Source organism: Paenibacillus xanthanilyticus (assembly GCF_042682185.1).
Taxonomy (GTDB): Bacteria; Bacillota; Bacilli; order Paenibacillales; family Paenibacillaceae; genus Paenibacillus_Z; species Paenibacillus_Z xanthanilyticus.
This window is the reverse complement of sequence record NZ_JBHUHA010000002.1, coordinates 1,660,430-1,718,100: the sequence shown is the minus strand read 5'-3', so window position 1 is coordinate 1,718,100 and position 57,671 is coordinate 1,660,430. Positions and strand designations below refer to the sequence as shown.

Genomic DNA, 57,671 nt, shown 5'->3' with positions numbered 1-57,671 from the left:
GAACCGGACTTGGGCTCGCCATGTGTCTTGGCATCGCGGAGCGGCACGGGGGCACGATCCGGGTCGAATCCGAGTATGGCGCCGGCGCGACATTCACGGTGCGCTTCGATCGCAATGCGGGCGGATAGTTACCCTTTGCGGCGCACATAATAGCTGTTGGAAGGGGGTGCCAACCAACATGGCAAACAACGACAAGTCCCGCGCGTCCCAAAGCAGCGGCTCGGCCAGCGCACCAGCGCAGCGCGGTCAGCAGAAACAGCCGGAGCAGGAAGGGTACGACAAGAAGCTGGACGGACCGAACCAGCCGGCTGAATAAGGCGGAGAAGCGCATGAGGGAAGAGACGAAACGGGATATGGCCGCAGGAGCGGCATCCGAGACCGACGAGACGCTGCTTGCGGGCGGCGACGATCCGGCGCTCGATCCGTTCGAAATCAATTTCCTGCCCGAATTCCGAGAAGGGCGTGGACCGCGCACGCCGTTCACGAATTCGCACGGCGTCGTGATCGGCGATCACGATTACGAGTCGGCGAGCTCGCCGCTTGCGAATTGGACGGTGGACACCGATCCGGCCATCATGGCCGGCGACGAGTGGGTGCATCCGTTCAAGGACATCGGGTTTCAAACGGACGAGAACCGGAATTATTTCGAGCGGGGTCTCGCGCCGGCGGCCGGCATATTCATGCACCCGGACAAAAATACGAGCTACGCCGCCGCGGAGGCGGACGAGCCGAACGAAGCGGAATAACCGCCTCGCCGCGGCGTCACCATCAAGCAATCGGAGCGATGCGCGCCGGTTGCTTTTTCTTTGCTTTCATTTTAGACGGGCGGTATAATGGGTAATAAATGATTGTGATGAGGAGTGGTATTCTATGTCAATGTCGTTCGAAAGATATATGCTGGATATGGTACAACCGATGAGAGACGATCTGACGCGTCTTGGTATCGAGGAGCTGCGCACGCCGGAGGATGTCGAGGCGAAGCTGCCGACGGCCAAGGGAACCGCTCTTGTCGTGGTCAACTCCGTATGCGGCTGCGCGGCCGGCCAATGCCGTCCGGGCGTGGCGCAAGCGCTCGAACACGATATTACGCCTGATCACCTGTACACCGTATTCGCCGGTCAAGATAAGGAAGCAACGGCCAAGGCGCGCGAGTATTTCGCTCCGTACCCGCCTTCGTCCCCTTCGATCGCGCTTCTGAAAGACGGCGAGCTCGTTCACTTTATCGAGCGCCATCAAATCGAGAACCGTTCGGCCGCCGACATCGCTGCAGATTTGACGTCTGCGTTCGACCGTTTCTGCCGTTAAGAGGTGACTTTGGATGAGCATGCAGCAGGAGATCATTGAACGTCTCGGCGTGAAGCCCGAGATCGATCCGGACCAGGAGATTCGCAAGCGCGTCGACTTCTTGAAGGACTACGTCCGCAAATCGGGCACGACCGGCCTCTTGATCGCGATCAGCGGCGGGATCGACAGCGCGGTGGCGACCGGTCTTTGCAAGCAGGCGACCGACGAGCTCTCCGAAGAGACGGGCAAGGAATACATCACGCTCGGCGTGTTCCAGCCATACGGCGAGCAGGTCGATATCGCCGACAGCTATGCGGTGGCCGAAGCGTTCAAGCTGACGCACAAGGTCGAGACCAATATCCAGGAGGCGGTCGACGAGATCGCGCTGGAAGTGGAGCATAGCCTGAAGTCGATCGGCATCTCCCGCCACATCAGCCGCGGCGGCAAGGGCAATGTGAAGGCCCGCACGCGGATGGTGACGCAGTATGCGCTGGCGTTCGAGCTCAACCTGCTCGTCGTCGGCACCGACCACGCTTCGGAAGCCATCACCGGCTTCTATACGAAGTGGGGCGACGGCGCTGTCGACATTACGCCGCTTAGCACGCTGAACAAGCGCCAAGTGCGCCTGCTGGCCGCCCGTCTGGGCGTGCCGCAGAGCGTCCTCGACAAAGCGCCGACCGCCGGTCTTTGGGAAGGACAGACGGACGAAGCGGAGCTTGGCATTACGTACGACGACAACAGTGCGTACCTCGAAGGCAAACAAGTGGGCGATGCCGCTCGCGAGAAGCTGGAGAAGCAGTACGTGAAGACCGCGCATAAGCGCGAACCGATTCCGGGTATTTAACCGCGGATGCGGCAAGAGGGAAGACGACCGGCCGAATGGCACGGGCTTCCCTCTTTTTGCGTAGAGACGGGTGAAGGAGGCGGACGAGCATGATCATCGGCATCGGACACGATATGGCTTCGCTGACGCGGGTCGCGTCCATCCTGGACGGGGAGATCGGCGAGAAGTTTCTGCGGCGGATCTTAACGCCGGGCGAGCGGGAGACCATCGCGGGGCTCGGCGGCTTGCGCCGAACCGAATACGCGGCGGGGCGGTTCGCGGCGAAGGAGGCGCTCTCGAAGGCGCTGGGCTGCGGCATTGGCGGCGAGCTGTCGTTCCAGGACATGGAGATCGGCCGGGATGCTTCGGGGAAGCCGGGCGCGGCGTTAAGCGCGGCGGCGTGGGATCGCCTGGGCAGAGATGCCGCGCGGACGCGCATTCACGTGACGATCACGCACGAGCAGCCTTTCGCCTCGGCCTTCGTCGTTGTCGAAGAGGTTTAAGAGTCGGTAAATTAGGCGTTTGCCCACCATTTTCTGAAAATACAAGCATATATAAGTGTTACGTGTATTTATGATCTTGTATTTCTCCCTCGCTGAATGCTGCATTCCCAATCCTCGGATTGTGAACGCAAACCAATCAGCTTCTCCGGAATGAAACTTACTTCGCCGTTAAAAGACGGCGTATCCGTTTCACCTTGTTTGATTGTGTCACCAAACGCACATAATGTGAATACACCATTATGTATGCAATCAGGGAGAGGAGATGGAACAAGTGCCTAATGTTTTAACGATTCAAGAGTCCCGGGCGAAGTGGACGTTCATCAGCGGTCAGGAGGTGGCTTACGACGGCATGTACACGAATGTATGGGGGAGCAAGCTGCCGCTCATGCAGGGAGACCGTTTCCCGATGCATCCGCAAATGGGAGCCTGTCGCTGGACGTATTCCGGACCGCTGACCTCGGGACTGCCGAAGGACGGGCGCAGCGCGAAGCGTCGTGATGATTATCGATAATCCGGATTGGAAACCAAAAGAGGATCTGCCCCGCGCAGCTTGCCGTCGTTCGTACGGTAAGGCGGGTGGCGGATCCTCTTTTGTTACGATTGCTCGGCCAGCCATGAAGCCAGCGCCTTGATTTCCTCTTCGCTCAGCCGCTCGGCGAACGCGGGCATCGCGCCGGAACCGGACTTGATCTGCGCCTCGATCTCGGCTTCGGTCATGCGGCCGCCGACCTCGGCCAGATTCGTGACGGCTCCCATCCGGCCTTGAAGCTCGGCGCCGTGGCAATTGACGCAGTTGTTCCGGTAGAGGGTCAGCGTCTCGGCGGGGCCGGTCAGTTCGGCGGAGTTGGTGCCTCCTTGGCTCCCCGAACCACCTCCGCATCCGGATGCGATCAGGAGAGCCACGGCGGCGGTTGTGGCAAGGGAAAGGCGGGTCATCGCGCGCATGTGCGGGCGAATGTGGAATGAATGCTTACGTTCGTTCATGGTGGTTCTCCTCTCAAAGCGGACAATAGACACAGTGCCAATTAGTAACATGTCCTTTTTATCCGATACGCCTTATAATAGTAAGTGGTATATAGATTTCGAGATAGTGGGAGTTTACATGAATTCTACCTATAAGACCATATTACAAAATAATTTTCATCGCTTTCAAGCTGATGTGTCTATGGCTACTATTTCGCAGATGCATACCGGATTCCACCGCGACGATACGCCGGATTACTATCGGCTCTGGTATGTGCGAAGCGGGATGGGATGGCTAATTCTGGACGGCGTATCGTATACGCTCGAGCCTGGATATATGTACATGCTTCCGGCCGGTCTGTCGCAGCAGTTCGGCAATGACGGCGCGGAGCCATGCGAGGTGTATTGGTGCCACTTCCGCCCGTCAGCGGGCACGCTGCCGCTGGACGAGTTCCCCGTCGCGGTTGCGCCGTTCGTGCAGGGGGAGGCGGAGCAGGACTTCGCCCGGCTTGTGCAGGCGTTCGGATCGGAGCTGTTCACCCGGGAGCTGCGCGTGCGCGCGGCGTTCCTCGATTTGGTGGCGGCCTATCTGGAGGTATGCGACTTCTGCCAGACGACGCCGCTGCATGACCATGAGCTAATGGGGAAGCTGGAGCCGGTGCTCGCGTACATCGATAGTCATTTGGCATCGAACATCGGCGTGTATGATTTGGCCAAATTGGCGTTTTTGCATCCGAATTATTTCATTGGGTATTTCAAGTCCGTCACGGGCTGTTCGCCGATTCAATACGTGAACAACCGCAGGCTGGAGGAAGCGCGCCGGCTGCTGCAGGATACGGACGTGCGCGTGGCGGAGGTGGCGCGGTCGGTCGGGATGCAGAATCATTACCTGTCCCGCCTGTTCCGCCAGCACTATGGTCTGACGCCGAGCCGCTACCGGCAAATCGCTCAGCAGCAGAGAAGCAAGATTAGCGAGGATGAGAAGAGCGAGGTGCAAGGATGACGGAGCGGACGAATGCGGCAGACGAGGTGTCGGGGCGCAGCGAGAATGCGACGCGGGCGAGCGTAAGCGAGCTGGCTGGCGCGGGCACGGAGGCCAAGGCGTATTTCAGCCGCGAGCTGCTGGATTGGTACCGCGCGAACAAACGCGTGCTGCCATGGCGGATGAACCGGGACCCTTACCGGATCTGGGTATCCGAGGTCATGCTGCAGCAGACGCGGGTCGATACGGTCATTCCGTATTATGAGCGGTTCCTGGCGAAATTCCCCACGATCACCGCGCTGGCCGAAGCGCCGGAGGAGGAGGTGCTCAAGCTGTGGGAAGGCTTGGGCTATTACTCCCGGGCGCGGAATCTGCAGGCCGGCGCGCGCGAGGTCGCGGAGCGTCACGGCGGCATCGTGCCGGATAACAAGGATATGGTGGCGGCGCTGCGCGGCGTCGGCCCGTATACGACGGGCGCGATCATGAGCATCGCGTTCAACCGGCCGGAGCCGGCCGTCGACGGCAACGTCATGCGGGTGCTGTCGCGCTACTTCTGCCTCGAGGACGACATTGCCAAGCCGTCTACGCGCATCGGCATCGAGAAGCTGGCCGCCTCGCTCATTCCCGAAGGCGCGGCCGGCGATTTCAATCAAGCGCTGATGGAATTGGGCGCGCTCGTCTGCACGCCGAAGTCGCCGGGCTGCCTGACCTGTCCGGTCATGGCGCACTGCGAAGGCCGGGCGGAAGGCAAGGAGCATGTCCTGCCGATCAAGACGAAGGCGAAGCCGCCGCGTCCGGAGACGCGGCTCGCCGCGCTCATCGTCGGCACGGGCGAACACGCCGGCCAGCTGCTCGTCCGTCAGCGCCCGGAGAGCGGGCTGCTCGCCCGCATGTGGGAGCTGCCGCACGTGCTGGCCGAGGGCCTGGCGCCGAAGAAGAAGCCGGCGCGCGGCGCGAAGGCGAAGGCGGACAAGCTTGCGGCGGAGATGCTGGCGATCGACGGGAGCGCGATGGCGGATAGCCCGATAGTCGGGAAGGAAGCGCAGATGGACGCGCTGTGCCGCCAGCTCGCGGCGGAGGATCGCGTGCTGATCCGTCCGGTCGGCTGGTGGAGCGAAGCCGAGCATGTGTTCAGCCATATCGTGTGGGATGTGCAGGTGTTCAAGGCGGAGTTCGGCTTCGTGCTGGAGGAAGCTGAGGCGGCATCGGCTGCGTCGGATGCCTCGGATCGATACAAGGTCGCGGAAGGCGGCGAAGCCTACGCGAGCGCGGCCCGAGAGACAGCTGCGGGTGGCGAAGCGATGGCGGAAGGCGCGGGGATGCCCGCGAATTACCGCTGGATCAGCGAAGCCGATATGGCGGAGCTGGCATTCCCAAACGTATTCCTGCGGATTTTGCGGGAGTACTGGGAGATCGCCGCGGCGCGTTAAGGGAATCGTAGATGCGTTCACAAATAGTAGACTGGACCTGATCGCTGCAGTCAGCCGAGATCCACACCACGAGGAATATGTGCGAGAGCAGGGTGCAAGAGAAGGAGAGCTGAATGCGATGAGCGACATGTTAGAGAGACTTACGCGGGAGCGGATCGTGGCGATCTTCCGCGGCGTCGAGGACCGCTATGCGGACGATGCCGCGCGCGCGCTGATCGATGGCGGGATCGGCATGATGGAGATTACGATGAATACGGCAGGCGCGACCGGCTTGATCAGCCGCTGGCGGGAGAAGTTCGGCGGCGAAGCGGCGATCGGCGCGGGGACGGTGCTTGATCTCGACATGGCGAAGGAAGCGGTCGCGGCTGGCGCGCAATATCTGATCTCGCCGAACCTCGACGAAGCGGTCGTCGTCTACGGCAACGAGCAGGGCGTGCCGGTCTGGCCGGGCTGCATGACGCCGACCGAGATCGTCCGCGCGTGGAAGGCCGGCGCCGAAGCGGTGAAGATCTTCCCGATGGCGTCGCTCGGCGTGAAATATCTGGCCGAGATTCGCGCGCCGCTCGACCGGATTCCGATGATCGCGACCGGAGGCGTCGACCTGGACAACATCGCCGACTATTTCAAGGCCGGCGCCTGCGCGGTCGGCATGGGCAGCAAGCTCGTCAACCTGACGTGGGCCCGCGAGGGCAAGTTCGACCTGCTGACGGCCCGGGCGAAGCAGTTCGCGGAGGCGGCTCGGGGGTTGTAAGGTTGGCGCGGACACGTTCCGATGCGAGTGGGAATGTTACACTTCAAGTTTTGTAAGAAAACGCGGCGAGAGCCGCGTTTTTTTATTTCTACTTCAAAATCTTACATAAAAAAAGAGGCCTGCGGCAAAAATCCGCAGGCTACAAGAGAGAATATATAATAAAGGGGGGTCATGAGTACATTATAGCGGCTTTAGATGAAAGAAACATGAAGGTACTATTACAGTTTTATTACAATGTGGTAAGCGGTTACAAGGGTTGGGCCTCTTGGTGAGCGAAAATAAAGATGTTTAACTCGAAATAAAGTTCTTTAACGGAAAATAAAGTTGTTTAGTATATATTCGGAAATGATACCTGAAGAAAAAATATAGTTGTTTAATTGCTGTAGTGGTGCGGGTTTATAAGCGTTTTTTTATCGATAAACCGTGGTGCTCGGGTCTGTAAAGCTTTTTGTGTAAACCCTCTTGAAGCAAAATACTAACGTAGATATTGACCGATCCGGTCGGGGAAGAACGGATAGCTGGAGAAGCATTTGACCCCAGTTACTGCACACGCCCAGTCCATTTGCTGCCCCATGTGTCTTCAGTACGGTCCAGCTCTAAGAAGGCTGCTTCTCCGGTTACGGCCTTGTAGATTGGCTTTAGATTAGCCGTAACTTTCTTCAAGTCCTTGTACAAAACATAATTCGTGGAATTACGGATCTGGTGGATAATGCACTTCTGGATTTCTGTATGTGGATAGCAGGCGGAAATAGCCTGAGAGAAGCCCGTCAGGTTATCCACGCAGGTGAGCAGACCTCCCGGAAGATGTTCGCAGGAATTCCAATAACCACTTTCATTACCGGCTAGGAAGGGCTATCGTTGGATACCAGAGCCTAAAAATCAAGCGTGGCGAAACTTTACGTGGTGTTCTTCTTCAGCAAACGCAATAGCCGCTCTTCAGTGCCTGATCCGGGTACCGGGACGTAGAAACACCAGTGCAGGCTAGGGTCGTTATCGATTACAGAAGCGGAATGGATCACGAACTCCAACTCCTGTGCGTCCGGGAGGCGAAATAATGCGGTTCCTGCGGTTCGTTTTTGTTTGATTTCATAGAGCTCCCAGAAGTATGCAAACTCCTCGCTTTCCCGTATCAAACGTTCAAACCGTTGCATAAACAACGGGTTATCCTTATAACGGTCTAAGCTTGCCCGCAGCATCCCCGCGGAATATCGGGCATATCCCTCCCAATTCACTAGTCTTTGGCGGTAATCCGAGTTGCAGAACATAATGTTCATCATATATCGCTCGCTTTTCGGCAGACTGCCGAAATCGGCGATGATCAGTTCAGCAGCCCGATTCCAGGCGATTACGTCCGTACCTTCGTTAGTTACGAGAGAGGGATAATGTAATTGGTCCACGATCGATTGCAAAAAACCAGTATCCGATCCTCCGTTATTTAGCACTACACCTACGCTTCCCGGGTCTACATTTGCCAGATCAAACAGATGCTTCTGTTCGTCTTCGTCCAACCTTAACGCGGTGCTGATATTGAGCAGCACTTCCGGTGAAGGATTGACCTCTCTGCCTTGCTCCAGCCAAGTATAGTAAGTCACGCTTATATTCGCGAGACAGGCGACTTCTTCTCTTCGAAGCCCTTGGGTGCGTCTTCGTCCGGGAAGCGGCTTGATACCCGCTGTTGAAGGCTGCAACCTTTCTCGTCGTGATTTCATGAATTCACCCAATGCGGATGAGGATCGAGTTGTTCTCACATACGCCACCTCCACGATCATTATAATCCCAATCAGGAGTCTGTTACCACAAGGGCGGGGAGGAAGGCTGGCTGTTAGTCGCGTTACCAGTAAAAGCATGATGTGGTTAATCTCCTCCTATCTGCGGTACGATGAAGCTAATTCTCGAAAGAGCCATATGAACGATAGGAGGAATGAATTTTGAATGCTTATGCGTATCAAAACAAGTTGGCGATCGTCACCGGTGCTTCGTCCGGAATCGGAAAAGCGTATGCCATAGAGCTAGCGGCACGAGGCTGCCATGTTGTACTGGCGGCGCGTTCCATAGATAAACTGGAAACGTTGGCTTTGGAAATCAAATGCCAGTACGGCGTACGGACTTATGTAGCAGCTTGCGATTTGTCCAAAGCTAACGCCTCGCGTCTGCTGGCCGAGCATGTTTCCGAACTTGGCTTAACGGTCGATATACTTATCAACAATGCAGGTTTCGGCACATACGGCCATTTCGAGGAGATCGACCCGGAACGCGAGCAGGATGAGATTGCGCTGAACACGGGCTCTCTAGTAGACCTTACGCATCGTTTTTTACCCGACATGCTGGTGCATGGGGACGGTATCATCGTGAACGTGGCTTCGATGGCCGCATTTGCGCCTTGCGCTTATTCGGCTGTGTATGGGGCAACCAAAGCATTCGTACTATCTTTCTCTGAAGCGCTGTGGGCGGAAACGCGCGGGCGGGGTGTTCGTGTGCTCGCCTTGTGTCCGGGGGCAACAGAGACGGGATTTTTCGATGTGGTCGGCGGGAAGGAAATGGCTGCGGGCAGCAAACTTTCGACCCCGGAAAAGGTTGTACAGGCCGGATTTCGCGGGATTGACCAAGGACGCAGCTATATCATCGATGGTCGAGCCAATTACTATATGGCTCATATAATTCGATTTTTTAGCAGGCGCAGGGTCGCTATGATTATGGAACGCATGTCAAACCCGAAAAGGTATGGATAGCGGGAAATAGGCAAAGATGATCTTCAAGCTTGTCGTTACAGACAGCGCAGTGAACCTTACCATAAATAACGGTAAGTTTTATTTTATATTGCTCCTCAAAATGAAGGAAACTCCCAAACAAGCAATAATGAGAATCCACGCTTGATAAGCGTATGCATTGATTTCTGCAGCTGTGGATCACCCTAGTAGAGGTTTGTATATTTCAAAGGTACTAACCTAACGAAGAACGTTAGTTCAAAGCCATCCAGGAGCAGTTTGCCGCCGCGCAGCTGCTCCTTCTGTCGTTGAACTATCGGGCAGGATAACGTGGAAGTCCCCCCCCTTTTCGAGAAGAATAAACGCTGCCTTTGGTGGTTAAAATATCCCAAGTTTGTGGAAAGCAGCGTGGTATATTATGAAACGATTTACTCTGTTCAATCTCATCTGCATATTGCTAGTTCTTACTTTTGGAGGTTATTCGATTTTTCTATCAAAGAGAGTACACATGCTGAGTAATGAAATAATAAGCGCACAACAAAGGGAACTGGATGTAATAGATAAAAAGTCATCATGGATAGCACAGCATCTGGCGAGTTTAATATCCGACAAGCAGCTACAAGATACTGAAAAACTTACCCTAGCCGTTCTCATAGAGGATTTTCGGGGGATTATCGACCAGTACGGTTCGCTATCTTTACTGAATCAAAAAGCCGGAGATGATCTATTCAATGAGTTAAGAACAAGTTTTGGTTTCGCATTAGATGCAGTAAGTATCTCGCCGTCGTCTGCCTCATTAGAAAATGTCTCTGCTATGGTAGAAGCAATAACAGTATTTAAGGGGAACGTAGCGGAATTAAAAAATCGATCATAATTAGCCTCTTCAGTGTATTGTGCTAACTGAAGACGTTAGTTCAGAGCCATCCAGGAGCAGTTTGCCGCCGCGCAGCTGCTCCTTCTGTCGTTGAGCTATCGGGCAGGATAATTCAACGAATGCATAGAAATAGGCGTTAACATAGAAAAAAGGGGTTGAATTAATTGGACAAGATTATTTACTTAATAGTTTTAATTGGACTTTCGTTCGGATTCTTTCATGCAGTGAATGAGCTTGCCTTTAGTGGTGTTCAAAATGATGATGTAGTGATCTTACTTTGCGTGATAACTGCACATTTAGTTACTACGAGACTACTTTTGAATAAGAGAACCAAGGAGGATGACAATTCTCCGTTGAATTAACGGGAAACTTTAGTTCAATGATCCAGGAGTAGTTTGCAGCCCCGGCAGCTGCTCCTTCTGTCGTTGAACTGGCAGGTTATCTGAAGGTTTTCGCGAATATAATTAAGCGTGGAAATTGATAGTAAAAATTTTGACTCGGGGGAATCCTTAGTGGATGGTTACGTTGGAATCGAGAAAATCGACCCCATTGAAAGACTAAAACAGCATGAAATTACTAAAATACTTTGGCAGTCCCTTTGTGAAAAAGGAATAAGGGAAGGAGACAAAGGACGTATTAAAGCGTTTCTATTCTCTAATTTGTATGAACATGCAAAAGAGTTAGAGGCACAATTTAAAGGTGAATTTGAGGTAGTAATTTTCAAAGAAGATGAGGGCTCAGAGTACATAATAGAAATTACTACTCCAGTTTGCAGATTGAGTAATGAAGCATTAGAAGAAGTAGCTGATATATTGATGATTTCCGCCGCTGATACGAATACAAAATTTGATGGATTTGAATTAGATGTTAATGAAGTTAAGAAATTAAATAAACCTTGGTGGAGAATTTGGTGAAATAAAGAAGTTGAGCCGTAATCAACTATCATTCATTGCGCTAACGGAGAACGATAGTTTAACCAGAACAGGGAGCAGGCCGCCAAATAGAATGGTTGAAGCACCTACAAATCAGTTGCATATCTAAGAAAAGGTGGAGTTGTGAGTATGAACTTGAAATTGGAGGGAATTACTGTTTTGGCGCATGATGTTCCTAGATTGACTAGCTTTTATCGTGATGTACTCGGATTTAAGTCCGTCATTGAAGAGAACCATTATGCTGAATTTGTGAATAGCGGCATTCGTCTCGCGATTTGTTCAACACCATTAATGGCGGATAACACGAACGGTCATCATTCCTTTATAGAAGAGCGTAAAGGGCAAGCCTTCGAGCTTAACTTCGAATGTGATTCTCCAGAAGCTGTCCGCGCGATGTATGAGGAGTTTGTTTCAAAAGGGGCTACAGGAATTACAGCACCGAAGTCGATGTCTTGGGGGCACACCACGGGTTTCTTCGCAGATCCAGCAGGTAACATTCATTCCATTTTTGCGGTTAACCCTCCTGCGGCGGAGAATAGTTGAGCTAACGCAGAATGTAAGTTGAATAAAGACACGATGGCAGCCGATTATGTCGATCGGCTGTTTTTGTTGAATCAACGGCCAGGATAGCTCAGTCGAAGACTGGTTTATGTAATGATATATCTAGGCGAAGCTGGTATATATTCAATACGGGATGTCATTGAAAAAAGAAAAACTCGCGGCCACAGAGGAAAAAGCGATGACGGAATTCCTCCACCGCTTTATGTTGTTTATTCTATTCCTTGTACAATTTCAACTATGCGTTGTTTGCGGCCGTTTAAGGAGATCTGGATGCGTGACGGATCTAAGTTGTCATCACGAAAACGGAGAATCACGTTTTCCTTGTGTGACAGAGGGCCTTCTTTATATTCGATCAACACGGTACTGCCTTTATGCTCCACAGTTATGGATGACGGCAGCCTCCAGCCTCGGATCTGTATGGCATGGACCTTGCCGTTTCGATGGGTGTCCACAGATTCGATGGCAGCTCCTTTATCAAAAGCAACCCCACCGTAGCGTTTTACGCCAATCCAAGTGGTGAAGGGAATTGCTTTGCTTCCTATGGTTTCACCTTGGAATTCCGTAATGACGTGGAGGCTGGTCATCGCATTGGAAAACTTCTCTTTTAATTCAGTTGGCTGATTCATGTCGCCAAGAGCCCAATAAAGAATCAAGACATTTCGTTTGGTATAGATCTGGGGGTACAGCATGTTATAATGCTCTGTTTTGTTACGGAAGTCCACTAAACCCTCTTCACGATGATGGTCGGAATCAAATATATAAATCAATGCTTCCTCTTCGGGCTCGTCTTGCTCTCTTGCGCTGCCAACGGAATATGCTCGAGGCTCTACACCTGCGAGTACCCATTCTCGCTGGGGAGGCTGAGGTTTGAAATTTATGCCTTTGACCTCCATGGCTTCCTCAACACTTTGGATGTCGTAATTTATCTTGACCTTGGTGTGTAGACTGTTTGCATTAGTGGGACCATTCGAGTCGTTTTTTGTACAACCTATCGAGACAGCAACCATCAAAACAGCTAGGGCTATTTTTAGGATTGTCATTAATGGCAGTCCTTTCCGCTTAGATATAATCTAAACGAAAGGCACAACCCATATGTTTCACTCCTAATCAGTGTAGGGGTTCCAGCAGCATAAAAGGCATTGAAACAAGCGATTGATGTCCGGTGAAAATAAAGTGTTAGACTGTGAAAATAAAGTAGTAGACTGGCGAGTCGGGCGATATACAATTGGAAGATATTGGAGAAGGATGCATCTCAGCAAATTCAAACCTTTCTTTTGAGAAGATGGAGGTCAACGGAACAGTATTCTTTACCGCTGATAATTTTAAAAAGAACGATAATATTTGGATTGGATGTTCAGGTGACGATTTGACTAACGAGAAAATAGCTAACTTTGGGAAAAGCATAATTAACTGGAGCAACGAAAATCGATTATCATTGAATAGGTTAACCATAGATTTCACTAATTTATCTTCTAATGAAAGTTTTCGACTTTCTCTTGAAAATAACAAAATAGATGAGCAGGATATTGTGAAAATGATAAAAAAGACACAATAACTTCCAATTCACGTATATGAAATAGTGGATGCCTAGAAGATACATAAGAGGTAGGGGAGGAGAGCGTCAAATGAGAAAGATCCTAGTGATTTTGCTGGCAGGCGCACTACTGCTTAGCGGATGTGTACAGAATGAGAATGATGCATACATTGGGATGGAACGAGATAATATTCAGGATCTTGTGGCAGGTGGCGAAATGGAGTTTGTTCACGAGTTTCGTGGGCAATCGGAGAATTGGGCCGCTATGTATATCGTTTACAAGCCGAAAGGTGAGGAGATTCACACATCACGACCCTTCCTGAAATATATCGGGAAGGACCCAAGACCCTCGGGTCAACTCCGTTACAAGTATGAAACGCTTGGAGGCGGGGATGGAAGTGGGACACTCCCTAGCGTTGATGAAGCCGGCCACGTTTACAATCTTGGCTCCTCAGGTTCAAACGGTGCATTATCCAGTCCAGATACCCCCGTGGAAATGCAGGTTTGGTGGAACGATTCGTCGGAATTCATTCAGCTTAAACCAATAACGGATTAATCGAACTGAGAACGATAGTTAAATAGATCAGCGGTAGTCTAGGACTTTGTTTTTCATTCCTAAACTACCGCTGTTTCTTTATTCAAGCCAATGAAGCTGACGTTTTTACCAGTCCATCGATAAACAACTTTTTCCTGTAACCACTCTTCCACCACTCAACTCACTCACTCACTCACTCACTCAGTCTCATCTCTCGCTGCTGCTTCTGGCTCACATGGTGAGCGAAAATAAAGTTGTTTAACTCGTCAAATAGATAGGCTCCTTGTTTATTTTGGCTTCCTTCTAAGGAAATACGATCGGGAACTGGCCGTCAAATGTATCCAGCAGTTCGATAAACGCCTTTAATTTCGTAAGGTCGCCTGAGATGGAAAGCTCGTCTTCCTGGAGCAGCTGATCCAACGGCTGATCCATAAATAACAGCTGGATAAACGCTTGCCGCGTTGAATGGATACATACATCCGCATGGCTATCAACCGCTGGTCCTGACAGCTTAGCGACGTGGAGAACCGCATTTTCTACCGTAATGGTATACGTGGCTGCCGCATCTGTTATGCTCCAGCGTAGCACGAGTACGGTGCCGGCAGCGCGTGGTCCGTTCAAAAGGATAGCTAATAGATCGAGCAGATCCTCGGTACGCATATCCTTATAGAGCGCCGGATTCTTCCTGACAGGCCGATTCACATTCCGGTTTCGCAGCTCATGAGCCGCGGTCAGGTAAGCATTGCGCAAGGTGGCAGACTCCTGCTGAAATCCGAGCTGTTCATAAGCAGAAGCTTCCAGAAGTATGGCTTCCTCGTTCGTGGGCTCAGCAAAGATAATATAATTGAGCAACTGGACAGCCCACTGATAATCGCCGGCTGCGTAGGCTTTTTGAGCGTTCGTTAGAACAGCCGCTGGCCCCCCCATAACTTCAACGAGCCGTTTCGCCGTCTCTGCCGGGGGAAGCGGGTTTAAGTTTGCGGGATTGCCGTCATACCAGCCAAAATAAAAGGTATAGATCGATTTCACGTTCAAGGAGACAGCGCCGTAATAATCGCGGTTAAACCATTCGCTAGCAAGGCTTTCCGGGAGCTCAATTCGTTCGGCGATTTCCGTCGGCGTAAGTCCTAGATTGGCAAGGCGCAGTGTCTGGTCATGCATATACTTGTATAGATCCCGTTGTTTGCGAAGCCAATTGTTAACCCGATCCTTTCCGCTAACCGGCCAAAAGTGAGAACCAAATGCCAGCTCAGCGTCTGGAAACAACTGAAGCATCTCATCGATATAGCCGGCCCAAGCCTTGGCATCACGGGGTTTCGCTCCGCGGATGGGGCATAGATTGTGATTCGCATGATTCACAATTTCGCCGACCCAGAGCGCTTTGAAGTCAGGCAGATACGCCTGCATGCTGGCCGGAGCCTCGGAATCAGGCGCCAGCTGGAATACAAAGCGTACACCGTCAATCACGATTTCTTCTCCGGTGTAGGTGATGAAATCAGAAGGATATTGAAACGAGGAGCTCCCGCCCATGCTGAATTTGCCGAGACCGCCGTCTATTAATCCCTCCGGGCCGAGCGGCAGCATAAAACCAAATTGATACACACCGCGTCTCCTGGTAACCGGACCGGCAAGCACATTCTCGCTTAAGGCCGCTTCGACGAAGCCTTCAGGGGCATAAATGCGGGTTGTCCCACTCGTCACATCAGCAGCCTCCACAAGGCCATGAATACCGCCGAAATGATCCAAATGGGAATGCCCAATAATGACAGCGGAGATCGGCCTGTGTCCGAGCGTATTATACACGAGCTGGATGGCCGCCGCGGAGGCTTCCACACTCGTTAACGCGTCAAGGATCACATAACCGGCATCTCCTTGGATCACGATCATATTGGCCATATCGTAACCTCGGATCTGGTACAGCCTCTCGCTAAGCTTGAAAAGTCCTGCTTGGGCATTCAGTTTAGCATGCCGCCATAAGCTAGGATGGACGGTATCAGGTGCGGCATCGCTGCGCAATAGTTCTACATATTGCTCCATATCCAAAATAGCCGTTCCGTCTGCTCTTCGAATAATAAGAGGAGCATCCTTGGCAACGAATCCTCTCACCGCATCTTCAAAGTCGATGGTCTCCTCCCAGCGCAGCTGAGGGGAGTGAAGGGCTTTCTCGTTAGCGAGACGGGTGAAGGCGGAAGCTGCTCCTGGGACGGGATGATGCGGAAGGAATGAATTTGTCATGAAGCAACCACCTTTCCAATTCAAGATTTCATCTGACTGACAAGAGGGCCGGTTTAGATTAAATGATTAGCGATGGCCTCGAAAGCGCGTGCGAATAATCTTGCTGTCTCATCACTGTGTCCCGGATGGGTTGAAAACTGCACAATGACCATCTCGGCCCGTGGAGCGATATGTATCCGTTGTCCGTACAGTCCATTCGCCTCGTATGATCCAAATCGGTTATTGGTAATCCACCATTGGTTGTGATACGCAAAACCGCTTCTTGGATGGGATCGCATGCTCGCAGCAAACAAATCGGCATTGGCCCCTTTGCGGATTTCATCAATAACCGGTTTAGGAACAATTTCATGCCCATTGAACCAGCCATCATTCCGCATCATCTCTGCGAATCGAGCCGCATCTCTAAGGCTGACATGGAGTCCGCCGCAAGCTTGTTCGGTGCTTTCCGCATCTACGACGAAGTAAGCGTCTTCCTCTGCACCGAGCTTCGACCAGATCTGCTCGCTCAAAAGGTCGGCAAGAGATTTGCTGGATACCCGGCTGAGGAACCAGGCTAGTGTTTCGGTCGGACCGTTGCTATACGAGAACGCTGTGCCATGGTCCTGTTTCTTCTTGATCGAAGCAAGATATTGCCGGATCGTCCGAGGTCCGGAATAGCCTTCCTTGGCAGGTATGGTACCAATTGCTGTTAAGAGCAAATTCCGCTGATTATCAATATAATCCGCCTCTGGGAAGTAAACCGGGTACTCACAGGAAATCTGCATGTCCAGAAGCTGCTGAATGGTCGCATCGCCAAACGCGCTTTCTGCCAGTTCCGGGATGTACTGATCCACTCGATCGCTAGCTTTAATCCTTCCTTCGTACAGTTCCATACCAACCAGCGTGCCGACGAAAGATTTGGTAACAGAGGCCAGCCCATGCTGCAGAAGCGGCTCCATTCCAAAATACTTCTCATACACAATTCTGCCTTGATGCATAACGAGAAAAGCATCCGTATGATTCGCTCCCAACACTTCTGCAAGCGTTGTCGTATGACCTTGGTCATCTGTAAAGACAAGGTCATCCATAGGCTTGGGGTCCTGAATCAAGGCGGCGGGCTGACCGCTGCCCCGCTTTACGGACACGGTAGGGCGGAACTGGTTGGAATGGAGCATAGCCCGACGAATGAAGCGGAATTCCTCAAATTTTGTACGCATTACATTCTGCTCCTTAAGCAGGGGTGAATTCTACTTCACCGCTGGTGCTGGCGTATAGGGGACCTTGAAGCCCTTGGCTATGACCTGTTCCCGGCCTCCGTGAAGATTGAGCCGGCATTCCTGATCCGCTCTCGCTTCGCTATTGACCTTCTCGGGATCCACGATCTCACGCAGCCGCTGCTCAAGCCGCCATACTACTTCTGCATACTCGGGATCTCCTGCCAAATCGTTGTTTTCCCCTGGATCCGCGACCAGATTGAACAGCTGCGGCGGGTAACCGACATAATAAATGAATTTGTACTGCTCTTCACGAATCATGAAGAAGCCAGTAATGCTGGCTGCAGCGTGGTATTCGCTGAATACGATCCGATTAGGCTCGTATTCTCCCTTCGCGAGCGTAAGCAAGGATTGTCCCGGAAGGTCGTGATCTTCTTCATGAGGCTTAGCCCCGACCGCTTCCAAGATCGTCGGGAAGCAATCGACCAGTGAGATATTATGGGTCACTTGCGTTCCCCTCGGCAGATCCGGTCCTGCCATGATGAACGGTATGGCGGCAGAGCCCTCATACATCGTTGATTTGAACCAGAGGCCATGTTCGCCTGCCGAGTCGCCATGATCGGACGTATAAATAATGCGTGTGGATTGATCCAGTCCGGTTTCCCTAAGCGCGGACAGAACTTGGCCGACTTGGGCATCCATGAAACTGCACAGGCCGTAATAGGCCGCAACCGCGTTCTTAACAGCATCTTCGTCCAATTCATCGGCAATGCCAAGCAAACGGCGGTACTCATCGACAACGGGATGAGAGGAACGCTCATCTATTTTGTAGCTTCGCGGAAGCTCTATGCTGTCCAGTGGATATAGGTCAAAGTATTCTGCAGGAGCAGTAAGAGGATAGTGCGGGGTGACGAAAGAAACGAAAAGCACCCACGGCTTATCGAGATTGGGCGCCTCCTCCCGGAGGAACCTTACCGCTTCTTCCGCAATCGCTCGGTCATACTTCGTATAGGAGGATTCGCCAGGGCCTGCGGATAGTACCTGCTTGCGGCCAAGTGATCCAGCAGGCAAGCCTGTTTCCCGAATCAAGGTGAACAAATCTCCAACCCCGCCCAGCACATGGAGCGGAAGTCGCTGGTCGGGAAAGCCGGTATCATCGGATTCATCACGGTAATGGAGTTTGCCTACGGTCGTGACTTGTATTCCTTGCTCCGCTAGTCTATGCCCCCAGCTTGGTTTATCCCCTGAATAAGGGGCGGCATTATCCCAAGAACCATTATCATGTGGATAACGGCCGGTGGCGAGGCTCGCACGGGAAGGTACACAGATCGGACAATTGGTATAGGCATTCGTGAAATTAACCCCTTCTTGAGCCAGCTGATTTAGATGAGGCGTCTGGACAATCGGGTGACCGTTATATCCGAGTATGTCCCGGTTATGCTGGTCGGACATGATAAATAATAAATTTTGCGGTTTCGAAGCCATGGTAGTTTTCCTCTCCTTAGCGATGTAATCATCGAATGAGCAGTGCCGACCTTACCCCTTATAGCTGTCCTGCCAACGAAGCAAACGCTTCTCCAAGAACTGCACAAGGGAATCGGATAGTTTGCCGACAATCGCGAAGATCGTGATCCCAACGAATACGATATCGGTCTGCATGAAGGCGCGGGCGTCTTGAATCATGAAACCAACGCCAGTATCGGCGCCGAGCAGTTCGGCGGTAACCAGGCAGAGCCATGCAATCGTGAGCGAGAGGCGAATGCCGAGCAGAACATTCGGCAGCGCTGCCGGCAGAACTAGACGTATCATTTGGCTGAAGCGGCTGAATTCCAGCACACGGGCAACATCGAACAGCTTGGCATCGACGTTGCGTACGCCGAGGAAGGTGTTTACGTATAAAGGGAAGAATGCGCCAAGCGAAATAAGCAGCACTTTAGACAGCTCGCCGAAACCAAACCAAAGGATAAACAAAGGCGTAATCGCCAAGAGCGGTACCGTTCGGAGCATTTGGACAGTCGGATTTACGGTTTCTTCGAACTTGCGGTACATGCCAACAAGCAGACCGAGCAGAAGCCCCAAGCTGCCTCCCAGCAGAAAGCCGAGTAAAGCCCGCACGATACTGATGCGTAAGTGATGCGGCAGTTCTCCCGAGAGTGTCAAATCCCAGTATTGTTTGAGGATGAGGGCCGGTGATGAGAAGAGCTGCGTGGAGATGGTCCCCGTCCCGCTTAATACCTGCCAGACCGAAACAAGCAAGATGGGGAGAATAGCCCCCCGAATGAAAAGACGCCTTTTGCTGCCGGAAGGACGAGGTGCTGCCTTCTGTTTATTCACGCTGCGTTCCTCCGCCTTAATCGTGATATTCATGAGCATCCAATCCTTTCTGTGCGGCCGCTTAAATATGGTAGTCAACCGCTTCTTCCCGATGGTCAAGTTCGTTTAGAATATGCGTACGAAGCTCTGTAAACGAGCGTGAGGTTCTGCTGCGCGGGTAGGGCAGATCGATCGGCACGACGGCTTTGATTCGCCCAGGCCGTGCATCCATCACAATCACGCGAGTAGATAGAAATACAGCTTCATCAATATCGTGGGTAACGAGCACCATTGCAGTCCGGTTCGCCCGCCAAATGTCAAGAAGAGCTTCCTGCATGTGACTTCTCGTGAATGCATCAAGAGCGCCAAATGGTTCATCGAGCAGCAGCACCGCTGGCCTGCGCAGCAGCGCTCTGGCAATGGCAACACGCTGGGACATCCCGCCGGATAATTGACGCGGATAGGCCTTCTCGAATCCTTTCAGCTTGACGAGCTCAATGAGATCATCAACAGCCTTACGAACGGATGGGTCGCGCAGGGAACGATCGGCGGCAATGTTTTGCTCTACGGTCATCCAAGTGAATAGCGATGCTCCTGGAAGATGAATCCCTTCTCCTGAGACGGCTTTATGATGGGGCTTCCCTTAAGCTGAACGCTGCCGTCGTAAGCAGTGTCGAGACCGGCGATGATCTTAAGCAAGGTGCTTTTGCCGCAGCCGCTGGGCCCAATAATAGCCGTAAAATCTCCGTCTTGAATGTCAAGGTGAATATTGTTCAGAACAGGAGTTACTTGTTGATCGGTATAGAAGGTTTTGCTTACTTCATGGATATGTAGGACAGGCTGCATGAGGTTCACTCCCAATCTTTACAACTTGACTTTTCGGTCATATTGTGGAAATCTTAGCACCGGATTCGCGCCACTGTCAATACCCGAGTAAAATAAGCGGAATAATATGATCGGTCATCGGCCGTTTCATCCAACAGCGAAAGGCAAATGTAAGTTTCGGTGGTTTAGAGACGGGTAGCTCTGCTAAACTGAGTAAGGATTAAAATACCCGTTAGATCATCTCAGGAGGTTTCTACAATGCCACGTAATCTATTGCGGGACACACAGATGCGAGAGAAGCGCCGCAGGGACATTCTTGATGCTGCTGCAAGTGTCTTTGCCCGCCGAGGGCTGTTGACCAAAATTGACGATATCGCAGTCGAAGCAGGACGCAGCCATGGGCATGTATACAGCTACTTCAAATCCAAGGAAGAGCTCCTGCTTGCCGTCATTAAGCGGGGACAGGATATATACGGAGAGCAATTACAGATGGCGCTTGAGCTTGAGGGGAAAGCGTCTGATAAATTTCGGTACATCGCCTCGAAGGTGTTGTCCCAAGAGTCGAACGCGGACAGCTATATGGTTTTGCTGCAGGCTATCTTCACCGACCTGTTGGACGATGAGGAGAAGCAGAAGATTCGTCAGCGGGGAAAGATGAATCGGCAGCTGCTCATAGAGCTGATAAAGGAAGGACAAGCAGATGGGTCTGTGCGCCAGGGAGATCCGATTCAACTAGCGACACTGTTTGCGACCCTGATCCAGAACCTCATGCTGCTAAAGATTCGCGAGTATGAGCCGGCAAATGAAACGACGATCGATTTGCTGATTCAGATGATCGGGCCGTAGCCGGTTACACTGCCGAAAACAAGGATTGACATTCTGCTTTTTCTGTTGATATGATTTAGCCACGACACAACTTGACTTGTAAGTCAATTTATGAGTCGAGATAGTGGCTATGAGACGAATCGACTGGACGACCAGAGATTTAGGCCTATGGAGCTTAGCGGCTGTGTCGGAAAGTTATTTTTTTACGGGGTAAATTCCTATTATTCATGTGCGAATTTAAGGAGATAGAACGATGAGGAAACCAAAGAGAAGCGTGCTGTTACTTACGGCCTTCTTGGTGCTGGCCATAGTGCTGGTCGTAGGATGCGGGAACTCAGGTAGTGCGGAGAAAACGGAAAGCTCCGCTGGAAGCGGATCCGCTTCGAACACAGCCGAAGAGAAGACGGGGCAGCCATCAACGGAGGAGAATACGCAGCAGGAAGCAAACGGCGAGAAAGCGGTCAAAGTAAGAATCGCTTTGAATGGAAGCTTGAACCCTCTTGTTATTGCTGAGCAGAAGGGCTGGTTGAAAGAGGGTTTCGATCAGCTTAATGCCGAAGTCGAATGGAGCAAATTCGCCAGCGGGCCTCCCATTCTAGAGGCATTGGTATCTGGCCGCGTGGACCTTACTTTTCTTGGTGATGGCGCAACGATTACGGGGCTATCGAACAAGCTGCCGATCCAAGTTGTCGGCCTGATTGGGGAGGGCAAGAATTTGAATGCGATCCTCGTATCGGCCGACAGCCCCATTACGAAGGTTCAAGACTTAAAAGGTAAAAAGGTTGGCTTAAGTAGGGGGTCGTCCTCACACGTCTATTTGATCAAAGTGCTGGAAGCTAATGGCCTAACGCAAAAGGATCTTACGATCATCAACTTGAACCCTGAAGATGCACAGGCAGCCTTTGAATCCGGACAATTGGATGCTTGGGTGACGGTCGATCCGAATATCACCTTGAACGTAGCGACTAAAAAAGCGAAGGCGCTGGAGGCCAACACCGAAGTGCAAGCGCCTCTGTCGATGATTGCGCACACCGAATTTGCACAGAAGCATCCGGAATTGGTCGTGGAATACTTGAAACAGTTCAAGCGTTCGCTGGAGTGGCAAACGGCCAACTTGGATGAAGCTGCGCAAATTTACTCTGAACAGACGAAGCTGCCGGCGGCGATCGTCAAGACCTTTCTGGAGCGCAGCTCCAGCCTGTTGTCCGCTTATACACAGGAAGCATTGGCTGCTCAAGAAACGACGGCCGGGATTTTACTTAAAAACGGATTCCTCAAGAAAGAAGTTGCGTTTAAGGATGGCGTCAACGACAGCTTCGTTCAGCAAGCTTTAGAATAACATTTCGAATAAAGAGGTCAACCGGCGATCAAGCTGGTTGGCCTTTCCCAATGGGCAGGTTTTATGATTTGTTTGTAAATCATCTCAGGCATAGTTACCCGAGTATTACTAAATCGCAGTCTTAAATGAGGAGGGAAATTAAAGAGTCAGACATGTTTGCGATCCAAATTATTGAGTGCCTAAAATCATCCGGAATGCCGATGTTACAAAAGAAATGGAGGAGTAAAACTTCCAGGAGGTATTAATATCTTGTACTATGCCATTGAAGAGCAAGAAATGATATTGAAAGGATTAAATCAGGCGACGCACTTCGAAAGAGCTAACATACATTGCGTTGATATATACGCCTGCGCTCCCGACTACTTTAAACCTTCAATTGCGCCTGAGATAGGGTTCGGTAGTGTCGGGGTGAGGAACCCTTCACTTTCTTGAACATTTTGGAGAAGAGCAAAGGGTCGGTGTAGCCAACCGAACGCGAGATATCTCCGATCGATAGCTCCAGATTTCCCATCATCTCGCAGGCTTTATTCACCCGATAACGGATCAAATAATCCTGAATGCTCCTATTCATCCGTTGATGAAATAAGGCGCACAAATAGCTGCGATTGAGTCCGATAACATGTGCAATATCCCCGACTGTAATTTTCTGCGCATAGTTATTTTCAATAAATAGCTGCACTTGTTCGACGTAAATTTCCGCGCGGCTTTCCGACGGGGTCGGAAGCTTATTCGAACTGAATTCCATCAGCATCGACAGCATCGCGTATAAGAGCCCGGTTAACCTTGTTTCTCTAGCATGCCGGTAGCTCTGCGACTGGCTCATCAATAGGATCGATTCGTAGATGGCATCATCTCTTTCATAGCAAAGAATGGGAGAGCTTAATGATAAGCCGGCTTTCCTGAGGAGCGATTCCGCGAGCGTTCCGTTAAAGCCAATCCAGCAATAGGTCCACGGATTTCCCTGATCGGCCTGATAATAAGTAATGACGCCAGGGCAAATGAGAAACCCTTGTCCCTTGCCCAGCACATACTTATGGCCCCCCACCTCGAAAATTCCTTCCCCTTCCAAAATATAATGGAGCAAATAATGAGTTCGTACAGCCGGCCCGAAAAAATGACCAGGTAAGCATTCTTCCATGCCGTATTGGGTGAGATACAATTCGGTATGCTGCTTGCTAGGGGATAAATACTCAATCACGAATAATCTCCTTATGTTAAATTTCAAGTATTATACCATATTTACTGAGTATCAAACCATGTACGATATTGTTCAAAATAGGCTAATATTTCACTAGAGATGAGCCAAAGTTCAGGTGAATGAACGAGTCTTAGGCCATGTCCTATCCTTGCAAGCATTACACATCGAACAGTGGCCCCTAACGGGGAAGCGAATGGTAAAGAGAGGTTGAAGACAATGGGTATTACGGTTCAAGAGCAAACGGGCTTGTTTCATTTCACCTCGTCCGGCATGAGTTATCTCATACAGATTGTGGACGGGTATCCTGTGCATGTCTATTGGGGAGGCAGACTGAAGCATCGCGATCGGATGGACAATCTGTTGATGCATGTCCCGGAGCGGGCGGGATTGGACCGGCTGCCGCAAGAATACCCGCAATATGGGAGCGGGGATTTTCGTAATCCGGCGTATCAAGCCGAGCTTGCGGATGGCACGCGCATTACGGAACTTAAGTACGAAGGGTATCGGATTACGCCAGGAAAGCCTAAGTTAATCGGTTTGCCGGCGGTGTATGCCGAGGAGGAGACCGAAGCGGATACGCTGGAGCTGGAGTTGAAGGACGCGTATTCCGGTCTGCAGGTTACCTTAGTCTATACGATCTACGCCGAGCGCAATGTCATCGTTCGATCGGTTCGTCTTCGCAATGACGGGGAGCAGCAGCTTCGGCTTCGCCGGGCGCTCAGCGCCAGCGTCGACTTCTCGGCCAAGCAAGACCTGGATATCCTTTATCTCTCCGGCGCATGGGCTCGGGAGGGCAATATGACCCGGAGATCGCTCCGGCAAGGCGAAACCCGGATCGATAGCAAGAGGGGGATGAGCAGCCATCAGTTGAACCCGTTCGCCGCGTTGGTCACGCCCGAAACGACGGAATCCCATGGCGAGGCATTCGGCTTCAGTCTGGTCTACAGCGGCGGCTTCGAAGCGGGGGCGGAAGTGGATGCGTTCGGGTCTACGCGCTTTAACATAGGGGTGAACTCGTTTGACTTCGCATGGCTGTTGAGCCCGGGGGAGGTCTTCCAGACGCCCGAAGTCGTGATGGTGTATTCCGGACAAGGGCTGGGAGACATGTCCCGGACCTACCATAAGTTGTACCGCACCCGGCTGTGCCGCGGACAATACCGGGACGCGGAACGGCCGATACTGGTCAACAACTGGGAGGCGACCTACTTCAACTTCAATGCGGATAAGCTGGTGGCCATCGCGGAAGAGGGGGCCAAGCTCGGCATCGAACTATTCGTGCTGGACGATGGTTGGTTCGGCAAGCGGGATGCCGATAATTCGTCGCTGGGCGATTGGTACGAAGATCGCCGGAAGCTCCCGGGCGGACTGGCGGACGTTGCGGAGCGCATCAATGGGGCGGGACTTCGATTCGGTCTTTGGTTCGAGCCGGAGATGATCTCGCCGGACAGCGAGCTGTACCGGAAGCATCCGGACTGGTGTCTCCACGTGCCGGGACGGAGACGAAGCGAAGCCAGATGGCAGCTCGTGCTGGATTATACGCGGCCCGAAGTCCGCGATTATATCTATGAATCGCTTTCCGCCATTTTCAAGCGCGTGCCGGTCGCTTACGTGAAGTGGGATATGAACCGCGGCTTGACGGAAATCGGTTCCGCGGCCCTGCCGCCGGAACGCCAGTCCGAAACGGCTCACCGCTATGTGCTCGGGTTGTATGAGCTGCTCGAGCGGATTACGGCTGCATTTCCGCATATTCTGTTCGAAAGCTGCGCAAGCGGCGGAGGGCGGTTCGACCCCGGGATGCTCTATTACATGCCGCAAACGTGGACTAGCGACAATACCGACGCGGTGGAGCGGTTAAAGATCCAATACGGCATCAGCCTCGTGTATCCGGCGAGCGCAATCGGCGCGCATGTGTCCGCTGTGCCGAATCACCAGGTTGGCCGCATCACGCCCTTGGAATTCCGGGGAGATGTCGCCATGTCCGGGAACTTCGGGTATGAACTGGATCTCACGGCATTTACCGATACCGAAAAAGAGATCGTCACGCGCCAAGTCGAAACGTACAAGGCGTTCCGCGGCCTCGTCCAGAAGGGCGACTTGTACCGCCTGAAGAGCCCGTTCGAGGGGGATGACTCGGCCTGGATGTTTGTCTCCGAAGACAAGCGAGAGGCGCTTGTCTATTATTTCCAAGTGACGGCCGTCCCGAATCCGCCGCGCCGCGCGCTGCGCCTGGACGGGCTGGATCCGGAACTCGAATACGAGGTGCGGCAGGGCAAGAGCGAGGAAGGGTCTGTTTATGGCGGCGACAGGCTAATGCAGCTCGGCTTGCCGCTCCATGGCCAGCAGAAAGACTATACGAGTCAATGGTTTAGGCTCCAAGCTTGAAGTCCGCATCATCCCTAACATCAGCAAAGATGCCCGAAAGCGCATGGAACCCATAGAAAGCAATGCCCCTTTTTGGTTGAGAAAAGGGGCATTTTACGTGCGGCAGGCGGACAGACTCGGGAGGTCACCATGAATGTAATCCGAATGATGAATGACATGAAAATGAAGAAGAAGCTGGCGATTACGTTTATTTCGGCAGCCGTTCTTCCCTTGCTGCTTAGCGGCCTGCTGCTGACCGGAAAGCTGAGGTCGATCGTCATCCAAGACGCTTCTGCGCAAGTCGGCGCCAATGTGGAGCGCGTGCGCAAGCGTACGGAAGAGCTGATCCAGGTTCCGCTGGACATTTCGTACCGGCTGACCACGGACAACGCGTTGAAGCGGGTGGCGGGCCAAAAGTACGAGAATAATCTCGAAGTGATTCAGGCGTACCGGGGGTATACGGACATTCGCGACTACCTCCAGACCTACAAAGAGCTATCCGGCATCCGCGTCTATACGGTGAACCCGGGAGCGCTCGACAACTGGGAATTCATCCAAGCGACGGATAGGATCTTGGCGCAGGACTGGTACCAAGAGGCCATCGAGCAGAAGGGGCTTGCAGGATGGAACTTAATCCAGGACGAACGGCTGGGCGTGGATGAGCTCAGTCTGATCCGCTCCTTTCCCTTGGATGTCCCAGGAAGAACGGGCGTCCTCGTAATCAGCGTAGACGAGCGGCAATTGCATGCGATTCTGGAGCAGGAATCGTTCCAAACCTTGATCGTGGACAATCGCAATCGGATTGTCGCCTCCAACGAAGCGGATGTATTCGGGAAGAACCTGTCCGATATTCATGCGAACGCAAACATCCTTTCCCGCGAGGAAGGGAGTTACGATGCGTCCATTAATGGCAAGGCGTCCAAGGTGGTGATTGCCCATCTGGAGCCGGAGAACAGCTGGAATGGTCTTCGCGTCATTTCCATCTTTTCCGTGTCCGAGATTACCCGGGATGCCAACAACGTGATCCGGCTTGGCGTGGTCGTCATCTCGGCCAGCTTGCTGTTCGCCGTGCTGCTGATCTATGCATCCGCGTCCTTGCTCTCCCGCCGTCTCTTCCGCTTGAGCCATCATATGTCTAAAGTCGGGACAGGCGCTTGGGAGACCTATCTCCATATCGACGGAAAAGATGAAATCGGCTTGCTCGCCAGACGGTTCAATGCGCTCGTCAAAAGCGTCACGCAGCTGATTGAAGAGGTCCAAGAAACGAACCGGCAGAAGAGCCTGGTCGAGCAGCGGCAGAACGAGATCAAGTTCAAGATGCTGGCGAGCCAAATTAACCCTCATTTTCTCTTCAATGCGCTGGAATCCATCCGCATGGAGTCCCACATTCGCAAGCAGGATGATATCGCGCAGGCCGTATGGCTGCTGAGCATGCTGCTGCGCAGCAGCTTGGAGGCGGGCAATGGGAACATTGCGCTGCGCAAAGAGCTCGAGTGGGTGCGCTGTTATCTAGAGATTCAGAAATTTCGGTATGAGGAACGTTTGGATTATCGATTGCAAGTAGAGCCCCAGCTGGAGGAGATGCCGATCCCGCCATTGATCATCCAGCCATTGGTCGAAAATGCGATAGTGCATGGCCTGGATAACCGGGCGGAAGGGGCGGTTATTGAGGTGGAGGCGAAGCGTGTTCCGAACGGAGTCCTGATCAAAGTAGCCGACAACGGCGCAGGGATGCCTGCCGACCGTCTCGCTCGCGTGCGGGAGGAGCTGGCCGCTGCCGTCGAGGATCAGGAAGGTCAGCGGATCGGCCTGCGCAATGTGAACGATCGGCTTGTTCTTCTCTACGGGGCGTCGAGCGCTTTGCGAATCGAGAGCGATCCTGGCAGCGGCACGAGCATCGCATTTTATATCCCGGAGGCGATTCGCGATGATCAAAGTCCTGATCGTGGATGATGAACCGAAACTTCGCCAAGGCTTGCAGACGCTGATTCCATGGCAAGACCTCGGCTTTATCGTGACGGCCACGGCGGCGAATGGCCAAGAAGCCTTGAACGTCGTGGAGGAACAAATCCCTGACGTCGTCATCGTCGATATCCGCATGCCCGTTATGGATGGCCTGCAGTTCATTCAGCGCTTGTCTGCTCTCGACGTTCCGATGCATGTGCATGTGATCATTCTCAGCGGCCACGCCGACTTTGACTATGCGCGGCGAGCGATCAAATACGGCGTGGCCGGATACCTGCTCAAACCGGTCGATATCCATGAGATGTCGGCTCTTCTCAAGCAGGTACGGGAGCGGATGGAGGGGGAACGCGCCAAGGGGGAACAACGCCGGTTCGGGAAGGCGAACCGGGATTTGCTTGTGCAGCATCTGCTTATCCCGCAGGAGGAAGCGCACCATCCAAGCAACGTAAGAAGCGCGCTCCAAGAAGCAGATTTGTTATGGGACAACTATGAAGTCGTGTTGGTCTCGCCGCAGGTGCCCGAAGCAGACCGCTCCGATGCGCTAATCCGGCTTTCGCAGGGGCTGAAGGCCAGGATGGAGCCCTCCAAGCAGGGGGTTGTGACCATTATTGCCTCTTATGTCGCGCTTCTTCTCCAAGCGCCGCTGCGGGGAAAAGACCGGCGCCTTGACCTATACCGCGAGCTGCAAGACGCAGCGGAGGAAGTCCGATTCGTCGCCGCGACCGGAGGGGCGGTATCCGTGCCCGAGGAGATCCGGCTCTCTTACGGCAAAGCGCAGGAGGCGGTAAAACGCGCGTTTTTCAGCAAGGAGGACGGGCTGCTTGGGCCGAGTTCGCCGTGTTACCCGGTACCGGTAACCTCCCTGTCATCCGGCGAGCCCAGCGAAGCGATGATGGAAGAGCTCATTTTCCGCCTTTACTACAGTCTGGATGTGGGCAACCATGCGATGATTCTCCCCCTATTGGAGGAAGCGGCAGCTTGTTTTATCGGGCAGGGGCACAACGAGAAGTCCGTGAAAGAATCGTTTTTCTTTCTCTCCAATACCGTCATCCATAAGCTTGGCAGCGGCCTCCGCATGGAACGAAAAGAGATGGAGTCGGTTTCTCGCTTCCTGAACGAGATTTACCAGTATGGTCGCTTGGATGAGCTCTTGGAGGGGATCCGCCGTTTTCTGGTGGAGCTTGCGACAGACGCGGAGCCTAGCGGCCATGAGCAGGAGTTTAAGAAAATGATCGATTTTATTAACCGGCATTATGCCGACAATCTGAAGCTCGAAACGCTAGCAAGGCTGCTTAACTACAGTACCGCTTATTTGGGCCAGCTTTTTAAAAACAGGACGGGAGAGTACTTCAATACTTACGTGGACAAAGTCCGTATCGAGAAAGCCAAGGAATTATTGGCTGGCGGCATGAAGGTATACGAAGCGGCGGAGCGCGTCGGCTATACGAGCGTGAACTATTTCCACAGTAAATTCAAACGTTATGAAGGTCGTTCGCCTTCGGACTATAAAAATCCATAATTGTTGGATGATTTTATTCGAAATCCGTGAGATGGGTTCTGTCCTCTCTTTCCTTTAAGATGAATTCGAAGAGAGGGGGGGAGAAAAATGAAAGCGATAACTTTAGATCGGGAAGCGGCATATAGGCAAACGAATAAGAAGACGTGGAAGGTTATTAAAAACCAAAAATATCTGTTCTTTATGTCCATCCCGTTCGTGCTCTGGGTCTTCGTATTCCAGTACTTGCCGCTGTGGGGATGGACGATGGCCTTTCAAAAGTATAGACCCGGCGTCGGCTTTTTCGAACAGAAGTGGGTGGGACTGGAGCATTTTCGCGCGTTGTTTCAGGATGACCATTTCTACCTCGTGCTGCGGAACACGCTGGCAATGAGCTTAATGGGCCTTGTCGCGGGTTTCGTCGTGCCGATCGTCTTCGCGCTGCTGCTCAATGAGGTTCGTATCCAGGCGATGAAACGATTCGTTCAGACCGTATCTTATCTGCCGCACTTCGTCTCGTGGGTGGTTGCCGCGGGCATTGTCACCAAAATGCTCTCGACGGACGGCGGCGTCGTGAATGATATACTATTGGGCTTGCACCTCATCGACCGCCCGATTCAGTTTATGGCGGAAGGGCATTTGTTCTGGGGAATCGTCACCGGCGCGGATGTATGGAAGGAGACCGGTTGGAGCGCCATTATATACCTGGCCGCCATGGCCGGTATCGGTCCTGAGTTGTACGAAGCCGCACGAGTCGACGGCGCGAGCCGATGGAGGCAAATGTGGCACATCACGCTGCCGGGAATCCGACCGACGATTATCGTGCTCCTGATTATGTCGATCGGCCATCTGCTCGGGACAGGCTTCGAGAAACAGTTTCTGCTCGGCAACCATCTGGTCATCGATTACTCCGAGGTGCTTGATTTGTATGCGCTTAATTATGGCCTTGGGATGGGGCGCTACTCGTTCGGGACGGCGATCAATATTTTTAATTCCGTCATCAGCCTCCTCTTGCTGTTTGCGGCCAACGGGATTTTCAAGCGCTTTACTAACGAGAGCATTATGTAAGGAGGAAAGGCGGTATGGAGGTTGTCCGAAATCCGGCGCCGGTCAGTCGCGTGAAGCGAAAGCCGATGGCGAAGTCGCCGCAAGACCGATTGTTGGAAATCATCGTTTACGTCTCCTTAATCATGGTGACGATCCTCACGATCTACCCTTTTTTGAACGTGCTGGCCATCTCCTTCAACGATTCGGTGGATACCGTTAGAGGCGGAATCACGATATGGCCAAGGCAATTCACGTTAAACAATTACGAAGTCATCTTCACTTATAGCGGATTGATCACCGGCTTCAAAATATCCGTTCTTCGTACCGTCGTGGGGACGGTTGCGGGATTAATTAGCGGCTCCATGCTGGCGTATACCCTTTCGCGACAGGACTTTGCGGCCAGAAAATTTATTTCCGCGTTTCTTGCCATCACCATGTATGTGTCCGGCGGCTTGATTCCGGGGTTTATTCTCATGCGGGATCTGCATTTGATCGGTACATTTGCGGTTTATATTCTGCCGGGGCTTGTAAGCGCGTTCAATGTGTTTGTCATCCGTTCCTTTATTGACGGTCTGCCCTATGCGCTTCAAGAGTCGGCCAAGCTGGATGGCGCCAACGATTTTACGATTTTCTGGCGGGTCATTCTTCCGCTATGCAAGCCGGCGTTGGCGACCGTGGCGCTCTTCCTGGCGGTCGGGCAATGGAACTCTTGGTTCGATACGTATCTGTTCAACGGCTCCAACGAATCGCTCACGACGCTCCAATATGAGCTGATGAAAATTTTGCAGAGCACGACGACAAGCGCGACCAATTCCCAGGACGCCGCGAATATGGCCCAGCGCATGACGCAGGTTTCGCCGGAGTCCGTCAAGATGGCGATTACGATTACGGTGACGGTGCCGATTCTGATCGTATATCCCTTCTTGCAAAAGTATTTTGTGAAAGGCACGACGCTTGGCGCCGTAAAGAGTTAAGGCACCATCCATACAAAATGACATTACACGTTGGAGGTTTGGCATGATGAAACGGAGCAAAAAAAGGGTGGTCACCTCTTCGATTGTTGCACTGAGCTTGGCGACGACGCTTGCGGGGTGCAGCGGGGGCAACAATTCGCCTGTGGTGGAAGGAACCCAGACGGAGGCAAGCGCGCCAGCCGGGACGAATGTGGAGCCCCTTACGCTGACTTATTTTTCCGAAGACTCGAGCACGAACTGGAATAACATGCAGGATGAGGTCGGCAAGATCATTACGGCCAAAACCGGCGTGACGCTGGATGCCGAGTTTGCCGTCGGCGACCCGGTTCAGAAGATATCGCTCATTGCCGCTACGGGCAAATATCCGGATTTGATCGCAGCCAAGGCGGATGTCGGCAAACTCGTCGATGCCGGCGCCGTCCTCGATCTGACGGATTTGATCGACAAGCATGCGCCGAGCATCAAGAAGATGCTGGGCGACAAGCTCGTACGGACGAAGTACAGCCTGGACGATCCATCGATCTATGCGATTCCGACCTGGTCCGCCGTGGAGGAGAAAAAGATTAAGGCCGATGGCGGCTTCGAGCTCCAGCATCGTGTCGTCAGGGAAGCGGGCTATCCGGAGATTCGCACCGTGAAGGACTTCGAAAAGGTGATTCAGGATTACATCACGAAGCATCCGACGGACGAGAACGGCAATAAAAATATCGGCTTCTCCCTGAATGCGGACGATTGGCATATGTACCAGGTCACCAACGCAGGCTTCCAGACGACAGGCGGGCCGGATGACGGCGAATACTACATCGATCAACAAACGCATCAAGCGACGTACCATTTCCGCCGTCCGGAGGAAAAAGAATATTTCCGTTGGTTGAACCACATGAACGATATTGGGCTGCTCGATCCGGAAAGCTTCATCCAGAAGACCGACCAGTTCAAAGCGAAAGTGGCTTCCGGCCGCGTCCTCGGTCTCGCCGATCCGGAATGGGACTATGGCGACGCGCAGAACGCGCTGAAGGCCGAGGGCAAATTCGATCAGACCTACGGTCATTACCCGGTCACCCTGAGCAAGGAATACAAGGATACGAGCTTCTGGCCGGCCGGGTTTGACGGCGGCTACGGCATCTCGATCTCCAGCAAATGCAAGGATCCGGTACGGGCGATCCAGTTTCTCGATTTCCTCGCATCGGAAGAAGGACAAATCCTGAACAACTGGGGCATCGAAGGCAAGCATTACACGGTCGAGAACGGCAAACGAACCCTTATTCCGGCGGTACAGGAGCGGATGAACCAAGACGGCGCGTCGTTCCAGAAGGAATCCGGCACCGGCCTTTACTGGAACTTGATGGTCCATTACGGCGACGGCATCCAAGATTCCACCGGCAACTATTTTACGCGCAATTATCCGGAGCAGCTGACAGCCACTTACAGCGAGCCGGAGAAGGAAGCCCTCAAAGCCTATAACGCCGAGCATTGGAAAGATCTCTTCCCGCAGGAAGAAGAATTCCAACCGAGAGCGTATGGAGCAGCCTACACGATGTCGCTTCCAAGCGATGATCCGGCTGTCATCCTGGGCGTCAAGATGAAGGATATTACCTGGAAGCGCATTCCGGAAGCGGTCATGTCCAAGCCGGAAGAGTTCGACAGCGTGTGGGAGGCCTATATGGCCGAATTGGAGAAGGCCGGCGTGAAAGAAATGGAAGCCGCTTATACGGAACATATCCAAAACCGGATCAAGCTGTGGTCCGGCAAGTAAGTCGATTGGGTTGACAGGGGGCTGTTCTTATCTCCATTCGGAGAGGGAACAGCCATTCTTCATGCCGCGAGATCAACGCTTCCGCAGCAAGACGCTGCGATTCGATCATGTATATACGAAATCCCTTGATAAGGAGAGAACCATGGAAAACCAGAAATTAGCGAACATGGCCCCTTGCAATCCGAAGGCTTCAGAGGAAGTAAAAGCCGTTCTCCGGTACTTAAACGACATCGCCGGAAAAGGTATTATTACCGGCCAGCATACCCAAACCAACGTGCAAAAAGAACTGCGATACATTGAACAGGTGACGGGGAAGCTTCCCGCGCTTTGCGGTTTCGAGCTGCTAAGTTATTCGCCTGCTATTAATTATGAAGACAGCAGCGAAGCGTGCTTGCAAGAGATCGAGGAGAACCGCAATACGCTGGACCGGGCTTGGGAATGGGCGGAACGTAAAGGCTTAATCACGTTCACGTGGCATTGGTTCTCCCCCTTTGGAAGCCGGGATAAGGGGTTCTATACGGAGAATACGACATTCGACGCCTCCAAAGCGATTACGGAAGGGACGGCGGAGTATAAGGCGCTCCTATCCGATATGGATCATATGGCCAATCTGCTGAAACCATTCTGCGAGAGGAGAATTCCGATTCTGTGGAGACCGTTCCATGAAGCCGAAGGGGAGTGGTTCTGGTGGGGCGCCAAGGGTACTGAGGCTGCCAAGCGGTTGTACCGTATCATGTTTGAACGCTATACGCATGTGCACGGGTTGAATAATCTGATTTGGGTATGGAATTCTCCCTTGCCCGAGGGGTATGTGGGCGATGACGTCGCGGACGTCATATCTAGGGACCTGTATCCGCCCAAGCATACCCACACCGACTTGTGGCCCGAGTACGAGGAGCTGATCTCCATCACCTCCCAACCGAAGCTGGCGGCATTAGGAGAGATCGGGGTGCTGCCTGGTATAGAAGCACTATCGTTATCTAGAATTCCGTGGGTGTGGTACATGACCTGGTCGAATGAATTCGGGTCGACGTCGGAATGGACCTCCGAGGAAGAGCTGTTCCGGGCGTACCAGCATGACTATGCGATTACGCTCGATAAGCTGCCCGTACTATATTGAAGTAAAAGTCAGCCGCGTCCCGAAGCAACGGGACGCGGCTGACTTTCTTTCAAGCGCGGATGACGTTAGGATTTGGATCCATGCGGGACGGTCACCAGGACGGAAGCCGTCGTCTGGTTGCCCGCGTGATCGAAAGCTTTATAGGTAATGGTGTAGACTCTTCCGTTTCCTTTGCCCGAGCGCTCGGCCCGAAGCTTGATCTGCGCATCCGCCGTCCCGATTTTGGCGTCTTGGATATCCTGGTCTTTATCGCCGTCGCCTGAACCGTTGTCCGGTTCGCTGCTCGTCACCGACGCCAGTTGTACCCCAGCAACCCCGGAATCGGCATCATGGGCCGTCCATTGGAGGTTAATGGGGACCAGCGCGTGATTAGGCGTCTGCAGTACGGTACGGTCAGCTGTGACGGAGAAGGAAGGGGGCGTCTTATCGATGTTGGTTACAGTCGCCGTTACGGATCCCGTATGTCCGTCCGCATCGATATAGGTGAAGGTGAAGCTGCCATTTTGCTTGAATACGTATCGATTCGAGCCGCCATTGTTCGTAATGGTCACCGGCTTGTTCGCGGTGAGCTGGGCGATCACATCTTGATTCGTTGGATTGGCGCTGCTGTAAGAGACGACGGCTTTCGGTAGAATGGGGCCCAGATACTGCAGCTCGGCGAAATCGACGTCGATCCACCCCCAGCTTTTGCCGATACGCAGCGTCGGATTGCCGGCTTGCAGTTCATATTCGCCTACAACCCCGTCCGTCCAAGCGTCGCTGTTTTTAAACACGTAATCCGCCAGCGTTTCATCGTTCAGCAGGACGGGATTGGTTTTGTCGCCTTGAGCTTTGTACCGGATCGACAGGGTATACCGACCGCTGACAGGCACGTTCACGGTCATCGCCAACGTATTGCCGTCCTCATCGAAGCCGGTCACATACCCGTCGCCCGAGTATCCGCTGCCTGCGGTGGATACGGTTAGACCTGTCATCGTGCCTTTCTCGGCTTCGTACCGGAAGGAGGTGTACAGATCATCAGGCAGTTCGTCCCGCGTAATCACGTAATCGCTGCTGTATACCTTCTGAATATGCTCCATGGTATTGTACTTGCCGTCACGGATGAAATCGCCGGTCCATGTGCTAAAGAAGAGCCAATGGGCCGCATAGGTCTGAAGCTGCTCGGGATCGGGGATCGGGCCATTCTCGGGCAAGGCGACCAGCTTCTTGTCTTGCACCAGATTGACCAGACTGTCATATTTGGCAATGCTCGGTCCGTAATTGCCTGCCGGGTTGTAGATGTCGACGCTCACCATATCCACGACATCGTCGCCCGGATACCAATCCGGACTTTCGGAGTTCCATACCCAGATCAGATTGTTCAGGCGATGCGTATTAGTAAGCCGATCGTACATCAGTCGATAGAGCTGCTTTGCGGGCTCGGGACCTTTGGCGCCCCACCAGAACCATCCGCCTTCCGCTTCGTGCAAAGGTCTCCAAAGCACCGGAACGCGAGCATCTTGAAGGCGTTTCAGTTGATCGGCGATCGCATCGATGTCCCGCAAGAGCAGCCGATAATCCTCCGAATCCGGATGACTGAGCGCGTATTGAACGTCAAACGAGGTAGAGTCCGTATAAAATCCGCGCCACCATTCCTTGCCTGCCGTGTCGTAAAGTCCCGCAGGCGCATTCCAGTGCCAGACGAGCGCGACAATTCCGCCTTCTTTCGCCCATTGAATCGCCTTGTCCACTTCGGTTGAGGCGGCGCCATGCTCTACTCGGGAAGGGGAGTAGTCGATCAGATCGGTAGAGAAGATGGCGGGGTACTTCCCGGTTTGATCTTTAATCCACTGCGCATCTTCGAGCGTTTGTTGGCCGGAGAGGATGTTCCTTCCATAATGATCGACGAAGTAACGCATGAGCGCCTTGGTTTCGACGGTTGCATTGGCGTTCACCAGCTTGTTCTCGACTTGATGCTGGTTACTTGCCGAAGCTGGCGATAGTTTAACGTAGTCGATGTTGTACCAGCCCCAGCCGGAATCGAACCGAATCGTGTTCGTCCCCTTATTCATCATGACTTTCCCGCCGGTGGCCTCCGCGTAACTCGAGGTGGACGGCAGCGACACCTCGCTCGCTTGGCCGTTGACCGTTAATTGGGTCTTTTTGTCGCCGTAAGGAGCGCTGTAGCCGATCGTAAGCTCGACAAGACCGCGCTCGGCCGCGTTATAGGACAAGGTTAGCGAACCGCTGCTTTTAAATGCGGCATAACCGCTTCCGGAAAAGCCTTCGACAGCGCTTCCCAGGCTGACCTCGCCGGACATGAGACCGTCTTCTGCTTCGATCGTGCTGCTTGCGAACGGCAGGCCGGCGGGCTCGATTCGCACGTATTCGATCCCGTAATAGCCCCATCCCCGGGTGAACGTCACCTCGTTCGTACCGGCATTCAACGCGATTTTGCTTACCATCTTCTCGTGCACCACGGTCGAGGCCGGAGGGGCATCCAGCGTAATGCCGCCGACATCGGTCCCATTGACTCGGATGCCGGCTTCTTTGGCGCCATAACCTTCCGGAATATAATAGCCGAGGCTCAGCGCGTACAGACCCGCAGCTGCCGCTTCGACTTTAAACGTAGCCGTACCATCAGGCTGACTCGAAGCCGGGTCAAAGTCGTAAAAGAACGATACATAGCCTTCGCCATCATAAAGGGAATCCCCGTCTTGAGGGGCGGCTAGTTTCTCTACGCCGTAGCCCTGGAGGATCGCATCCTCGTAGCGTACGATCGTCGAAGAGGAGTGAGCAGCGGGCAAATCAGAGGCGGCAGATAAAGTCGTTCGACCACCCGACAACAATAACGACGAGACCAAAATCGAACTGAACAGGATTGAAAAGCATCTTCTCCACAGAGCTGGCACAAAAACACCCCTTCGTTTAAATGGCTGCCAACTTACGTAATCGGCGGTCCTACATACGGCAAAATAAAACGCTTACAATATTAGTCGAGATAAATGACGGTAAACAAAACTTTCGATGTCACGGCGCTATTTTTTGAATGCGCTTACCGAATTGTCGGCGGTGCTGCGATCTCCCTCCCTTCTACTGAAATTCATCTTAAGCCAAGGCTACGGGAAGATACATACAACGGATTTCGAGAGAAATCATCCACAAATTATGGATTTCAGGGCGGACGAAGATCGTGATTTCACCGCCTCTTACAATCGCATTACCGCACTAAGAAGAAGATGGTGGCAACGTATAATGAGTTTAGCGCCCATTGATGGCGCTTACATGAGTGAAAGGCAAACTTCATCCTTAAAGGAGGCAGGTTATGTTGGAGTGCCATGCAAGGCGGAAATGGAGCATATCCCTACTGATCGTCGTGGTGGCGTTCGGGTTCAGCGCGTTCTTCCCCGTAACCGAACGCGCGGCAGAGGCGGCGCCGGCGACGATGATTATCCCCAATCCAATCCCGGACGGGGTGCACCGGGTAACGTCCAAATACACCGTGACGGCCAATGGCGTGAATCTTCCGGTCATCGACGGACAGTACCAGACCACCGTGACCGAGAACGGCGTGACGAGAACGGTGAAGCCGGGTTATTTGGGCTATGACTACACGACTTTCACGGCCTCGCAGGGTGAAGTCGAGCTCGTGATTACGTCGCCGTCAGCCATTAACTCGATTGCCATAAGTCCGCTGAAGCTGGGAATCACGCCGTCGAAGGTGAACGCGAACACGTATAAATTTACGACGACCGGCCAGCAATATTTGATCGTCAATGTCAACGGCAGCAAGCTGGTCATAGCTAGAGATGATATGCAGGAGTACGTGCCTACGCTCGGCGCCCCTGGCGTATTTCATGTCGCAAGCTACATCGGCAATGCGGATGCCGCGGATCAAAGCCAGGTTGCCGCAATCACGGCTGCCTTCCAGCAGGCGGCCAATGATGCGAGCGCATACGGCACATCGATCGGAGGCGGCACGAAAGGAATCGTCTATGTGCCGGCTGGCTTATATTACCTCGGCAATCTCAAGCTGCGCAGCAACACGGCGCTTTACTTAGCTCCCGGCTCGGTCATTCGCTTCGCCGATGATTACTCGCTCTATCATGTCGACTTCTATAAAGCCTCTCTGAACCGCAATGGCACCTGGTGGATCTATACGGAGCACAATTCGACGAACATCAAGATTTTCGGACGGGGCACGATCGACGGCAACGGCCATTATTTTCAAAAGGATAAGCCGGCCGGCGATCCCGGATTCGCCACGACGGCCATTATGGCCTTGGGCACGAGCAATTTCACGCTGGAAGGCCTTGTGATCAAGGACATCCCGTTCTGGGGCACGATCATCGCCAGGTCGAATGACGTCTACGTCAGCAATATGAAGTTTTTCAATTCCCTCGACGGGAACGAGAACGACTGCATCGACGTGAACGAGTCGCAGAACGTCTCCGTATGGGATTCGATCGGCATTTCGCTCGACGATAACTTCTCGACCAAGACATGGGAAGGCAAAGGCATGATGGAGAATTGGTATGGCGCATCGGAGCCGCTCTCGAACGTCACGTTCAACAATGTGTTCGGATGGACGTACTGCGCGACCTTCAAGCTGGGGCATGGCGCGCATCAGACGCAATCCGGCGTGACGTTCAAGAACAGCGTCACCTACTACGCAGGGCGGGCGATCGGCATCGAGCATCGTTATGGCACGGCGCTGTTCACCGGCATTACCTTCGATAATATCGACATTGAGGATGCGGGCGAGGAAGGCTGGTTCAAAGCCGTCATCGAGGACGGCGGCCTTGGCGTAGGTCCGATCACGAACGTGACGGTCCGGAATATTAATATCCACCATCGCGGTTCGGCTTCTTCGCTCAAGGGCTATAGCGATGCGGCGAAGATCAGCGGCATGACGTTCGAGAACATCCGCGTCGCCGGCAATCCTGAATATGTGACGAGTCTTGGCGAACTGAACATAACGAACAAGGGCTTCTACGAGAACGTGACCTTCCTGCCGGATCGAAGCGGCGCATCGATCTATCGGATTCAGGCGGAGAACAACAATGGGCTGTTCGGCGTCGACTGGAACGGGGGGAAGTCGATCAAGCACGTCGCTTCCAATGATACGGATGCAGTCGGCTATCAGATTGGCCAGATTGCGCACAACAACTATGCGGTCTACAAAGGCGTCGATTTCGGGGCAAACACATCGAAGGTGCGCATTCGTTATGACGCCCCGCGGGCGGTCCGGATCGAGCTGTACAAGGGGAATGCAAGCGGAGCGGGAATGGGCAGCATGATCGGCAGCATCAACCTTCCGGGCAACGGGAACCAATGGCTCCAATGGAATGCCTATGATATTCCGGTGACCGGCGCATCCGGCATTCAAGATTTGTACATCGTGTTCAAGGTGTCAGGCTCTACGGCTACGAATCAGCTGCTCGGCAGCTTGAACTGGTTCGAACTGACGCGCAGCTGATGGCGTGGTTCCGTCTCCCGCGCGAATGAAGCGCACAACCTTTCAACCGGCCCGTTATGCGTCACGCTTGCGCATGACGGGCTCTGCCGTTTACGCCCGGATTAGCGGCATGACATAATAGACGTGATCGACATCATTTTGTTGGGAAGTGAACGCTGTGCTCAAAGTGCTCACCTTGAATACGCTACCTTTTCGGCGGAAGCTGACCTTCTCCTTCCTTGCTATCACGATCATGGCGGTGCTCGTAACGGGGGGCTTATCTTATACCTTATCCGCCGATATTCTGGAGCGGAAGTCCAAAACCTTGACCCAGGATGCCGTGAACAAGACGGCTCAGATCGTGGATGAGAAATTGAACAAGCTGATGGTGGTCATGATGACGTTCATGATCAGCGAGCCCTTCAAGGAGATGCTTCGCAGCGTCTCAGCCGGGGAGTATGACGATTATTACCGCCATCTGAGCAACATGGACAATGTGTTCTCCCAGGCTCGGATCGCGGAGCCGCTCATTCATTCGATCTACGTGTCTACGCCGAGGGGGGACTTCTATCCGATGTCCGTCAACCGCAATCATACGGTGACGTTCAAGGATACGCCCATGTACGATCGCATCTTGAAGGCCGGGCACAACATCTGGGTGGAAGGGCATGAGGATGAGCTGTTCACCGGCAGGCAGCGCGTAATCTCGCTCGTGCTCGAGCCGATTACGGATACGACGCTATATTCGGTGAACGATGTGTATGTCGTCGTCAATATCCGCGAGAGCGGGCTGCGCCGGCTGATCGGTCCCGATGCGGTCGACGGCGTGACGCGATTATTGGTGAGCGGCGAAGGACGGCCGGTCACGCAAGAGACGAGCCCGCTTATCCGGCAAGCCGTAACAAGCGGGATGCTGCGTCCTATCGTTCAGACGGCAGGCGATCGCGGTCAGGTGACGGAGAAGCTGCATGGGGAGCCTTATTTTGTGAATCACGCTTCCCTATCGCTTAACGATTGGCATATCGTATCGCTTCAATCGAAGGACCATGTGCTTCAGGATTTGATCTATATCAAATGGATGATCTTCATCATTGCCGCAGGCAGTCTTGCGGCAGCCGCGCTAGTATCCAGCGGCTTGATTCGTTATCTGCTCATTCCGCTTGGGCGGCTGCAGACGGTGATGAAGCGGGTGGAGAGCAACGATCTTAGCGCTCGCTTCGAGGTCAAAGGCGGGGATGAGCTGGCTCAGATCGGGATGCGGTTCAACCGCATGCTGGAGCAGATCGTCAGCCTCATCGACGAGGTAAAAGAGGCGGAGACGACGAAGCGGGCGACGGAAATCAAGGCGCTGTCTGCGCAGATGGACCCTCATTTTCTATATAACACGCTCAATACGATCTATTGGAAATTAAAGCTGAACAAGGCCGAGGAATCTCAGCATATGGTGGTCTCGCTCTCGAGACTGTTCCAGCTGGGACTCAACAAAGGGCAGGAATTCACAACGCTAACCAATGAGATCCTGCATGTCAAACAATATCTCGACCTGCAGAAGTACTGCTACGAGGCATTATTCCATTACGAAATATACGTATCTGATCCCGGCTTGGAGGAGCTGTCCGTGCCCCGAATCCTCCTGCAGCCGCTCGTGGAGAACAGCATTCTGCACGGCTTTCGGGATCGGGAGAGCGGCGGATTCATCCGTATTGCCATCGAACAAGACGAAGCGGCGAGGCGATGCCGGATTACGGTCAGCGACAACGGCGCGGGCGTCGACGAAGCAGCTGCCCGCGCGATGCTGCGGCAGACGACGGAGAAGGGCTATGCGATCGGCAATCTGATCAGCCGTCTGCAGCTCTATTATGGAGAAGGCGCAAGCCGAATCGAGATCGACAGCAGGCTGGGAGAAGGCATGACGGTCCGAATCGAAATCCCGCTGGAAGGAGCTTACGCGAATGGACGATCATAAGGAGCACGTGCGTTTATGTGTCATCGACGATATTCGAAGCGTCGTGGAGGGGTTGTCCGCCTTAGATTGGGAGGCAGAGGGGGTACAGCTCGCCGGGACAGCTTACAATGGCGAGGACGGTCTGGCGCTGATTCAAGCGACGAAGCCGGACCTCATCCTTACAGATATTCGCATGCCGAAGATGGATGGCTTAACGATGCTGCAGAAGGTGCTGGAGCTCAATCAAGCCTGCAAAGTCATCCTCATCAGCAGCTACACCGATTTCGATTATGCCAGACAAGCGGTCCAGCTGGGCGCCTTCGATTTTGTCGTCAAGCCGTTCACGGAGGAGGATATCCTCGCCGTCGTGCGTAAAGCGAGAGCCGCTGTACTGCAGGAGCGAACCCGCCTCATGAACGAGCAGGAGATGGAGCGCAAGCTGAAGGAGAGCATGCCGCTGCTGCGGCAGGAATATATGGAGCTCCTGCTGAGCTTCCCGACCGCCTGGCAGCAAGCGGCGCAGCGCTGGGCATTCCTGGGGATGAGCCTTAAGCCCGAGCAGATGGCGGTCCTGCTCCTGGAGATCGACGACTTCCAGGAGCAGGCGGAGACCATGACCGTCCATCAGGTCGAGCTGACGAGCTTCGCGATCCAGAACGTCGTGGAGGAGACGCTGCGCGAGTACACGAGCTGCCTGGTCTACCGGTCGACGGAGCACCGCTTCGTCGCGGTCGTGAATGCCGCTGACGCCGGGCAGATCGTCCGGCTGGCGGAGCAATGCTGCGAGCATGTGAGCAAGTATGCGAAGCTGACGCTGACCATCGGGGCAGGAGGCTTGGCAGAGACGCTCAGCGGCTTGCCGGAATCCCGCCGCCAGGCCGAGTGGGCGCTGGCCCATCGGCTGTACACCACGGGCAACAGCGTGATCGGGTATGATGACGTGGCCGACAGCGGCCACTCGCCGGTCATCCCGTTCGCCTTCAAGGACGAGCTTCTGCTTGCGATCCGGTCAGGCAACGGCGGGCGGGCGGTCTCGCTGCTTGACGACATGTCCGTGACCTTGGAGGGGCTGACCAGGAAGCCGAGTCCGGATTATTGGCTTAGCCTCTATGAAGAGCTCGCCGCTTCGGTCATTCGCACCTTGTTCGAGCTTGGGCTCTATCATGAGCTCAAATCGAGCGCCGACCGGTTGAAGGGGTTGCAGCGTTCGAGCAGCATCACCCTGGCCGCCTTGAAGCAGCATCTGACCCAGCTGTGCATGGAGGGGGCGGAGCTGGTGCGGCGCGGTACTGTCTCCGAAGGACAAGCGATTATCTACAAGTCGCTGAAGTATGTGAACGAGCATCTGGACCGCGAGGTGACCGTGACGGAATGCGCGGCGCACGTTCATTTGAGCGCGAGCTATTATTCCAGCCTGTTCAAGAAGGTGATGGGCGTGACGCTGACGCAATATATCGCGAGCGAACGCATCCGAAGGGCGAAGACGATGCTGATCGATGGCGTTCCCGTGCAGGAGATCGCCTTGATGTTCGGCTACGAGGAGCGGCGATACTTCAGCGATATGTTCAAGCGGGCAACGGGCATGACGCCGTCCGAATTTAGAGAGAGCTATATGAGCGGCAGCGGCAGCGCGCCGCAAGCCTGAATGATTTTACCTCACCCGGAGAGTGGCTGCACCACCCTCCTTTTTTGTTTCTACGGGATTAAGATTAATGTGTAAGGAACGAAATCGCACAATAAAGGGGAGCGGCATATGTGGAAGAAGACGTCAGGGGTTATGGTGTCAGCGGCTTTGATCCTTGCTTTAGCGGCATGCGGCAATAACGGCGGGAACAATGCGGCAGACGGCAGCGCTAATCAGGGGGGCAATACGGACAGCGGGAACGCGGCGGCGCCGCAAGGAGAGAGCACGGACACACCCGCGCAGAAGACGACGATCACGTATTGGACCGATGACCGTCACGATCAGGAATATCTCAAGGAGCTGATCTCGTCCTTCAATACGAGTAATCCGGACCATATCGAGGTCGAGCTGACCGTGCTGTCCGAGAACTACAACCAGAGCGTGGACATCGCCTTCTCGGGCAATCAGGCGCCGGACCTGCTGCGGATCAAGAGCGCCAATACGGGGACCTTCGTGAAGAAAGGATATCTCGAGCCGATCGATGCTTACCTCACGCCGGAGCTGACGGCCAAATTCGAAAGCCTGTTCCTCGACGAGGTGAACCGCTTCGGCGGCAAGCTGTACTCCTTGCCGAATACCGGCAATACGCTGCGTCTGGTGTACAACAAGGATTTGTTCGACAAAGCCGGCATCACGTCGCCTCCAGCCTCGATGCAAGAGCTGGTGGAGGATGCCAAAAAAATTACGGAGATGGGCAAGAAGGAAGGCATCTACGGCTTCGCCTTGAATCTGAAAAATCCGAAAAGCGCGTTCGACCGTTCCATCCGCGAAATCCTGTCGCTGAGCGGCCATCAGGGGCTTGGTTATGATATCAAGACCGGCAAGTTCGACTTCGCTCCTTATGCCCAAGTCATTACGCACTTCAAGCAAATGTGGGATGACGGCAGCATGCTGCCTGGCTCGGAGGCGCTCGATATCGATCCGCTGCGCGCCCAATTCGCGGCCGGCAAGATCGGGATGTACATGTCGTTCTCCACAGAGCCAGGGGTGTACAAGGATCAGTTCCCGACGGCGATCAACTGGGCAGGGGCGCTTGCGCCGACGCTCGATGGTCAGATTAAAGGCACCTCGGAAATTGTGTCCGCCGGCACCTGGATTGGCATGAGCGCCAATTCGAAGAACAAAGAGGCGGCGTGGAAATTCATGGAGTACCTGTACCAGGATCAGGTCATGACCACCTACCATGAGAAAGGCTTCGGCATCGCGATCGTCCCCTCGATCTCCGAGAAGGCCAAGCAACCTGACATCAAGGGCATGGAGGGCTTCCTTGTAGGCGAACACGACTCGATGTGGCCGGTCTCCCCGAATGTAACGCCGGAAGGAGCCAACTATGGCGACGCCTTCTTCAAATACATGGTCAGCGGCGGCGATCTGAACGCCATTGTCCAGGATTTGAACACGCGGTATAACGATGCGCTCGCCAAAGCCATAGAGAAAGGGGAAGCCGCGGCCGTGCAGGATCCAAGCTTCGATCCGAGCAAGCTGTAGCTGTTCGTTCCCCTCGCGGCAGTACCTAGAATCGGGAAGCCTCCTAACCGTCGGAGACTTCCCGATTCCCGCAATAAGGGGCCTATCAAGGTCATAATCTTCACCTATACGACGAAAGGAGCACTGCCTGATGTCGCCGAAACTGCGCCGAATCCAGGAGAACGCCTTGTTTCTGCTCCCCAGCGTCATCCTGACGATGGCGCTGGGCATTTACCCGCTGCTCTGGGTGCTTCGGTATATGTTCTATGATTACAAAGGCTACGGAAGCGAGCTGTTCGTCGGCCTCGACAACTTCCGCCGGCTGTTCCGGGACGATCTGTTCTGGGATTCGGTCGTGAATACGCTGGTGTTTGCCGGCGGCAAGCTGGCCATTACGATTCCGCTGTCGCTGCTGTTAGCCGTCCTGTTGAACGCAAGCTTCAGAGGGCGCAACTTCCTGCGGGCTGTATTCTTCATGCCGACGGTCGTGAGCACGGCCGTGATTTCCGTCGTCTTCTACATTCTGTTCAATGCCTATAACGGCATGGTCAATCAGCAGCTGCTGAAATACGGGCTCATCAGCGAGCCCATCAACTGGTTCGGTCCCGATTACGCCATGGTGACGGTCATCCTCGTCGCGGCTTGGGGAGCGGTAGGGAATTATATGCTGCTGTTCTTGGCCGGTCTTCAGAGCATTCCGCGCGACCTCTACGAGAGCGCGGAGATTGATGGCGCCAATACGTGGCAGAGCTTCTGGCGCATAACGGTGCCGATGCTGGGTCCTGTCATGCAGGTCATCATTATGCTGGCGATCATTGCCTCCCTCAAAGGCTACGAGAGCATTATGGTCATGACGGAAGGCGGGCCAATCGGCAAAACAGAAGTGATGTACCTGTATCTCTACAAGCTTCTGTTCCCGGTCTCGACCGGATCGCCCGTTGAGCAGCAGCTCGGTTACGGCAGCGCAGTCGGTTTTGCCTCTGCCGTCATCGTGGGCGCGATCACCGCGCTGTACTACTATTTGAGCCGAAAAATGAACCGCGTGTTCTAGAAGGGGGAAGGACATGAATCAGCAAGCGATCGGAACAGGACGGAGATTGTCCAACGTCTCTGCGCGAATATTGGCCGGCTTGTTCCTGCTCGTCGTTACGCTCTTGACGGTATTCCCCCTCGCGATGATGCTCGCCGGCTCGCTCAAGAGCAACGCCGAGCTCATGGGAAGCACGTCGCTGCTGCCGCAATCGTGGCAATTCAGCAACTATGCGGAGGCGTGGAGGCAGACGAGCTTTGCCCGGTTTACCTGGAACAGCGTCTTCGTCAGCGTGGTCTCGACGGTCGGAACGCTGCTTGTGGCAGCCATGGCCGCGTATGTGACGGATCGGCGCGATTTTCCAGGCAAGCGTCTGTATGTGGCCATTCAAGCCTCGACGTTATTTATTACCGTCGGTGCGGTCGTGCTTCGCCCGCAATATGATCTGATGGTGAAGCTGCAGCTTCATACGTCGCTATGGGGCGTCATTCTCATACTGATCAGTGCGCATGCCAGCACCTACTTTATCCTGACGGGCTTCTTCAAATCGATTCCAAGAGAGCTGGACGAAGCGGCGATGATCGACGGCTCGGGCTTTATCCGTACGTTCTACCGGGTCATCCTTCCCTTGCTCGCGCCTGGTCTCGGCGTTGCCGGCCTGTTCGCGTTCCGGCACGGCTGGAATGAATACATCCTGCCGCTCGTCTTTACGATGACGAGCCCCAAGCTGCAGACGCTTACGGTAGGGCTTGCGAATTTGCGCTACGGCTCATCGGCGGCGATGCAGACCCACTTGATGCTGGCGGGGGCATGCTTGTCCATTCTCCCGATGCTGCTCGTCTATACGCTGGCGAATCGCACCTTTATGCAAATGACGGCCGGCTCCTTGAAGGGCTGATGGCTACGACTGTTAAGGAAAGGATGACCATTCGATGCATCAACGGACACTAGGGGCGCTGACGGGGAGCCCCGTATTGAAACGCCACCCGCTTAACCCGATATTAGCGCCCAAGGATGTGCCTTACGGACCTGCGATGGTATTCAATGCAGGGGTGACCAAATATGAAGGCAAATACGTGATGGTATTCCGCAATGATTACGGGGATGCCGCGAAGGAAACGATCGAACCGCACAGCACGACCAATCTGGGGCTCGCCGTCAGTGACGACGGCGTTCATTGGAGGGCTGCAGCCACGCCGTGCTGGCAGTGGGAAGACGACGAGGTCGTACGCGTATACGATCCGAGATTGACGGTGATCGAGGGCCGCTGCTACATGTGCTTCGCCGTGGATACGAAGCATGGCCTGCGGGGCGGCATTGCCGTGACGGATGATTTTGCCTCGTTCGACGTGCTCAGCCTCAGCGTGCCGGACAACCGCAATATGGTGCTGTTCCCGGACCGGATCGGCGGACAGTATGTGCGTCTGGAGCGTCCGATGCCCGTGTACAGCCGAGGCGGGGGCGACCGGTTCGACATGTGGATGAGCGACTCGCCGGACCTCCGGTATTGGGGCAACGCCAAGCTGCTGCTGGCCGTGGAGCAGGTCCCCTTCGCCAACGACAAGATCGGTCCCGGCGCGCCTCCGATCCGGACGGAGAAGGGCTATTTGACGACCTTCCATGCGGTCGATATCGACCGGAAGAGAGGCAAGAACGGCTGGGAGGAGCGCTGGCAGAAACGCTACACCGCAGGCATCATGCTGCTTGATCTGAACGATCCGAGCCGGATTATCGGGATGTCGGATACGCCGCTGCTGGTGCCGGAAGCGCCTTATGAGACGTCGGGCGGATTCCGCAATGACGTTGTTTTCCCGGGCGGGATGATTCTGGAGGATTCAGGCGAAGTGAAAATCTATTACGGTTCGGCCGATACGATGGAGTGCCTGGCTTCCGCGCATGTGGATGATCTGCTGAAGCTGTGTCTGGAAGGGGGCGGCGTACGATGAGCGAGCAGCAGCAGGTGACCATGCCGGAGACCGCCATCCCGGTATCGAAGGCGGTGGATGTCGTCGTTATCGGAGGAGGCGCATCGGGCGTGGCCGCTGCGATCAGCGCCGCCCGCAACGGGGCGAGCGTCCTCTTGATCGAACAGCGCGGTTTTCTCGGCGGTATGGGCACGGTTGCGTTGGTGCCGGCCTTCTGTCCCTTTACCGATAAGGAGAAGCCGATCATTCGGGGCATTGGGCTTGAGCTGATGGAACGGATGAAGCAGGCGTGCTCCGACGAATACCGCCATGAGTACGACAAGCAGCTGGATTGGGTGCCGATCGATGCCGAAGCGTTGAAGCGGGTCTATGACGATGCGGTGCTGGAGCAAGGCGTCGAATTGCTCTATCACACCTTCGTGAGCGAGGTGCTCCTGTCCGCGGATGGCCGGCGGGTGGAAGGCGTCGTCGTCGTGAACAAAAGCGGCCGTTCCTTCATCCGTGGCCGCTATGTCATTGACGCCACGGGCGATGCGGATATCGCCGCGCTGGCCGGCGTCCCGTTCCAGAAGGGCGGCGAGCAAGGCGAGCTGCAGCCGGGCAGCATGTGTTATTTGCTCGCCAATGTGGACCGCGAGCGGTTCGCGGCCTATCTGGCCGAATCCGGCGATACCGGTCAGCTGCATCGTACGGTAGAGCGGGCGATCGAGGAGGGGGCGCTGCCGGAAGGCCGCAAGTCGATCTCGGGCTTGGCCTGGCTCGGCGGCAATCTCGTCGGCGTGAATTTCGGCCATGTATTCGGCGTCGACGGCACGAAGGCGGAGGATCTGACCCGCGGTGCAGTAGAAGGTCGGCGGCTGGCGAAGCGGCAGCTCGAATTCTTCCGCGGCTATGTGCCCGGGTTCGAGCAGGCCCATCTTGTCGCCAGCGGCGAGCAGCTGGGCATACGGGAGACCCGCCGGATTGAAGGGGACTACATCCTGACCGGCGAGGATTTCATGGCGGCGCGCGAGTTCCCGGACGATATCGCCCGCAATGCCTATTACATCGATATCCACTTGGCGACCAGCAAAGGGACGATGCATTTCACCCATCTGCCTCCGGGGCAATCTCACGGGGTGCCGTATCGCATCCTGCTGCCGCTCGGGATCGATAATTTATGGGTGCCTGGACGCGCGGCTTCTTCGGACCGGGCGGTCCAAGGATCCTTAAGAGTCATGCCCAACTGCTTCGCCATGGGGCAGGCTTCGGGTACGGCAGCGGCGCTGGCGCTTCGGATGAACGGGAGCTCCCGCGAGGTGGATGTAAGCCGGCTTCAGGCGCTGTTGGTTGAACAGGGAGCCTGGCTTGGCGAGCGTTATGATCAGCAGGCGATGCAGTCCTCTTGAGACTGATCGACGAACGAGGAGATGCGTGATGGATCGAATATCGATTACGGAAGCGTGGTTCGCAGGAGCCGTGTCCGTCGAGCGGACGGCGGATGGCTTGAAGCCTTGGCGAATCCCTTATGCCGACTACCCGCTGTACCCGCCTGACGGGATTGGCGGGAAGGCGGAGATCGCAGCAGGAATACGTCTTCGGTTCCGCACGGATGCCACCCAAGTGAAGCTATTGTTCGCTCCGCTGATGGAGGCGGCACAGGTCGATTGTCACATGGAGGGGACTTGTGCGAGGACGGCTGATCTTGCGCAAGGCGAGACGAGCGCTGCATGGGAGGGGCTTCCTGCAGGACACAAGACGGTAGAGCTGTGGCTGCCGCAGCAGGTGCCGATTACAATTATAGCCGTCTATGTAGAGCCAGGTGCATATGCGGAGCCGGAGCCGGATCTTCGCCCCCGCTGGGTCGCCTACGGCAGCTCGATCACGCAATGCGTCGCGGCCGCCGGTCCGACGCAAACTTGGCCTGCGATCGCGGCGCATGCTGCGGGTCTGAACCTGACCTGCCTCGGCTACTCGGGCAACTGTCAGCTGGAGACTATGGTAGGCAGACTTATTCGCGATTTGCCGGCTGATCTGATTACGCTATGCCTTGGCATTAATGTCTATGGAGCGGCTTCGCTAAGCGCCAGAACCTTCCGGCCTGCCGTGATCGGGATGGTGCAGAGCATCCGCGAGAAGCATGAGGACACGCCGCTCGTGTTAATTTCGCCGATCTATGCCTCGGAGCGGGAGGACACGCCCAATAAGCTCGATATGACGGTGCGCTTGATTCGGGAGGAAATTGCAGAAGCGGCAGCCTTGCTGCAGCGGCGCGGGGACCGGGCTTTGCATTACCGGGACGGACTTGCCTGGTTCGGTGTAGATGATGCGGCGCATCTGCCTGACGGGCTGCATCCCGATGCGACAGGTTATAGGCTGATGGGGGAGCGCTTTGTCGAGCGAATCCTTGGCGATATCAACCTTGGCAGCAATAGGTAGGGGATTCATGTAACGCTAGATACAGGCTCTTGTTGCAGGCTAACGACAAGAGCCTGTCTTCATCGTGGCGAATGCCATCTGAATCGTGGTCATGGTCGGCCGTGAAAGGAGATACCGGAAGCTGCAAAAAAAATCGCCGGGTAATACTTGACCAATCGTTCTGGAATTGATATAGTAGTGTCATCGGGTGAGCGGCATTCCTTAGCGAAGAGCCTCCTGGGATCTTGAACATATCGAAGCGTCGACCCTTTTTTTTGTTAATTTCGGACCGATAGGTCAAATATGAGTTGGAGGGTGAAAACATGTCAACATTTACGCCAAAATTATCCGTGCTCGATCTGGCCCCGATATTGGCGGGCGGTTCAGCCGGAGATGCGTATCGACGTACGCTGGACCTTGCCCGTCACGCCGAGAAGCTGGGCTATCACCGGTTTTGGCTCGCCGAGCACCATAACATGCCGGGGATTGCCAGTTCGGCTGCGCCGATTCTGATCGGGCATGTCGCCTCCGGAACCGAGAGAATCCGGGTCGGATCTGGCGGCGTTATGCTGCCGAATCACGCGCCGCTTGTCGTAGCGGAACAATTCGGTACCCTGGAATCGCTGTTCCCCGGACGCATTGATCTGGGGTTGGGAAGAGCCTCCGGTACGGATATGCGGACTACGCAAGCGCTTCGGCGAACGCTGGGAGCGAATGGAGCGGATTTTCCGGAATTGCTGAGCGAGCTGCGCACCTATCTGGATCCGGCGTTAACCTCTAATCATTCAGGTGTACGTGCAGTTCCTGCTGAAGGGTTACATATTCCGATCTGGCTGCTGGGCTCCAGCGATGTCAGCGCGCGGCTGGCGGGTAGGCTCGGTTTGCCGTTCGCTTTCGCCAGTCATTTTGCCCCCGATGGATTGCAAAGCGCGCTGAAAGCCTATCGAAGCTCCTTCATCCCCTCGAGTACGTTGGAAAAGCCGTATGTGATGATCGGATTGACTGTCATGGCGGCTGACAACGCAGATGAAGCACGCTACCTTGCGACATCCGAAGCGCAGCAAGTATTAAGCCTCCTGCGCGGCCGACCGGGCAAGCTCCAGCCTCCGGTGGAGAATATGGATGCGATATGGAATGCACAAGAGAAGGCGCTCATTTCGAAACAGCTGGATTTCGGCATGATTGGCGATCAGGCCGCGATTCGGGCGAAGCTGCCTGCTATTTATGAAGCGACGCAAGCCGATGAATTCATCCTTACGAGCCATATTTACGATCATCGGGCTCGATTGCGGTCCTATGAGATTGTGGCGGAGACAGCGAAGGAAATTTGGCCTTAAAGGAATCACGAAAAAAGAGAAAAACAATTATTGACCAAACGTTCCGGAAATGCTATGATGATTCCAGATCAAATAGTCAAGAATAAAGGAGGGAGCAACCGAAGATGATGCATGAAGCAGCTCTGATGCAGGAGCGTATCCGGGAACGAGCGCAAGCCACATTCCGGAATCATCTGAGCCATATCGCGGGCGGCAATATGAAGGCGTGGGTAGAGTTGTGGGAGGAAGAAGGCATATTCGAATTTCCATACGGCCCGGCAGGCTCCCAACCGAAGAAGATCGGCAAGCTCGAGCTGTACGACTACATGAAGGAGTTTCCGAACCGGTTCGACGTGAGTTTTACGGAGCTGATCTTTCATCCGATGGCCGATCCGGAGCTCGTGGTTGCGGAGTTCAAGGCGGTAGGGAAGCATCGCGAGACGGGGAATCCGCACAACCAGACTTACGTTAGCGTCGTGGAGATGAGAGACGGCCGCATCAGACATTACCGGGATTTCTGGTTCAATTTCAGCTCGCCGCTCGTACAGCCTGCGACTTGGCATTAGAAGGTAAGCATCGTTCATTACGTCTAGGAGGTGGTTGAAGCAGAAGTAGGTGCTAGCTTATTTTTTTGAAAATTTCGGACTGAATGATCTAAAAATAAACCAATTCACTGGAGGAATTTAACCATGACAAACCAAACGATGATCCAAGAAACAGCAGCCGTACGTGAAAGAGCGCAGCAAGCCTTCCGCAACCACCTGAAGCACCTGTCAGGCGGAGATATCAAGGCGTGGGTCGAGCTGTGGGAAGAGAACGGCGTGCTCGAGTTCCCTTATGGACCGGCCGGATTCCCGGATCGCAAGGAAGGCAAGGCGGAGCTGTACGACTACATGCAGAACTTCCCGAAACATTTCGAAGTCGCATTTACCGATCTGGTATTCCATCTGACGGTTGATCCCGAGTTGGTCGTCGCCGAGTTCAAGTCGGTCGGCAAGCACCGCGAGACGGGCAACCCGTACAACCAAACGTATATTAGCGTCGTGGAAACGAAGGATGGCCTGATCACGCGGTATCGGGACTTCTGGAATCCGCTTGTGGCGATGGAATCGATTGGCAGCATGGATGATGTGGTGCGTTTCTCGGAGTAATGCCGCCACGCAGAGGAGAAGGCTATCCTTTTTTTGAACAAATCAGATCGATTAGTCTAAATAAAAACAAACCAATTCACTGGAGGAATTTAACCATGACAAACCAAACGATGATCCAAGAAACAGCAGCCGTACGTGAAAGAGCGCAGCAAGCCTTCCGCAACCACCTGAAGCACCTGTCAGGCGGAGATATCAAGGCCTGGGTCGAGCTGTGGGAGGAGAACGGCGTGCTGGAGTTCCCTTACGGACCGGCCGGATTCCCGGATCGCAAGGAAGGCGAGGCGGAGCTGTATGACTACATGCAGAACTTCCCGAAACATTTCGAAGTCGCATTTACCGATCTGGTATTCCATCTGACGGTTGATCCCGAGCTGGTCGTCGCCGAGTTCAAGTCGGTCGGCAAGCACCGCGAGACGGGCAACCCGTACAACCAAACGTATATCAGCGTCGTGGAAACGAAGGATGGCCTGATCACGCGGTATCGGGACTTCTGGAATCCGCTTGTGGCGATGGAATCGATTGGCAGCATGGATGATGTGGTGCGTTTCTCGGAGTAATGCCGCAGGACGGGAAGTCTTTCCAGGCCGCCATCATCCGCCTCTTCTTGACTGAACGTTCTACTATCGGTAGCATAGAGGAGGAGAAAGGGGGTCATCCATTTGGCAAGAAGCAAGGAATTCGATACGAATCTCGTGCTGCACAAGGCGATGGAGGTGTTCGGGCACTACGGCTATGAAGGCACCTCCATGCAGCTGCTGCTCGAAGGCCTGGGCATTGCCCGTCAAAGCATGTATGACACGTACGGTACGAAACGGGATCTGTTCCTGAAGGCGGTCAAGCACTACGTGAACGAGAAGTCCTCCGCGGTCGTCGCTTATCTGGCAGAGACGACGCCGGTGAAGAAAGCCATTACCGATATCTTCCTCGTCATCGGGGACACGTTAAGAGACGAGCAGCGCCGGAAGGAGTGCTTCATTCTCTACAGCGCGATCGATCAGGTTCCTCACGACCCGCACATCGCTGAGCTGTTCGAGCAGGACAAAATCCGGCTGGAAGAGGCGCTATACGACGCGTTGGTGCGCGGCCAGCGGCAGGGCGAATTCAGCCCGAACCGGGATATGCGGGCTTTGGCGCGGTACTTGTACCATGCGCGGTATGGGCTGACGCAAGTCGCCAAATTAACGGACGACCCGCTCGTCATCGATCAGATTACCGCGGTTACGCTGTCCGTACTGGAACATGAATGAAGCGTCGCAAGGTGCTTCATTCCTTTTTACCCAATATAGAACGATTGGTCAAAATAAAATCGGAACGCAGACCCGTTTGTCTGCATGAAAGGGGAATCGATCATGAACGTATCCAAATACAAGGGTTTAGCGCTCTTCATCCTGGCGGTCTCGCAGCTGGTCATGGCGCTGGACTATACCATTATTTTCGTGGCGATGCCGTCACTGGGCAATGAGCTCGGGTTCTCGGCGAATCATCTGCAGTGGGTTGTCAGCGCCTATTCGCTGGCCTTCGGGGGCTTCCTCCTCATCGGCGGCCGCTTATCGGATCTCATGGGGAGAAGGCGCATGTTCATGATTGCGATGAGTCTCTTCGGACTGGGATCGCTGCTCGGTGGATTGGCTGAATCGCAGCTGATGCTCATCACTGCGAGAGCGCTGCAAGGTCTGGGCGGCGCGCTGCTGTCGCCGGCAACCTTGTCGCTGATCATGTCCAACTTCAACGAAGGACCGGAGCGTAACCGGGCGATGGGCATCTGGGCATCGATGGGCGGTGTAGGCATGTCGCTCGGCCTGCTGCTTGGCGGCGTACTTACAAGCTACATCGGATGGGAATCGACCTTCCTGGTCAACGTCCCGATCGCGCTCGCCGTCGTCATTCTCGCGCCGTTCGTACTGACGGAAAGCAAGGTGCCGGCAGGCGCCAAGCATTATGACGCGGCGGGCACCATCTCGGTTACGGCAGGTTTGCTGCTTGTGGTGTATTATCTCATTCAAGCGCCGGTCGAAGGCTGGGCCAGCGCATCGACACTTCCTTTCGCCTTGATCGGGCTGCTTCTGCTGGCTGCTTTCGTAGGAATCGAGAAGCGATCAAAGGAGCCGCTGATTTCCTTCCGCATGTTCCGCAATCGGAACCTGACCGGTGCCGCGCTGACCGCTTTCCTATTCTCGGCTTCGTTCGGTTCGCTGTATTACTTCTTGACGCTGTATACGCAAGGCGTGCTGCATTATTCGGCCGTTCAATCCGGGCTTAGCTTCCTGCCGCTGACGCTGAGCGCCTTCGTCGGCGCCAAGCTGATCAATACGATGCTCGCCAAAGTCGGCGTAGCCGGTACGATCGCGACCGGCATGGGGCTGGGGGGGATTGGATTCCTGATGCTGACGGGATTGTCCGCGTCCGGATCGGCTTGGGGGATGATTCCCGGAACGGTCATTATCGGGATCGGTCAGGCGCTCGTGTTCACGACGATGTTCATCGCGGGCAGCGCCGGCATTGAACCGAAGGAGCAAGGCGTCGCCTCCGCGCTGATCTCGACGGGTCAGCAGATTGGCGGAGCCATCGGCTTAGCCGTGATTATGGCGCTGATCTCGGCAAGTCTGGGGACGACATCCACGCTCGAGCATATGCAGCCGTCGGATCTGAACGCCGCGATCCATACCGCGTTCCTGATCTCGGCCGCAACGACGCTGCTAGGCATTCTAGTTGCTTTCCTTGCCTTAAAGCAGCCGAGACCGTCGAATCTCGATGAGATTAAAGTGACCGCTGCTCATTGACAGACGGATTAGACGGAATGGCTCGCGGGATGAGGTTCGCTTTATTCGGACAGCCGATTGTGATGATCGGCTGTCTTCTCGTTGCGTTAACGGGGAATGTTAGATCCTGTAAAACAAGCCGGTTGCATTTGAACAAAAAGGAGCGCCTCCCGTACGATGGGGGTATCTTCTGTTAAAGTTAGAGATGAACCCGAGCAGGATGTTCGCGGGGCGGCATACCGCTTCGCGGCAGAAGCGCTTGCACCTAAGGAGGAGCTATGCGACGAAATCAACTTGGCCAGTCCGATCTGTACGTGAGCGAGATCGGTCTTGGCTGCATGTCACTTGGAACGGACGAGCGGAAGGCATTATCCATCGTGGATGAGGCGTTGGCGGGGGGCATTAATTTTCTGGACACAGCCGACCTTTACGATAACGGTCATAATGAGGAGCTCGTGGGCAAGGCCATCCGCCATCGCCGTGCGGAGGTTATCGTGGCGACGAAGGTCGGCAACCGCCGGATACCGGGTCAAGAGGGATGGGTATGGGATCCCTCCAAAGCCTATATTCGGGCCGCCGTGAAGGAAAGCCTGCGCAGACTGGGTACCGATTATATCGACCTCTACCAACTGCATGGAGGGACGCTGGACGATCCGATGGATGATACGATCGAAGCCTTCGAAGAGCTGAAGCGGGAAGGGCTGATCCGCAGCTATGGCATATCCTCGATCCGCCCGAATGTCATCCGGGAGTACGTCAGGCGGTCCACGATCGTGAGCGTGATGAACCCGTACAGTCTCTTGGATAGGCGCGCGGAAGAAGAGGTGCTTCCTCTGCTGGCCGAGCATCACATTGGGGTGATCGCACGCGGACCGCTTGCAGGGGGGGTCCTGAGCGCACAGGGAGAGCACAAAGCCGCCCGAGACGATTTGGATTACGCCAAGGAGGAGCTGCCCGCGCTGCGCCGACAACTTCTTGAGCTGGCCGGTCCTAACCGAAGCTTGGAGCAGCTCGCGATTCGATATGCGCTGAGCGAGCCTTGCGTCCGTGTCGTTATTCCAGGAGCGAGCAGTCTGGAGCAGCTCAGAAGCAATCTGACCGCTGCTGACGTTTCCTTATCGGCGGATGAGGTGAAGACCTTAAGGGCCATAACGAAGCAGAACCTCTATACGGCTCACCGGTAACCGAGGGCGATCGGAAAAATATTCGACGATACAGCGAATCTGGAAACCAAGTGAAAATGATTTGAAACTGGATCAAAGGACGAACGATTTGAGGAGATATGTTGAACAAGGTTCGGAAAACAACGGGAATAATGAATGAAAACCATTGACTCCCCCGAAACAATCGCGTATTCTGGGAAAGTCGGTTTTCACCCGTATATCCCCATTAAGATGGTTTGGGGGTCTCTACCAGGAGCCAATTAATCCTGACTATGGGTATGGAATGCACGGAAAACGTGTATGCCATACCTATAGCCAGGATTTTTTTATTTTAATCGGTTGATATGGAGGATGACAGTAAGATGGAACGATGGTTCAAACTGAAGGAGCGGGGCACGACGCCGGGGGTGGAGGTGCTGGCCGGGATCACGACCTTTTTCACGATGGTCTATATCGTGATCGTCAATCCCGGGATTCTGAGCCAGGCGGGCATGGATTTCCACGGCGTATTCATCGCCACCGTGCTTGCCAGTATCGTGGCGACGCTGATTATGGGACTCGGGGCTAATTATCCGATCGTCATTGCGCCGGGCATGGGATTAAACGCGTACTTTGCCTTCACCGTGGTGTCTGGCGGAGGCGTGCCGTGGCAGGCGGCGCTTGGCGCGGTGTTTATCGCGGGCATCCTGTTCATCCTGCTGTCGCTCACGTCCTTCCGCTACATGCTGCTGGACGCGATCCCGCCAAGCCTGAAGCACGCCATCACGGCGGGCATTGGCCTGTTCATCACGTTCATCGGGCTGCAGAACGCCAAGATTATCGTTCACTCGCCGTCGACGCTGCTGACGCTGGGCAAGCTCGCCGAGCCGATGAC

General features: G+C 54.3%; 51 protein-coding genes, 2 pseudogenes and 1 riboswitch (2 of these 54 running past the window's edge). Of the genes and pseudogenes, 42 read left to right on the top strand and 11 right to left on the bottom strand.

The window, feature by feature from the left end; all coding sequences use genetic code 11:
* The 7 genes from ACFSKT_RS24730 to ACFSKT_RS24700 form a co-directional block, all read left to right on the top strand.
* Positions 1-128 carry the 3' end of a two-component system sensor histidine kinase NtrB gene (locus tag ACFSKT_RS24730; protein ID WP_377720986.1) on the top strand. 1,534 nt of this gene lie to the left of the window's left edge, so 128 of the gene's 1,662 nt are visible here — the last part of the coding sequence; its start codon lies beyond the left edge, outside the window; it ends in the stop codon at positions 126-128.
* A 50-nt stretch (positions 129-178) separates the two neighbouring features.
* Entirely contained in the window at positions 179-316 is a 138-nt protein-coding gene (locus ACFSKT_RS24725; RefSeq protein ID WP_377720987.1) for a hypothetical protein, read from the top strand.
* A 37-nt stretch (positions 317-353) separates the two neighbouring features.
* Positions 354-746: a DUF3905 domain-containing protein gene (locus ACFSKT_RS24720; protein WP_377721131.1), complete on the top strand. Its 393-nt coding sequence runs from the start codon at positions 354-356 to the stop codon at positions 744-746.
* Between the two features lie 124 nt (positions 747-870).
* Complete coding sequence (locus tag ACFSKT_RS24715; protein WP_377720988.1) at positions 871-1,305, top strand: BrxA/BrxB family bacilliredoxin; 435 nt, start codon at positions 871-873, stop codon at positions 1,303-1,305.
* A gap of 13 nt (positions 1,306-1,318) precedes the next feature.
* Positions 1,319-2,128, top strand: a complete 810-nt coding sequence (gene nadE, locus ACFSKT_RS24710; protein WP_377720989.1) for an ammonia-dependent NAD(+) synthetase — start codon at positions 1,319-1,321, stop codon at positions 2,126-2,128.
* An 89-nt stretch (positions 2,129-2,217) separates the two neighbouring features.
* Positions 2,218-2,610: a holo-ACP synthase gene (gene acpS / locus ACFSKT_RS24705; RefSeq protein ID WP_377720990.1), complete on the top strand. Its 393-nt coding sequence runs from the start codon at positions 2,218-2,220 to the stop codon at positions 2,608-2,610.
* Between the two features lie 271 nt (positions 2,611-2,881).
* Complete coding sequence (locus ACFSKT_RS24700; protein ID WP_377720991.1) at positions 2,882-3,121, top strand: hypothetical protein; 240 nt, start codon at positions 2,882-2,884, stop codon at positions 3,119-3,121.
* An 83-nt stretch (positions 3,122-3,204) separates the two neighbouring features.
* Here ACFSKT_RS24700 and ACFSKT_RS24695 read toward each other — a convergent pair whose 3' ends face one another.
* Entirely contained in the window at positions 3,205-3,594 is a 390-nt protein-coding gene (locus ACFSKT_RS24695) for a c-type cytochrome (RefSeq protein ID WP_377720992.1), read from the bottom strand.
* Between the two features lie 181 nt (positions 3,595-3,775).
* Here ACFSKT_RS24695 and ACFSKT_RS24690 point away from each other — a divergent pair, with 181 nt between their 5' ends.
* The 3 genes from ACFSKT_RS24690 to ACFSKT_RS24680 all read left to right on the top strand — a co-directional run bounded on the left by ACFSKT_RS24690 (position 3,776) and on the right by ACFSKT_RS24680 (position 6,736).
* Entirely contained in the window at positions 3,776-4,576 is an 801-nt protein-coding gene (locus ACFSKT_RS24690; protein WP_377720993.1) for a helix-turn-helix domain-containing protein, read from the top strand.
* Entirely contained in the window at positions 4,573-5,985 is a 1,413-nt protein-coding gene (gene mutY, locus ACFSKT_RS24685) for an A/G-specific adenine glycosylase (protein ID WP_377720994.1), read from the top strand. Before ACFSKT_RS24690 ends, mutY begins: the two co-directional genes overlap by 4 nt.
* Positions 5,986-6,103: 118 nt before the next feature.
* Positions 6,104-6,736: a bifunctional 4-hydroxy-2-oxoglutarate aldolase/2-dehydro-3-deoxy-phosphogluconate aldolase gene (locus ACFSKT_RS24680; RefSeq protein ID WP_377720995.1), complete on the top strand. Its 633-nt coding sequence runs from the start codon at positions 6,104-6,106 to the stop codon at positions 6,734-6,736.
* A 475-nt stretch (positions 6,737-7,211) separates the two neighbouring features.
* Here the strand turns inward: ACFSKT_RS24680 and ACFSKT_RS24675 are convergent.
* Together ACFSKT_RS24675 and ACFSKT_RS24670 are read right to left on the bottom strand one after the other, a co-directional pair.
* Positions 7,212-7,528 (bottom strand): annotated as a pseudogene (locus ACFSKT_RS24675) (transposase); the annotation flags it as partial.
* Between the two features lie 104 nt (positions 7,529-7,632).
* Positions 7,633-8,484 carry a helix-turn-helix transcriptional regulator gene (locus ACFSKT_RS24670; RefSeq protein ID WP_377720996.1) on the bottom strand — a complete coding sequence of 284 codons (852 nt, stop codon included), beginning with the start codon at positions 8,482-8,484 and terminating at the stop codon, positions 7,633-7,635.
* Positions 8,485-8,664: 180 nt separating this feature from the next.
* On the opposite strand from ACFSKT_RS24670, the gene ACFSKT_RS24665 reads away from it, so the two are divergent.
* The 4 genes from ACFSKT_RS24665 to ACFSKT_RS24650 all read left to right on the top strand — a co-directional run bounded on the left by ACFSKT_RS24665 (position 8,665) and on the right by ACFSKT_RS24650 (position 11,790).
* Entirely contained in the window at positions 8,665-9,465 is an 801-nt protein-coding gene (locus tag ACFSKT_RS24665) for an SDR family NAD(P)-dependent oxidoreductase (RefSeq protein ID WP_377720997.1), read from the top strand.
* 484 nt (positions 9,466-9,949) lie between these two features.
* Positions 9,950-10,315 (top strand): hypothetical protein, encoded by a 366-nt coding sequence (locus tag ACFSKT_RS24660; RefSeq protein ID WP_377720998.1) that lies wholly within the window; start codon positions 9,950-9,952, stop codon positions 10,313-10,315.
* A 512-nt stretch (positions 10,316-10,827) separates the two neighbouring features.
* Entirely contained in the window at positions 10,828-11,229 is a 402-nt protein-coding gene (locus ACFSKT_RS24655; RefSeq protein ID WP_377720999.1) for a hypothetical protein, read from the top strand.
* A gap of 147 nt (positions 11,230-11,376) precedes the next feature.
* On the top strand, positions 11,377-11,790 hold the full coding sequence (locus ACFSKT_RS24650) for a VOC family protein (RefSeq protein ID WP_377721000.1): 414 nt from the start codon (positions 11,377-11,379) through the stop codon (positions 11,788-11,790).
* A gap of 227 nt (positions 11,791-12,017) precedes the next feature.
* Here ACFSKT_RS24650 and ACFSKT_RS24645 read toward each other — a convergent pair whose 3' ends face one another.
* Complete coding sequence (locus ACFSKT_RS24645) at positions 12,018-12,848, bottom strand: hypothetical protein (RefSeq protein WP_377721001.1); 831 nt, start codon at positions 12,846-12,848, stop codon at positions 12,018-12,020.
* A gap of 185 nt (positions 12,849-13,033) precedes the next feature.
* Here ACFSKT_RS24645 and ACFSKT_RS24640 point away from each other — a divergent pair, with 185 nt between their 5' ends.
* Both ACFSKT_RS24640 and ACFSKT_RS24635 read left to right on the top strand, forming a co-directional pair.
* Positions 13,034-13,363, top strand: a complete 330-nt coding sequence (locus ACFSKT_RS24640; RefSeq protein WP_377721002.1) for a hypothetical protein — start codon at positions 13,034-13,036, stop codon at positions 13,361-13,363.
* 70 nt (positions 13,364-13,433) lie between these two features.
* Positions 13,434-13,898: a hypothetical protein gene (locus tag ACFSKT_RS24635; RefSeq protein WP_377721003.1), complete on the top strand. Its 465-nt coding sequence runs from the start codon at positions 13,434-13,436 to the stop codon at positions 13,896-13,898.
* Positions 13,899-14,180: 282 nt separating this feature from the next.
* On the opposite strand, the gene ACFSKT_RS24630 is transcribed toward ACFSKT_RS24635, so the two are convergent.
* The 5 genes and pseudogenes from ACFSKT_RS24630 to ACFSKT_RS24610 all read right to left on the bottom strand — a co-directional run bounded on the left by ACFSKT_RS24630 (position 14,181) and on the right by ACFSKT_RS24610 (position 20,464).
* Positions 14,181-16,112 carry an alkyl/aryl-sulfatase gene (locus ACFSKT_RS24630; protein WP_377721004.1) on the bottom strand — a complete coding sequence of 644 codons (1,932 nt, stop codon included), beginning with the start codon at positions 16,110-16,112 and terminating at the stop codon, positions 14,181-14,183.
* 53 nt (positions 16,113-16,165) lie between these two features.
* The gene (locus ACFSKT_RS24625) at positions 16,166-17,308 is read right to left on the bottom strand and encodes a serine hydrolase domain-containing protein (RefSeq protein WP_377721005.1); all 1,143 of its coding nucleotides are present in this window, start codon (positions 17,306-17,308) and stop codon (positions 16,166-16,168) included.
* A gap of 30 nt (positions 17,309-17,338) precedes the next feature.
* The gene (locus tag ACFSKT_RS24620) at positions 17,339-18,790 is read right to left on the bottom strand and encodes a sulfatase-like hydrolase/transferase (RefSeq protein WP_377721006.1); all 1,452 of its coding nucleotides are present in this window, start codon (positions 18,788-18,790) and stop codon (positions 17,339-17,341) included.
* 51 nt (positions 18,791-18,841) lie between these two features.
* Positions 18,842-19,672 (bottom strand): ABC transporter permease, encoded by an 831-nt coding sequence (locus ACFSKT_RS24615; RefSeq protein WP_377721007.1) that lies wholly within the window; start codon positions 19,670-19,672, stop codon positions 18,842-18,844.
* A gap of 28 nt (positions 19,673-19,700) precedes the next feature.
* Positions 19,701-20,464, bottom strand: a pseudogene (locus ACFSKT_RS24610) (ABC transporter ATP-binding protein).
* A 237-nt stretch (positions 20,465-20,701) separates the two neighbouring features.
* Between ACFSKT_RS24610 and ACFSKT_RS24605 the strand changes: the two are divergent.
* A complete protein-coding gene (locus ACFSKT_RS24605) occupies positions 20,702-21,289 on the top strand; it encodes a TetR/AcrR family transcriptional regulator (protein ID WP_377721008.1) in 588 nt (195 codons plus the stop codon).
* A 232-nt stretch (positions 21,290-21,521) separates the two neighbouring features.
* Positions 21,522-22,607, top strand: coding sequence for an ABC transporter substrate-binding protein (locus ACFSKT_RS24600; RefSeq protein ID WP_377721009.1), 1,086 nt, complete (start codon positions 21,522-21,524; stop codon positions 22,605-22,607).
* A gap of 364 nt (positions 22,608-22,971) precedes the next feature.
* Here ACFSKT_RS24600 and ACFSKT_RS24595 read toward each other — a convergent pair whose 3' ends face one another.
* Complete coding sequence (locus ACFSKT_RS24595) at positions 22,972-23,805, bottom strand: AraC family transcriptional regulator (RefSeq protein ID WP_377721010.1); 834 nt, start codon at positions 23,803-23,805, stop codon at positions 22,972-22,974.
* A 216-nt stretch (positions 23,806-24,021) separates the two neighbouring features.
* Between ACFSKT_RS24595 and ACFSKT_RS24590 the strand changes: the two genes are divergently transcribed.
* The 7 genes from ACFSKT_RS24590 (at position 24,022) to ACFSKT_RS24560 (ending at position 34,523) form a co-directional block, all read left to right on the top strand.
* Positions 24,022-26,187 (top strand): alpha-galactosidase, encoded by a 2,166-nt coding sequence (locus tag ACFSKT_RS24590; RefSeq protein WP_377721011.1) that lies wholly within the window; start codon positions 24,022-24,024, stop codon positions 26,185-26,187.
* Between the two features lie 129 nt (positions 26,188-26,316).
* The gene (locus tag ACFSKT_RS24585) at positions 26,317-28,119 is read left to right on the top strand and encodes a sensor histidine kinase (RefSeq protein WP_377721012.1); all 1,803 of its coding nucleotides are present in this window, start codon (positions 26,317-26,319) and stop codon (positions 28,117-28,119) included.
* Positions 28,094-29,650 carry a response regulator gene (locus tag ACFSKT_RS24580; RefSeq protein ID WP_377721013.1) on the top strand — a complete coding sequence of 519 codons (1,557 nt, stop codon included), beginning with the start codon at positions 28,094-28,096 and terminating at the stop codon, positions 29,648-29,650. The genes ACFSKT_RS24585 and ACFSKT_RS24580 overlap by 26 nt, the downstream gene beginning before the upstream one ends.
* A gap of 87 nt (positions 29,651-29,737) precedes the next feature.
* Positions 29,738-30,694, top strand: coding sequence for an ABC transporter permease (locus tag ACFSKT_RS24575; RefSeq protein WP_377721014.1), 957 nt, complete (start codon positions 29,738-29,740; stop codon positions 30,692-30,694).
* Positions 30,695-30,708: 14 nt separating this feature from the next.
* Complete coding sequence (locus tag ACFSKT_RS24570; protein ID WP_377721015.1) at positions 30,709-31,647, top strand: carbohydrate ABC transporter permease; 939 nt, start codon at positions 30,709-30,711, stop codon at positions 31,645-31,647.
* A 46-nt stretch (positions 31,648-31,693) separates the two neighbouring features.
* Complete coding sequence (locus ACFSKT_RS24565) at positions 31,694-33,403, top strand: ABC transporter substrate-binding protein (protein WP_377721132.1); 1,710 nt, start codon at positions 31,694-31,696, stop codon at positions 33,401-33,403.
* Positions 33,404-33,545: 142 nt separating this feature from the next.
* The gene (locus tag ACFSKT_RS24560; protein ID WP_377721016.1) at positions 33,546-34,523 is read left to right on the top strand and encodes a glycosyl hydrolase; all 978 of its coding nucleotides are present in this window, start codon (positions 33,546-33,548) and stop codon (positions 34,521-34,523) included.
* 65 nt (positions 34,524-34,588) lie between these two features.
* Here ACFSKT_RS24560 and ACFSKT_RS24555 read toward each other — a convergent pair whose 3' ends face one another.
* Positions 34,589-37,414: a glycosyl hydrolase gene (locus tag ACFSKT_RS24555; protein WP_377776364.1), complete on the bottom strand. Its 2,826-nt coding sequence runs from the start codon at positions 37,412-37,414 to the stop codon at positions 34,589-34,591.
* 413 nt (positions 37,415-37,827) lie between these two features.
* On the opposite strand from ACFSKT_RS24555, the gene ACFSKT_RS24550 reads away from it, so the two are divergent.
* From ACFSKT_RS24550 to ACFSKT_RS24470, 17 genes are all read left to right on the top strand, one after another.
* Positions 37,828-39,981 (top strand): glycosyl hydrolase family 28 protein, encoded by a 2,154-nt coding sequence (locus tag ACFSKT_RS24550; protein ID WP_377721018.1) that lies wholly within the window; start codon positions 37,828-37,830, stop codon positions 39,979-39,981.
* A gap of 157 nt (positions 39,982-40,138) precedes the next feature.
* On the top strand, positions 40,139-41,926 hold the full coding sequence (locus tag ACFSKT_RS24545; protein ID WP_377721019.1) for a cache domain-containing sensor histidine kinase: 1,788 nt from the start codon (positions 40,139-40,141) through the stop codon (positions 41,924-41,926).
* Positions 41,913-43,550: a response regulator gene (locus ACFSKT_RS24540; RefSeq protein ID WP_377721020.1), complete on the top strand. Its 1,638-nt coding sequence runs from the start codon at positions 41,913-41,915 to the stop codon at positions 43,548-43,550. Before ACFSKT_RS24545 ends, ACFSKT_RS24540 begins: the two co-directional genes overlap by 14 nt.
* Positions 43,551-43,658: 108 nt before the next feature.
* On the top strand, positions 43,659-45,077 hold the full coding sequence (locus ACFSKT_RS24535; RefSeq protein ID WP_377721021.1) for an ABC transporter substrate-binding protein: 1,419 nt from the start codon (positions 43,659-43,661) through the stop codon (positions 45,075-45,077).
* A gap of 130 nt (positions 45,078-45,207) precedes the next feature.
* On the top strand, positions 45,208-46,107 hold the full coding sequence (locus ACFSKT_RS24530) for a carbohydrate ABC transporter permease (protein ID WP_377721022.1): 900 nt from the start codon (positions 45,208-45,210) through the stop codon (positions 46,105-46,107).
* A 13-nt stretch (positions 46,108-46,120) separates the two neighbouring features.
* A complete protein-coding gene (locus ACFSKT_RS24525; protein WP_377721023.1) occupies positions 46,121-46,984 on the top strand; it encodes a carbohydrate ABC transporter permease in 864 nt (287 codons plus the stop codon).
* 34 nt (positions 46,985-47,018) lie between these two features.
* Positions 47,019-48,032 (top strand): glycoside hydrolase family 130 protein, encoded by a 1,014-nt coding sequence (locus tag ACFSKT_RS24520; protein ID WP_377721024.1) that lies wholly within the window; start codon positions 47,019-47,021, stop codon positions 48,030-48,032.
* The gene (locus ACFSKT_RS24515; protein ID WP_377721025.1) at positions 48,029-49,399 is read left to right on the top strand and encodes an FAD-dependent oxidoreductase; all 1,371 of its coding nucleotides are present in this window, start codon (positions 48,029-48,031) and stop codon (positions 49,397-49,399) included. The genes ACFSKT_RS24520 and ACFSKT_RS24515 overlap by 4 nt, the downstream gene beginning before the upstream one ends.
* Positions 49,400-49,427: 28 nt before the next feature.
* Positions 49,428-50,429 carry an SGNH/GDSL hydrolase family protein gene (locus tag ACFSKT_RS24510; RefSeq protein WP_377721026.1) on the top strand — a complete coding sequence of 334 codons (1,002 nt, stop codon included), beginning with the start codon at positions 49,428-49,430 and terminating at the stop codon, positions 50,427-50,429.
* Positions 50,430-50,731: 302 nt separating this feature from the next.
* Positions 50,732-51,745: an LLM class flavin-dependent oxidoreductase gene (locus ACFSKT_RS24505; RefSeq protein ID WP_377721027.1), complete on the top strand. Its 1,014-nt coding sequence runs from the start codon at positions 50,732-50,734 to the stop codon at positions 51,743-51,745.
* 104 nt (positions 51,746-51,849) lie between these two features.
* Positions 51,850-52,290 carry a nuclear transport factor 2 family protein gene (locus tag ACFSKT_RS24500; protein WP_377721028.1) on the top strand — a complete coding sequence of 147 codons (441 nt, stop codon included), beginning with the start codon at positions 51,850-51,852 and terminating at the stop codon, positions 52,288-52,290.
* A gap of 123 nt (positions 52,291-52,413) precedes the next feature.
* Entirely contained in the window at positions 52,414-52,875 is a 462-nt protein-coding gene (locus tag ACFSKT_RS24495) for a nuclear transport factor 2 family protein (RefSeq protein WP_377776363.1), read from the top strand.
* 95 nt (positions 52,876-52,970) lie between these two features.
* The gene (locus ACFSKT_RS24490) at positions 52,971-53,432 is read left to right on the top strand and encodes a nuclear transport factor 2 family protein (protein WP_377721030.1); all 462 of its coding nucleotides are present in this window, start codon (positions 52,971-52,973) and stop codon (positions 53,430-53,432) included.
* 102 nt (positions 53,433-53,534) lie between these two features.
* Entirely contained in the window at positions 53,535-54,122 is a 588-nt protein-coding gene (locus ACFSKT_RS24485; RefSeq protein WP_377721031.1) for a TetR/AcrR family transcriptional regulator, read from the top strand.
* Between the two features lie 102 nt (positions 54,123-54,224).
* Positions 54,225-55,655, top strand: a complete 1,431-nt coding sequence (locus tag ACFSKT_RS24480; RefSeq protein ID WP_377721032.1) for an MFS transporter — start codon at positions 54,225-54,227, stop codon at positions 55,653-55,655.
* Positions 55,656-55,912: 257 nt separating this feature from the next.
* On the top strand, positions 55,913-56,818 hold the full coding sequence (locus tag ACFSKT_RS24475; protein ID WP_377721033.1) for an aldo/keto reductase: 906 nt from the start codon (positions 55,913-55,915) through the stop codon (positions 56,816-56,818).
* A gap of 172 nt (positions 56,819-56,990) precedes the next feature.
* Positions 56,991-57,090, top strand: a riboswitch (purine riboswitch).
* A 69-nt stretch (positions 57,091-57,159) separates the two neighbouring features.
* A protein-coding gene (locus ACFSKT_RS24470) for an NCS2 family permease (protein ID WP_377721034.1) crosses the window boundary here: on the top strand, positions 57,160-57,671 show its 5' end (the start). Its footprint extends 787 nt past the window's final position; 512 of the gene's 1,299 nt are visible here — the first part of the coding sequence; it begins with the start codon at positions 57,160-57,162; its stop codon lies beyond the right edge, outside the window.

What these genes read in the sequence shown, in the direction of transcription:
- ACFSKT_RS24725 (WP_377720987.1), top strand. Translation starts at nt 179, where the DNA reads ATGGCAAACAACGACAAGTCCCGCGCGTCCCAAAGCAGCGGCTCGGCC.
- ACFSKT_RS24720 (WP_377721131.1), top strand. Translation starts at nt 354, where the DNA reads ATGGCCGCAGGAGCGGCATCCGAGACCGACGAGACGCTGCTTGCGGGC.
- ACFSKT_RS24715 (WP_377720988.1), top strand. Translation starts at nt 871, where the DNA reads ATGTCAATGTCGTTCGAAAGATATATGCTGGATATGGTACAACCGATG.
- nadE (WP_377720989.1), top strand. Translation starts at nt 1,319, where the DNA reads ATGAGCATGCAGCAGGAGATCATTGAACGTCTCGGCGTGAAGCCCGAG.
- acpS (WP_377720990.1), top strand. Translation starts at nt 2,218, where the DNA reads ATGATCATCGGCATCGGACACGATATGGCTTCGCTGACGCGGGTCGCG.
- ACFSKT_RS24695 (WP_377720992.1), bottom strand. Translation starts at nt 3,594, where the DNA reads ATGAACGAACGTAAGCATTCATTCCACATTCGCCCGCACATGCGCGCG.
- ACFSKT_RS24690 (WP_377720993.1), top strand. Translation starts at nt 3,776, where the DNA reads ATGGCTACTATTTCGCAGATGCATACCGGATTCCACCGCGACGATACG.
- mutY (WP_377720994.1), top strand. Translation starts at nt 4,573, where the DNA reads ATGACGGAGCGGACGAATGCGGCAGACGAGGTGTCGGGGCGCAGCGAG.
- ACFSKT_RS24680 (WP_377720995.1), top strand. Translation starts at nt 6,104, where the DNA reads ATGAGCGACATGTTAGAGAGACTTACGCGGGAGCGGATCGTGGCGATC.
- ACFSKT_RS24660 (WP_377720998.1), top strand. Translation starts at nt 9,950, where the DNA reads ATGCTGAGTAATGAAATAATAAGCGCACAACAAAGGGAACTGGATGTA.
- ACFSKT_RS24650 (WP_377721000.1), top strand. Translation starts at nt 11,377, where the DNA reads ATGAACTTGAAATTGGAGGGAATTACTGTTTTGGCGCATGATGTTCCT.
- ACFSKT_RS24645 (WP_377721001.1), bottom strand. Translation starts at nt 12,848, where the DNA reads ATGACAATCCTAAAAATAGCCCTAGCTGTTTTGATGGTTGCTGTCTCG.
- ACFSKT_RS24635 (WP_377721003.1), top strand. Translation starts at nt 13,434, where the DNA reads ATGAGAAAGATCCTAGTGATTTTGCTGGCAGGCGCACTACTGCTTAGC.
- ACFSKT_RS24630 (WP_377721004.1), bottom strand. Translation starts at nt 16,112, where the DNA reads ATGACAAATTCATTCCTTCCGCATCATCCCGTCCCAGGAGCAGCTTCC.
- ACFSKT_RS24625 (WP_377721005.1), bottom strand. Translation starts at nt 17,308, where the DNA reads ATGCGTACAAAATTTGAGGAATTCCGCTTCATTCGTCGGGCTATGCTC.
- ACFSKT_RS24620 (WP_377721006.1), bottom strand. Translation starts at nt 18,790, where the DNA reads ATGGCTTCGAAACCGCAAAATTTATTATTTATCATGTCCGACCAGCAT.
- ACFSKT_RS24615 (WP_377721007.1), bottom strand. Translation starts at nt 19,672, where the DNA reads ATGAATATCACGATTAAGGCGGAGGAACGCAGCGTGAATAAACAGAAG.
- ACFSKT_RS24605 (WP_377721008.1), top strand. Translation starts at nt 20,702, where the DNA reads ATGCCACGTAATCTATTGCGGGACACACAGATGCGAGAGAAGCGCCGC.
- ACFSKT_RS24600 (WP_377721009.1), top strand. Translation starts at nt 21,522, where the DNA reads ATGAGGAAACCAAAGAGAAGCGTGCTGTTACTTACGGCCTTCTTGGTG.
- ACFSKT_RS24590 (WP_377721011.1), top strand. Translation starts at nt 24,022, where the DNA reads ATGGGTATTACGGTTCAAGAGCAAACGGGCTTGTTTCATTTCACCTCG.
- ACFSKT_RS24585 (WP_377721012.1), top strand. Translation starts at nt 26,317, where the DNA reads ATGAATGTAATCCGAATGATGAATGACATGAAAATGAAGAAGAAGCTG.
- ACFSKT_RS24580 (WP_377721013.1), top strand. Translation starts at nt 28,094, where the DNA reads ATGATCAAAGTCCTGATCGTGGATGATGAACCGAAACTTCGCCAAGGC.
- ACFSKT_RS24575 (WP_377721014.1), top strand. Translation starts at nt 29,738, where the DNA reads ATGAAAGCGATAACTTTAGATCGGGAAGCGGCATATAGGCAAACGAAT.
- ACFSKT_RS24570 (WP_377721015.1), top strand. Translation starts at nt 30,709, where the DNA reads ATGGAGGTTGTCCGAAATCCGGCGCCGGTCAGTCGCGTGAAGCGAAAG.
- ACFSKT_RS24565 (WP_377721132.1), top strand. Translation starts at nt 31,694, where the DNA reads ATGAAACGGAGCAAAAAAAGGGTGGTCACCTCTTCGATTGTTGCACTG.
- ACFSKT_RS24560 (WP_377721016.1), top strand. Translation starts at nt 33,546, where the DNA reads ATGGAAAACCAGAAATTAGCGAACATGGCCCCTTGCAATCCGAAGGCT.
- ACFSKT_RS24550 (WP_377721018.1), top strand. Translation starts at nt 37,828, where the DNA reads ATGTTGGAGTGCCATGCAAGGCGGAAATGGAGCATATCCCTACTGATC.
- ACFSKT_RS24540 (WP_377721020.1), top strand. Translation starts at nt 41,913, where the DNA reads ATGGACGATCATAAGGAGCACGTGCGTTTATGTGTCATCGACGATATT.
- ACFSKT_RS24535 (WP_377721021.1), top strand. Translation starts at nt 43,659, where the DNA reads ATGTGGAAGAAGACGTCAGGGGTTATGGTGTCAGCGGCTTTGATCCTT.
- ACFSKT_RS24530 (WP_377721022.1), top strand. Translation starts at nt 45,208, where the DNA reads ATGTCGCCGAAACTGCGCCGAATCCAGGAGAACGCCTTGTTTCTGCTC.
- ACFSKT_RS24525 (WP_377721023.1), top strand. Translation starts at nt 46,121, where the DNA reads ATGAATCAGCAAGCGATCGGAACAGGACGGAGATTGTCCAACGTCTCT.
- ACFSKT_RS24520 (WP_377721024.1), top strand. Translation starts at nt 47,019, where the DNA reads ATGCATCAACGGACACTAGGGGCGCTGACGGGGAGCCCCGTATTGAAA.
- ACFSKT_RS24515 (WP_377721025.1), top strand. Translation starts at nt 48,029, where the DNA reads ATGAGCGAGCAGCAGCAGGTGACCATGCCGGAGACCGCCATCCCGGTA.
- ACFSKT_RS24510 (WP_377721026.1), top strand. Translation starts at nt 49,428, where the DNA reads ATGGATCGAATATCGATTACGGAAGCGTGGTTCGCAGGAGCCGTGTCC.
- ACFSKT_RS24505 (WP_377721027.1), top strand. Translation starts at nt 50,732, where the DNA reads ATGTCAACATTTACGCCAAAATTATCCGTGCTCGATCTGGCCCCGATA.
- ACFSKT_RS24500 (WP_377721028.1), top strand. Translation starts at nt 51,850, where the DNA reads ATGATGCATGAAGCAGCTCTGATGCAGGAGCGTATCCGGGAACGAGCG.
- ACFSKT_RS24495 (WP_377776363.1), top strand. Translation starts at nt 52,414, where the DNA reads ATGACAAACCAAACGATGATCCAAGAAACAGCAGCCGTACGTGAAAGA.
- ACFSKT_RS24490 (WP_377721030.1), top strand. Translation starts at nt 52,971, where the DNA reads ATGACAAACCAAACGATGATCCAAGAAACAGCAGCCGTACGTGAAAGA.
- ACFSKT_RS24480 (WP_377721032.1), top strand. Translation starts at nt 54,225, where the DNA reads ATGAACGTATCCAAATACAAGGGTTTAGCGCTCTTCATCCTGGCGGTC.
- ACFSKT_RS24475 (WP_377721033.1), top strand. Translation starts at nt 55,913, where the DNA reads ATGCGACGAAATCAACTTGGCCAGTCCGATCTGTACGTGAGCGAGATC.